Source organism: Acanthopleuribacter pedis, from assembly GCF_017377855.1.
GTDB lineage: Bacteria > Acidobacteriota > Holophagae > Acanthopleuribacterales > Acanthopleuribacteraceae > Acanthopleuribacter > Acanthopleuribacter pedis.
Window position 1 is genome coordinate 173,014 of the sequence record NZ_JAFREP010000019.1, and the last position, 57,671, is coordinate 230,684.

A 57,671-nucleotide genomic window follows, 5' to 3' on the forward strand; every position below is an offset into this window, starting at 1 on the left:
ATCCCCGCCGCGGCTTCCTCCGCATCCCCTCTCAGGTCAACCTGATCCATCATGATCCCTCTTTCACTTGTTTCAGTGCGCTTATTCTAGCCCAGCATCGGCCGACCACAAACGGGACCTTTGCCGATTATCACCAGGAAGGCTCGCCAAATGACGGGGCTCAGCCGACGACGGGCAAATCCACGCGAAAAGTGGCGCCTTTGCCTTCGCCTCGGCTCTGCACGGTGATGCGTCCTTTCATCTCCGAAATGACGTTGCCGCAATAATGCAGGCTAAAACCGTGGCCGTGGGGTTTGGTGGAGTATCCCTGGTGGAAAACGCGGGTAATGTCCTCGGGCGGGATACCGGTTCCGTTGTCGCTGATTTCCAAACGGACCCAGGCGGGATCGGTTTGGAAGGTGTGGATACGCACCTCTTTTTCAGCGGCATTGCGCATGATGGTCGACTCCCAGGCATTTTTGATCAAATTCCCCAAGGCGCGCAAAAACTTGGTTTTGTGGACCCGCACGGTGGAACGATCCTCGAAGTCGGTGACCAAATGAATGTGGTTCTCCCGCAGGGAATCTTCTTGGAGGATCAAGACCTGTTCCACCATTTCGTGGATACCCACATCCTCAAGCTGATCACGGTTTTCCGTGAGCGCCTGTTGGGCAAAAATGATTTTGTTCATGGCGCGGGTTTTGTCGACGAGGTCGTCCACCTCCCGTTCCAACTTATCGCGGCGGCAGATCAACACCGCCACGCTCTTTTTAAGGTAAGGAATCAGCTTGCGGCCTTGCGGATCTTCCTGGAGGAACACCGCCAATTGTTCCTGGTTGGCTTCAAACAAGGCCACCACGCGCTGCAATTTGGTGATCGGCAGTTTTTCGCAATGCTCCTTGATCAGCGCACCACCGACATTCACCCCGTTCAAGCCGTTCCCCAAATTGTGAATGACATCCGCCGAGATTTCGGCCATCCCCGCCAAGTGCGCGGCCTTCACCAAATGATCTTGGGTGGCCTTTAATTCGTGGTTGGCTTTTTCCAGCGCGGCGGTACGTGCCCGCACCAATGCCTGGAGTTCCCTGCCCTGTTGCTCCAGGCTGAACATGCGGTAGCGGTAGCCGGAAACCGCCAACAGACCCAAAAGCAAAAGGGTGCTCACCCAAAACCCGGTGCGTTCAAACCAAGCAGGGGTCACGGTAACGGCATAGGTCTCGGTACTTTCCCGCCAAAGCCCCTCTTCAACGGCGGCCTGAACGCGAAAGCGGTAGTCGCCGGGCGGTAAGTCGCGGTAAAGCTGAAAACGACGCCCGCCAACTTCTTCCCATTCCGCGTCATAACCCTGGAGCTTGACCCGGTAGCGCACGTTTTTGGGTTCACGGTAGGAGATGCCGGTGAAGTGAACCTCAAGCCGGAAGGGTTCGGACGGTTGTACCAGCGGCTGATCCACCGGCCGGCGAACCCCATCGACGCGAACCTCGGTAATGAAGGTGGGGGGGCGCCAGTTAAGGGTGCCTTTGTACGCGGGGTCAAGAATCAACAAACCACTCATGGACGGAAGGAGCAGCAAGCCGGTGCTGTCACGCCACCCGCTGGGATGGGAACCACCGTTGCACTCGATGATATCGCGGTCTCGGGCACTGGCGCCGATATGGCTCGTCAAACGCTCAATGGATCCGTCGGCAATGGCGTGCAGTTCGGACAAGGGCACCCGAAAAAAGCCGTCGTGGGACGTCATCCACAGGTTTTCATCGTTATCTTCCAACAGCTTAAAGATGATGTCTTGAAATAAGCCGTGATGATGGGTTACCGCATCAAAGCGGCCGTGGCGAAAGCGGCTCAAGCCGCCGTAGGTACCGACCCACAAGGAACCGCCGCGATCCTGGTGCAAGGCACGCACCGAATTGCTGATAAGACCCTGCTCGGTTGTGTAATTTTGCAAACGCCCGTTTTGGTAGCGACTCAGTCCGGCATCGGTACCGATCCACATGGCGCCGTCACGGTCCTCATAAAAAACGCGCACCGTGTTAAAAGCCAGGCCTTCTTTTTCGGTAAGGTCGGTAAAACCACCGTTTTGGAAGATGCTGACACCTGACTTGGTGCCGATCCAAATGCGCCCTTCGCGGTCTTCCTGTAAGGCGCGAATGTAATCACCGACCAGGCCGTCGCGACGCAGGAAGACGGTAATCTGTTCGTCCTGCAAGCGGGCCAACCCCTTGCGCGTCCCGGCCCACACGGTCCCGTCGCGGGCGGCCCACACGGACAACACCTCATTGGCGGGCATACCCTCAAGGCGGGTATAATGGCGCGCCACATGGTCCGACCAACGAATCAGCCCACCGCCTTCGGTTCCCAGCCACAGGGTGCCGTCCTCGGCTTGGCACACGCTCCAGATCAATTCTTCACGCAGACCTTGGGCTCTGCCGATGCTGAAATAGCGCCCGGCGTAATATTGAAAGAAGCCGTTGCGGGTGCCGACCCACAGGCTGCCCTCGTTGTCTTCCAAAATGGTGTGAATGCGGAGGTTGCGCAGCGCCTTTTCACCACGGTGGGCGGTTAAGCGGCCGTCTCGGTAACGCATGAGCCCAGACGTTGCCGTCCCCAGCCACAGATTCCCCTCGCGGTCCTCCTGCAGCGTCATCACCTCCAGGCCGTCCGGCGCGCCGGGAAGCGCTTCAAAAGCCAAACCCACGCGGCCGGCACCGCTCCCGGTTTCCTCACGCCCAACCCAAACACCGCCGGCAACGGTGGCAACCCACATGTCACCGCCGCGGGTTTGGTATACAGCATGCACGGCGGCATCTTGAAAGACACCACCCCCCACCTGTTCCACCACCCGTTGGTGATCGTAAAGCGCCAGCCCGTTTTGGCCTGCAATCCACATACGGTTTTGGGCGTCATAGAAAAGTTTGTACACGGGGCGCGATGCGAACGCACCGGGTCCGGGCGTTGGTTTGCCATTGCGCCACAGAACCAAACCACCGCTGGTCCCGACCCACAAGGTCCCCCGCGCATCCTCGGCCAAGCTGGTGACGAAGTTGGTCGGCAAGCCGTGGCGCTGGTCAAAACGTTGAAATCGGCCGTTCTGATAACGAACCAAACCACTGCTGCGCGTGCCGATCCAAATCACGCCTTCACGATCTTGGAACAGGCACACCATGTAGCCGTCGGTAAAGACATCGCGAACGATTCCGTCGCGCTGGTAGAAGTTCACAAACTCGTGGCCGTCAAATCGCGCCAAACCATTTTGGGTGGCGACCCAGAGAAAACCGTCTTGGTCCAACATGGCGTCGGTCACGGTACGCTGGGGTAAACCGGCGTTGCCGCCCCACTCGCGCATGCGGTACTGATCAAGGGACAAATCGGGATCAAGTGCCGCAAGGGGCGACACAACGATCAGCAAACAAAACAGATGGTGGAACCATGACAGAGCAATTTTCAACGGCAACGCTTCCAAATACCGGGATCAGCAGAAAACCGTCGGCGCCGCGGCGTTGCTTTAACGTCGGTTTGGTGATGCTCCAGGTTGTAACACTTTTTGGTTGCCGGTTATTTTAACCCAGTTTTCGCGAGGATCGCGGTTCTTTCCCTGGGTAGGACGAAATAAATTTCCGCCGAGGATGGATTGGGGATTTTCCCGTCCAACAACGGATCTTTTCGTAGCTGTTGAATGGGGCCAATTCATGGGTCTTTGGATCGGTTCGGCGAGGTTCTTGGTTCCTTTTTTTACAAGGATGGCAGGTGGTTTTGAGGATGCGGATGGTGCGAACGCCCCTTTTTAACCCCTACCCGACACGGATGGTGCCGTCACGCCGATGTTCCTTTTCGCTGGAACACGGCGCCGGTGCCGTTCCGAAGTGACGGCTTCATCCGCGTCGGGAAATGGAAACAGAGGGTTCCTGACAGAATCCGCCATCCACTAACTTATCCTTATATCCTGAGTAAAACACGAAAACCACGCCCAGCAGACAAGGGCACCAACCCCTTCCCCACATCCCCATCCCGATTTCCTGAAAAAAAATTTAGACTGGATCCAAAGACCATCCGTCGTATGTGCAGAAAGGGGAAACGAACCCATGGAACACCTTGTAGACGATATCGAACTTGTGCGACGCGCCCAAAAAGGCGAAGGGGCCGCCTTTGATGTCTTGGTCAAACGTTATGAGTCCAAGATTACCGGCCTCGTCTACCGCTATGTGCGCGACACCGATACCGCCTTGGACCTCGTTCAGGATATCTTCTTCAAAATTTTTCGGAACTTGGTGAATTTCAAAGGGGAATCGAAGTTTTCAAGCTGGATCTACCGCATCGCCATCAACGATTGCATCGACCATAAACGACGCCTCAAGGTCCGCAAGGAACAATCCCTCAACCAAATCCAAGAATACGGCTACGACGTCGCCGACGAGCGCGACGAGGCCAACATCGAAGACAGCCACCTTGCCCAACTGGAACAAGCGTGGGTCCGTCGCGCGGTGGCCGACCTACCACCGAATCAACAATCGATTGTGGTGATGAAGGTCTACCAAGACCTGACTTTTGATCAGATTTCCGAGATTCTCGACGAGCCGGTAAGCACGGTGAAAAGCAGATTGTACAAAGCATTAAGTAATTTAGGCAGCGTCATGCGCCGCAAACAAGTCATTGAAGGGGGACGAACATGAAACACCTTTCGGAAGAACAATTGATTGATATTTTGATGAATGAACCACGTGACGCGGCGCTGGACCAACACCTCGCCGAATGCCCGCCCTGCAATGAGCGCTACCGCTTAATTGCCGACGGCCTCAGCGTGGCCGAGGCGGCCGAACCCATCATCCCGGAAATGCCGCGCCCGATGATTTCCCACGCGGCTTTCCGCAGACGCACCTGGCTGAAACGCGCGGTGGTCCTACCCCTCGCCGCCATGTTGGTGCTCTCTTTACTCGGTTTTGGGTTCCAATCCGACCAAGACGGCTTTAGCGTTCAGTTCTCCTTGCTCGGCACCCAAACCACCGCCGCCAACCACGATGCACGCATCGCCGATCTGGAACAACGGCTCTTGGAAGCCATTGAACTCAACACCAAGCTCACTCAAAACCAAATGGATTCGCGTTTCGAAGCGGTTTTTCAAGAACGCGATCAAAACCTGCGCGAGTTTTCCACCGCCCTTAATGCCCAAATCAAAGGCATTGAACTGCAAAACTCCGAGAACATGGTCGACCTTCGCGAGGAAATGCTTCAAGAAGTTCGCACCGCCGCCAACCAAGGAAGATAATGATGTCGTTGCTTTTTTCATTGATTACCTTTTTCTGGATGCCACCGACCCACCAGGTACCCAGCCACCTGACGATTTGGGAACAAATCGCCGAGGTAGAAGGTTTTATCAAAGCCGAGGTCAACAAGCAGAACCGTGCTTTCGGCGTGTTTAGCAGCGATCCGGTGCGTGGTTACTACCTCGACGAACAAGGGGTGATGCTGTTTGTCCCAGTTCGCTATAAAAAGCGTTCCAAACCCACCACGGTCCGTGAACAAACGGTCCCGGTGGCGGCGCGAACCCAAAGCATCACCGCCAACCGCGAGGAACTCAACCGCCGCAAGCGTCAATGGCGCGAAACCTTACAGCAAGATGAGCTGGAAAAGGAAGCCGCCTTCGAAGAACTGGTCACCTTCATCCGCAACAACATCCCCAAAATCGGCCAACGCCTGCCCGCGCTAAAAGACAGCGAACAACTCACGGTGATCGTGGAAGAACGCGAGCCGGCCTGGTATTTCGCGGGATTGCACTACCGGCCGCAAGCCTCGCGCAAGTTGGTCACCCTGCGCGTCACCAAAAGTGATTTGGACAGCATCAAGGAACACGAAACCGATTTCCCCGGCGCCTGGATCCAAAAAATCAAACGCACCAACAACCACCGCGACATGCGGCGCATCCTCCCCTAACCCCTTTTACCTATCCTTCTTTTGTGACCGAGCCGCTCCCACGCGGTTCGGTCACTTTTTCCGTTCGGGGCAATCAGTCATGCTAGAAAACACCCGCTTGCTGTTACGACCGATCACCACGGCAGACGCGCCCGCCATGGCCGCATCATTGGCGGACCCGGAGGTGCGCCGCTTGACCGGCACCCATGCCCACTTTTCCCCGGAACAGATCGAAACCTATTGTGCAAACATCGGCGCCGACCCCAACCGGCTGGACCTCGCCATCGTAGACAAAAGGCAGCCAAACCGCGTCGTAGGTGAAATTTCGCTGTTGGACATTGATCGAACCAACCGCAACGCGCACTTACGCATCGCGCTTTACGGCAAAAGCCTTTTCGGGAAGGGCTACGGAACCGAGGCGTCCCGACTACTGATACAACACGCGTTCGATCACGAAGGCCTGCACCGCATTGATTTGGAGGTATTTTCGTTCAACACCCGCGCTGTTGCCCTCTACCGGAAACTGGGGTTTGTGCAGGAGGGCGTCAAACGCCAAGCGCTTTTTTGGGACGGTGCGTTCCACGATGTCCTGCTCATGGCGCGATTGGCCCACCCCGCCTCGCTTTAACGGAAAGCACGCGAAGGAAGCACCCACTGCATGATAAACTACGGGACTTGCCGGTCGAATAGCGACCACCTTTTTACATAAAATCGAATTGAATGGAATGCCGCCCGCACGTCCCACCAGGGTTGATGTGACGCGAAACGATGCAGGCGGAAAAGAGGAATGTTCATGAACACCAACCGTGAGGGCCGTCTTCAAGCAACGGCTTTGGTTACCGGCGCCGGAACCGGTATCGGCCGCGCCCTGAGTTTCGCCTTGGCCAATCTCGGCATCAATGTCCTCGGCGTGGGCCGCCGCGAGCATTTGCTCCAAGAGACCCGCGACGCTTTTCCCGACCTCATCCACATTTTGGTCGCCGATCTTGCCACGGAAGAAGGCCGACGCGCGGTCATCGCGGCGGAAGCGGCCAAAAACGGCTTTGGCTTGGTGGTCCACAACGCCGCCACCTTGCAACCGGTCGCCCCGCTTCTGGAAATCGACCACCAAGCTTGGATCGAGCACATGGCGATTAACGTCCACGCCCCCCTGTTTTTGACCCAGTTGGTAGTGCCCCACATGGTACGCGGCGGCCGAATATTAAACATTTCGTCGGGCGCGGCCCACAACGCCTATCGCGGCTGGGGCGCCTACTGCACGAGCAAAGCCGCCCTCCACATGATTTACCAGGTCCTCAAGGAAGAGTTGGCGGATCGCGAATTGATGATCGGCAGCGCGCGGCCCGGGGTTGTCGACACCCCGATGCAGGCGGAAGTGCGCACGGCCTCCCCGGAAATCTTTCCAGACCTCCAGCGTTTTCTCGATCTAAAAGACGACGGCAACCTCCAAACCCCGGCCCACGTTGCCAAGTTCCTCACCTGGCTGTTGCTCGACGTCGACGACGAAAAGTTCACCCACAAAGAATGGGACGTGCGTGACGCGGCCCACCACGAATACTGGGACCGCCATTAATCAATACCTCAATGAAGCCACACCAAAACGGAAGCGGGGCCAAACGCCCCGCCTTCCTTTATGTTTCTTCTCGGGCGGGCCACTGATTGGCACCCGCCGGAAAGGTTTTGGTGTGCTTGGGCACAATGCAGAAGCGATGACCGCCGGGTGCCTCCATCACCTGCCAATCTTTGACGCCACGTACCTTGACAGCGCCGATTTGTTGGACACGTTCGACTTCCGCTTCGACGTTGTCGGTTTCCACATCGAGGTGAACACCCGGCGCGTCGTCCGTCCGTTGCAGCAGGAGTTCGACATGGTCGACGGGGATTTTTAACGAAACATACCGATGCTCGGTGTCGGCGTCGTCGGCAATTACATTGCCGAACAAAGCCTGCCAAAAAGCCAAGGCCGCGTCCCATTGTTCGGGCGGGCAGTCAATCACAATGGTGGATAGTTTGCTTTGATGCATGTTCCCTCCTTTGGGGGTTGCGTGGGTTGTCCCAGGCACATGGCAACGCGAACAACATGCCACGCCGGCGGTGGCGCCTGTTCATCCCCCGAGACCATGATCTTAACCCGCATTTCTCACAAGGACTTCTGCTACGCGGCAACCCATGCGATTACGAGGGGGCGGCCTTCCGCGGGGCGGCCTTCCGCGGGGCGGCCTTCCGCGGGGCGGCCTTCCGCGGGGCGGCCTCCCGCTTTACTCAGTCGAGCAATACGCGACGTAGCGCTGCTACGCCGAAGGGTCGGCCCCGCGATAGGTCGGCCCCGCGATAGGTCGGCCTCGCGATAGGTCGGCCCCGCTCCGTTTGCGCTTGGTCCTAATCTTCGCACTCACCAGGCTTTCAGCTTCTCGCGACGAATCCTTGTGAGAAATGCAGGCTATCAACGAAAGACCCGGGGAATTTCGACGATGTGCAGATTGTTCGGAAAAAGAGTGAACTTATCTCCTTCTCTCTGATATATTAATCACACTTTACATATCTATTACTTAAATAACACATAGGTTTGACATCCATTAAGGAGAGAACATGCGTTTCCCCGTTTTCTGTTTCCATCTCTTATTGCTGGCTTTACCGCTTGCAGCACAACACCAACCCGGTCCCTGTCGGGTTGGCCCCGATTTAGGCAAACACCTCCAACTTCGCTACCAACAGCAACCGGCACTCGAAAAAATAGCCCGCGACGCCGAGGCCCGACAAAACCAAAAACTGGCGGAATTCAACACCCTGCCCCCACCTTCCAAACGCGGCCCCATCTACACGATTCCGGTGGTTTTCCACGTGATGACCTGGCAAAGCGACAGCGGTAACGACGGTTTCGTGGACGACGCCAAGATCCACGAGGCGATGGACATCGTTAACCGCGAGTTCAACGCCCTCAACGGCGCCTTCGACGACATCGAACCGGCCTTCGCGGGCCTGGTTGCCGATCCTCAAATCGAATTTGTGTTGGCGCAACGGGACCCCGACGGCAACCCCACCAGCGGGATCACCCGCGACGTCACCATCCATACCTACAACGGCCTGTGGGACTTTCCCGAATTGAAGCGGGTCCACGTTTGGCCCCGTGATAAGTACCTCAACATTTGGGTGGTGCAGAGTTCGGACGGCGGCAACGGCTCGGCCTGGGCGTACCTGCCCGCGCAAGTGGCCGAGGGCAGCGGCATTGAGGATTTGGACGGCATTGTGATTTCTACCTGGGCATTGGGCGCGACCACGCCGGGTTACCATTCGATCCTCACTCACGAAATCGGGCACTCCTTGAACCTGCGCCACACCTGGGGACCGGGCGCCCACGGATCAGCCGAGGCCTGTGATGAGGACGACGACGTTGCCGACACACCCAATTGCAGCGGCGCCTCAGGGTGCAACACCAACCGCCGCACCTGCGGCAGCCAGGACATGATTCAGAACTTTATGGATTACGCCACCTGCCCGATTGCCTTCACGCAAGGCCAGGTGACCCGCATGCATGCCGCGCTGAACAGCGATGTGGCCTTGCGGAACCATTTGTGGTCGCAGGACAACTTAATCGATACCGGGCTGGCGAACGGTCCCGCGCGCGCTTCTTTCGCGACCTCGGCCAAACGCATCACACCCGGCGAAGCGGTTCAATTTTACGATACCTCGGCGGCGGATCACCAGGCGATTACGAACTGGAGCTGGTCGTTTCCGGGCGGATCACCGTCGTCCTACCAGGGACAAAACCCACCCGCGGTTGTTTATGACCAAGCGGGCCGCTTTGATGTGATTTTGTCGGTAACCACCGCCGCGGGCTCGCACCAAACCCATCGCCGCCGGTACATTGAGGTCGCCCATGATTTGGTCATGCACCCCGGCACGGCCGTGGTGGGTCCGGGCACCTTTACCGATTCGCAGCCGACCCGCTATTACGATCAGAATGTGGACCAGACGTTAACCGCCCTGCCCGCCGAGGCGGGACGGATGTTGCGCGTTTCCTTCGCCGAATTCCGCCTGGGCGCGGGTGATTCCCTGCGCATTTACGACGGCACCTCCAGCGCGGCACCTTTGTTGGGCAACTACACCGGCACCCAATCGCCCGGCGTGGTCACGGCAAGCAACGCCCAAGGCGCGCTCACCTTCCGCTTTGTCGCGGACGGCGACGACAACAACTACGGCTGGAGCGCGGGTCTGGATTACGCCGATGCGGCGACCACGATCATGCAAAACGGCAGCTTCCAAGTGGCGGGCGGTGATTTCGTCGATCCCGGCCTGAACGGCAACTACGGGGTTGAATACGATCAAACCATGACCCTAACCCCGGCACAGCCGGACAGCAAGCTGCGCGTGACTTTTACCAGCTTTAAGATGGAAGATGTCGACGAGAACTGCGAATTCGATTACCTGCAAATCTACGACGGAACCAACACGGGCGCGCCGCTGATCGGTTCGTTCTGCAGCACGGGTTCACCGGGCATTATCACCGCGACCAACCCACAAGGTGCGCTCACCTTCCGCTTCGTCTCGGACGATAACCGCACCGGTCCCGGTTGGCGCGCGTACCTGAGCCAAATCACCGAGGCCGATGACGAGATTTTGATGCGCCAAGGTACGCAAACGACTTCCGGCGCGGTCTTTATGGACGGCGGCAAGTTCGCGAACTACAGTGACAACACCGATCAAACGCTGACCCTGCGCCCCCAAGACTCGGATCGCAAACTCCGGGTTACCTTTGCCGCCTTCCTGATGGAACACGACGATGCCGACTGCGCTTACGATGTGGTGACGGTGTTTGACGGGGAAACCACCGCGGCGCCCCAAGTTGGGACCTTCTGCAACACCAACTCGCCCGGCGTGGTGGCGGCGACCAACCCAACCGGCGCCTTGACCTTCCGCTTCGTCACGGACGACAACACCACCGCGCCCGGTTGGAGTTCCTTGGTGGCGCAGGTCGACGCGGCCGACACGACGCTGTACCCGATGCAAAGCGGCACGGTCCAAGCCGAATCGGGCATCTTCACGGACGCGGGTCGCTACGGCGCCTACAGCAACGACGCCGACACGGTGATGACTTTTGTCCCGCCCAGCGGGAATCCGCTCACCTTCACCTTCGGCGCCTTCAGCATGGAACCAACGGATCGCACCTGCCTGTACGACATGTTGGAAATCTACGACGGCACCGACACCAATGCCCCGTCCTTGGGTGTCTTCTGCAACACGACCTCGCCCGGCAAGGTCACGGCCGGCAACCCGAGCGGCGCGCTCACCTTCCGTTTCATTTCTGACGACAACACGACCGGCCATGGTTGGGCGGCGCATTTTGGAACGGAAGCCACCCCCAACCAGGAACCCGAGGTGGCGGTGACGGCACCGGGCGACGGGGCGGTTTTCACCGCGGGTACAACCATCACCTTCAGCGGAACCGCGACGGATGCAGAGGACGGCGATCTTGCCGCCAACCTGAGCTGGACTTCTTCACTGGACGGGGCACTGGGTAACGGCGCCGCCTTCAGCATCAGCACGCTTTCGGTCGGTACCCACACCGTAACGGCCTCGGTGAACGACAGCGCGGGCGCGTCAGGCTCGGCCGCGATCTCGGTTACGGTTGAAGCGGGTAACGAGGTGCCCACCATTGGCGACGGGGAAACGGTTTCGGGGCTGCAAGCCCAACAGGGTCAATGGATTTACTACCGCATCGCGGTTCCCGACAATGCGGCCAACCTGACCCTGGCGATCAGCGGCGGCAGCGGCGACGCGGACCTTTACATTCGCCACGCCCAACAACCCACCCAAGACGATTGGGACTGCCGCCCCTACCGCTCCGGCAACAACGAAAGCTGTACGGTCGCTTCCCCGGCGGCGGGCGACACCTACATTGGCATTCGCGCCTACAACAGCTTCAGTAACCTGCAACTCACGGCAAGCTACCAAAGCGATGACCGCGTCGGGTTTACCGAGACGGACCTGGCGGCGGACCAAGGCGCGTGGCGGCATTTCCAAATCCAAGTGCCGGCCGGCGCAAGTCGCCTGGACATCAGCATCGAAGGCGGCAGCGGTGACGCGGACCTGTACGTCAAACGCGGTGCCCAACCCAGCGAAAACGATTGGGATTACCGTCCCTGGGTCAGCGGCAACCAGGAATCGGTGGCGGTACCCAACCCGCAAACCGATACCTGGTTCATCAGCCTGCGCGGTTACCGAGCATTCAGCGGCGTAACCCTAAACGTCCACTACCAAAACTAACCCGATCCAAAGGCGTCATTCCCAAGGGCATCTATCGGAGGGCGGTGTTTCGTGCACCGCCCTTCTTTTTGCATGGTTACTGGGTTTGCGCGGGCAGGCCGGCGAATTGCTCGCCCAAACCGTTGGCACCCAGTGTGCCGAACAACTGAAACCCGTTAATGGTTTTTCGGTCGGCCTGCACTTCCAGGTAGGCGGCGTTGGCGGGTAAGCCGCCGGTGAACAAGGTTTCGGGCAAAGCCACCAACTTCGAAAGCGGCGCCAATTCACGCGTGGTTTCGGCGAGTTTGGTGCCGCCGCCGGAATAGGCGGTTAAGGTCACGTTGGTCACCTGCTCGCCCACGTTCAACAAGGAAATCCCGGTCCAGCGCTTGCCGGCCACAATGTCGAGATGCGGGAAACACAGGTGGTCGGTCAGGTTTTCCACGGCGGGAAAACCTGCCAATCGTTTGCCGCCGGGATCGCCAAACAATTCAAACCCGGAGATCGAGCTGTCGGCCTCCACCTTGATCCAGGCAATCCCGTGGTCGGCCCCAAACAAACCCTCCACGGTATTGAGCAACTTGCCGTTGGGCGCCAATTGTTGCCCCAGCAGCGATGCCACGACCTGACCGTTTTGGTTGTAGCCAAACAGGTTGTAGCCGGCGGTCACCGGCTCGGCGTTGATCAGCGCGATCCCGGTCCAGAAGTTCACGGTATCGGCGGCCACGTGGGTGAAATAAATGGTGTTGGCGTTGCTGAGGAAATTGGGGTTGGCGGCACGGGGCAGCACCATCTCCAAACCGGCCATCTGTTTGGCGCCGTCCACGCGACCAAAGACCTCGATCCCGCTGATACTGGGACGCCCGTCGCGGTCCTTGAAACGGCCCCACTCCGGCAGGGTCGCGAACTTTTCGCGGAAACGGAAATCGGTCTGCGCCGAAACCGCGTTGGTGCCGATTTCGGTGTTTTGGTCGGCCACGCTGAAATCGAGGGATTGGTTTTGCTCGCCGCCGTTAATCACAATCGCCCGGGTGTACCATTGCTCGGTACGGGCCGCGATGTGGGGCACGATTACCTCGGATTGAAGCGATTTGGAGGCGCCCACGCTCATCAACTGGCTGCGATCACGGGTTTCGGCGTTCACAAAACCCACCAAGCGCCGCGTCGACAGCACCTTGACCCATTTGATGCGAACGGCTTTTTTCACATTGTTCTCGGAACCAAAAAAGGTGAGCGCCGGTTGGTAAAGACGTTGTTTCGGCTGCAACCCCAAGGTACGCTGCTCGATGGTTTTGCCCTGGGCGTCCAAACCAACGATGGTCACCTCAACCGCTTGGTTATGCACATTCACCAAACCGATGTTGCTGGACAGGCTGCCGTCCTCAACCATAAACGGCAGAAACAGTTGCGGCTGCAGCGTGGTCACGGCGAACCCGTAACTGAGGTTGCGTTTTTTGCCGTTTTTGGCGGGCAGCAAGGAAAACACCAGCAGGTAATCGCCTTGGGCGACATCCTCGATGAGGATGGTATCGTTTTGCACGGTGAAGGCGTCAATGGGTTCGGCGCCGGGTTGACCGTTTACCACGCTGTAAACGGCCACCAAAAAGGCCTCGGGACTGTCAAGCTCGAGACGTATGTCGCGGCCGTCGCGGTCGACGTTAAACAAGAAATAATCGAGCGGGTCTTCGTCGCTGATGATCAACTGATCGTAAACCCCGCGCGTCAGCGGTTTGGCCTCGGTAAAAGAGTTGTTGGGTTCGAAATCGCTGTCACCCAAATCCGCGATCCGCAGCGCGCGCACCGCCGGGGTTTCCCCTTCGTTAACCTGGGTTTTTACCGAGACCTGCACCGACACGTCTAAGCTGCTTTGACCGCCGCTGTCAAAAATGATCGGCCCGGCCTCACGACCTTCCCAGGTTCTCGGCGACGCATGGGGTCCGAAATCCCAGATGAAGGTCATCTCCAAATCGTTGGGATCATAACCAACAGCCTCGAAATAAACGGGATCGCCGGGCGCCACGGTGTAGGTACCGTCGGGTTCGACGATTTCAACCTCGGGTTTCAAACGCGCATCGTAGACCTGAATAATGCGGAAATCATCGATCCCCTCGCAGGCCTGACGACTGTCGCACGCCTCCAATTCCAACTGGTACAAACCCACACCGGGAAAGGTAAAGGGTTCCGGCTTGAGCGCGGTACTAAACGGCGCCTCATCTTCGTCGTCGCCGTAGTCTTCCAGTTCCAAGAACCAGCCAACCTGGAGCGGTAGGTCACCGTCCAGATCACTCGCGGTCCCTTCAAGAACCAGCGGTTGCGCGACGTCATGCAGCAGCGTGCGCGCGGAGAAGAAGTCGGTAAAATTGCCGGCGCGCAACGGGGGTTGGGTAATCTCGGTGATGGGTGGAATATTGGACTGGTCAAACACCACCACCCGCCATTCCTGTGGGTAAAGCGTCCAAACACCGTTGGCACCGCGCGCGAACACGCGCGGGAAATACTCGCCGGAGCGGTCGTAGGCCACGTTGCCGGGGGTTTGTTTTTCGGAGGTGGTCCCGTTGTCAAAGTCCCACAGATAGGCGGTTGCCGGGGCGCCGCTCGCGTCGACGGCGGTGGCGGAGAAAAAGAAGTTAAATCGTTCCGGCCCCAACATTTGCAACTCATCGGGGCTGTACGTGGTGAACCGGGGCGCCTGACTTTCCTCAAAGTTTTCGGGGAACACATTGATGTAAATGCGGGTGGCGCGCCCTACAGCACCGCTGCTGTCGGTAGCAACCGCATCGACCCAAAACAAACCGGTTTCCGGGAAGGGAATCTCGTCCAGGCGTTCGCCGTTGAATTGGCGGCCGTCGGAGAACACCCAGGAAACGGTGGCCGCCTCACCTTCAAATTCTTCAATCTCGGCGGCGAAGGGCACCGCGTCACCCACCTCGATTTGCACATCAAAACCCGGCTCGAGGATGTCCACATCCGGCGGAACATTGGTAATCACCAGCAGGTTACGGTAATCGGGAATGGGATCGGATCGGTCTTCGTCGTCGGGATCAATCAGGTAAAAAAGGGCGGTCAGTTCTTCTTCCTGGGTAAAGGTCGCTTCAACTTCTAAACCGTCCAAAACCAGCACCTGACTGCTATCCTCACGCTCAAACACCCAGCGCCCGGTGTAATTGCCGGCCGGCGCGCCTTCGACCGGGCCGCCGCGGAACAGCATCGGTTGGCCGGGTCGAATAATCACCCCACCCAACTCTGCTTGCTCTTCATCCGGGACCGCCGGCTCAATGATCACCCCGTCAACGGGCGGCGTTTCTTCATAGATATAAATCGCTGTTTCTTCTGCAACGGGATTGGTAAAACCTTTGCTGTCCCGCACGAATAAACGCACCAGGTAGGTGCCGGGATAGGAAAAACATTTGGTGCCTTCTTCACCCTCGGCCACGGTGCCGTCGTCAAAATCCCAGTAGACGGAGACCGCGTCCTCGTCGTCGTAATCAAACCCATAACCGGCGTAGGCGACCGGCTCATTGACGGCAAAAACCATCCCCATTTGGGGGTCCTCGAGATTCGGCAAGGGTTCGCCGTTGGGGGTGTCGTCACCCTCGTTGACCAACACCAAATGGGTGTAGGGATCGGGGGCGGTGTCGCCGTCCGCGTCAACCGTAACCAAACTGATTTGGTACACACCGGCGGCGGTGAAGGTAATTTCCTGTTCCGCGCCGGCCAGTTCACGGCCGTCACTAATCACCCAGCGGTAATCGTTGGCTTCTTGATCAGGATCTTGTTCGGCTTGCAAACGAATGGTTTCACCAACGTTGAAAACCTGTTGCTCCAGGGCGAAATAGCCATCGCCTTGTTCCGGGCCTTGCTCCGCAAACACCGACGCGCCAAACCCGATCAGCAACAACACCGTCAAAACACCTTGGACCCTATCCTTAAAACGCATGAACCGCACCCCTCTTAAAAGGTTCTTTTTCCAGCCGACGCGACAAAAAAGTCGACACCAAGATATGTGATTGCAAGCAGTTCATTATGACAGAGATTGATCGACTGCACGTGATGAATGCCCGCGCCCGTTCCTTACAGAAAAAACAACCGCTTCAAAAACCAGCCACGCCTCGCAAAAGCGCCGCGCAGGCCACAAGCAAGCACATAGCAGCAAAATCACTTCTAACCCACATTTTTCACAAGGCTTGCAACTTCTTTCGAGCAATCCTCGTGAAAAAATGCGGGCGGAGGGTGAATTTTCACAACAAGAATGTTAGGATCGTTTTATCCAATACCATCTCACCAAGAGGTCTCTTGATGACACTAAGCCGCGAAACCCCAAAGGGTTCGGATTCGGTCGCCGCCATCCAACAATTGCTGGTGGAACTCGGTTTTCATCCCGGTAAATGTGACCACGAATTTGGCGAAATGACCGAACGCGCCGTCATTCGTTTTCAGGAATTTGCCGGCATCTACGCCGACGGCACCGTCGGTCCGATTACCATGACCGCCCTAGAAAACGCCTACCAACACCACGTCATTGAACTGAATTCGCCGGGTACCGCCGCCGCCGGCAACGGGCTGCTCCCCTTTACCAAAGTACCCGCCGACAGCTATCCCGGCGGCAACCCCCAGTTGTTCCTGCGCGCCGACGCCGCCGCCGACTTTCGCCTGCTCAAACAAAAGGTCAACGACCTCGGCGGTTTGCTTACCTCCTCAGCCGGACGCCGCGCCTTGAGCGCCCACGTCTCTTACAACCGCGCCTCAGCCTCGTTCCACTACCTCGGCCTTGCCTTCGACCTCTTCTTCTGGAGCGGCCTCCACCATTTGGATAAGGACCCCTACTTGGTCCAATTGGCGGATCAGGCGAAACGCCGCTTGCGCGTTTGGGTCCGCTGCGATCCGGCGCGGGTCGAACCGGTCACGCTTGAGCATGTCTTGGTGGCGGGCGATCCCGGCTTTTCCCAAAGAAAAACCATCACCGGGCCTTTTGCCGACCTGACCGCACTGGCTGAAAAACACCACTTCTTCCCCATCCCCTACCGCCGACGCTTTGAACAAAACGGCGATACACTCGCCTCGGAATGGTGGCACTTTCAGTACCACAAAGGCCTGATTCCCGGTTCAAGCACCTTCGGCGGCGAACTGCGCAAAGTCTATCCGCTCGACCAACTCGAGGGGACGCCGCCCTGGCGTTACCGCGACCGAATTTTCCACCAGCACCGTTTTTAACCCGGTTTCCGCCAAGACCGCGACACCGGTCATTAAAGGAGCACGACCATGAGCAGCACCATTCCGTCCGGCCCGCTTTCCAAATTCTGGGACAACCTCGAAGCCATGATTTCCGACATCACTACCCTGGACGTGGTCACCCTGACGGGCGATATCGACGTCACCCTCAATCAGCAGGCCGATGCGGGCGGCGCGGCGGACCCGGCCGAAACCATCACCTTCCAAGACATCCTCAAAAACATCCAAGCGGTTAAAAGCCAAGGTTTAAACGCGGTTGCGGTGACCCATATCGAGGTCGACATGGACACGGCCCTGTTCGTCAAGGACAACCTCACCCCGCAGCAGCAGAATCTGCTTACCCTTCACAATCAAAGCGTCGAGCAGGCCCGCAACGCCCGCCACGCCTTTATTCAAGCCACACTTGAAGCCTTTAAAATCAGTTAATGACCACGTGGATTGGCTTTGACACGGTTGCCGAAGGTGCCAACCCGTTACTGACCCTGGCGAGCTTGGATCAACATCTCGATCTTGGCGGGATCGCGGCTTGGTCCGAGGCCGCGGGCGTGCCGGATCCCACTTTGGTCTACCACCTCCGCCAACTGGGTTATCTGGCGGGGGGCGACACACCACCGACACCCAGCCAACTGCAGCACGCTTGCGCGACGGTCGCCGCGGAATGGCCGGACCTGCCTGGCCATGATCCCGCCGATCCCGACTTTCGCGAGGCCGTGGCCGCCTTAACCACTTTTGAACCGTTGGTTTTACCCACCATCGCTTATCCCATTCGCCAGGGTGCCCGTCACCTCCGCGTGCGGGTGGCCGCACTGCAACTCACCCGGCTAGGGCTGTACCACGGACCCATCGGCAACGAACTGGACGCGGCCCTGCTCCACGCCTTTAACCAATTCCGCGCGGTACTTGGGCTCAACCAAGCTACCCCGCAACCCGACCCGGCAACGGTTGACCGGGCGACCATGACCCTCCTCGGCGATCCTTACCAAATGGGCGCGCGATTTTTTGCCAACTGCAAACCGAACGAAAACCAACCGGGCGGCTTTTGCCTGACCACGCCCTGCCTGCTCAGGCCCGAATCCGTCGCCCAAGGCCTAACCGGCTTATCTTTTGGCATACTCCAACAGCGAGGCGATTTCGACGCCGACCAGAGCACCCTGCCCAGCACGGATCCCCACGGCCTCACCAACCGCTTTGGCTTGGCCTTGCTGCAAACCCAACTTTGGATGAGCGGCTGTTACCACCACCTTCAGGACGGCATGGCGGGCGCGGCCACGGTTGAGGCACTGACGACCTGGCTGCAAGAGCAATTGCTCGACCCGGCCAAAACCATGCGCCATATTCCGGGACAGCTTGTCATCGCGCCCCATTGTTTTGTGGTTTTCGGTTTTAGCCGACCCACCGATGCCGAGGTCACGGCCCACGAGACCCAACTGTTGGCACTAAACCCGGTAGCACTACCGCCACCGCCGGAAACAGCCGCGGCAACACCCAAAAAATCCTGGCTGGGGAGAACCTGGAACAACCTTAAAAAATGGGGCAACCGCGCCTATGCCTCGGTCCGCAACAGTCTGGTTCACGCGGGGCGCGCGGTCGCCAAGGGCGCTTTGTCGGCTTGGCAAAGTATCACGGGTCTGTGGCAAACCGCCTTGCGCTGCTTCACCGCGGTGCGAGACCGACTAACCCAACATCTCAGCCTTTTCTGGCGCCATTGTCGAACCTTGGGCCGCCTGATTCGCGGTCGTCCCATCGTCAGCGGCACGCCCGAGGCCTTTATCGCCACCCGGTGGCTGGGCACCGGGGACATCATCAACTTCGCAAGCGGCAAGACCGATCCCTTGGTTGCGTCCCAACAGCAACGCGTCGACGGCACTTTTTCAGACGCGATCCTGGCGCTGAACCTGTTGGGCGCCCTGCTGCGCACCCTGGTGCAAGCGGTAACGGGAAACTGGCTCGCCCTGGCCCTATCCCTGTTCCGCGCTTGGCGTCCTTACTTGGGTCTAAACACCATCACCCCGGTCTGGGTGCGGTGACCCGCCAAGTAGGCTGACAGCGGTTCCTTGGTAATTTCGACCTTCTTGTTTTTGGAACTGGCGTGCAGCATGTGCAGCCGGCCCTCGACAAAGACCGCCAACCCCACGTGAACCACGTCCAAACCCGCGATGGAGGTGGTAATGGCCAAAATATCGCCTTCCACAATCCCCGAGGCGGCGGCATCAAGCCGAGCTTTGGGCAGGTAAGTGCGTTTGTGGCGATTGAGTTCGGTTTCGACAGCCTCAATTTGGGACAAGGCCTGGTCATCGGTTTTTAGCGCTTGGTAACTCTTGCGATGCTTGGACATAAAGTCGATGGTTTTGTCATAAGGCTCGCCGCCGAGCGCCGCGGTCACGTCTTCCACCATGCCCTGTTCCGCATTTTCGCGAGCCCAATCGGTGGTGTAGTGCAGCCGCGAGGCATAACCTTCAATGCGGCCGTCACGGTAGCGCAACCGCTGCAGCAGCGCACGATAGTTTTCATAGGATTCAGGCGCATGAGCCAACGCCAACACGGACTCCGCGAAGGTGAAACAATCAAACCCGTCAAAACGGACGACCAACTGTTCCTCATCATTGACTTCAAGGGTATTGGGTTCGTAAGGAACACCCAAAAACATGCGGCCGACCGCGGCCATCCGCGCACCGGTCGCTTCACTGTTAACCGCCTTGATCCGGTGGGTGAGTTCCTCAAAGCGCGCGGCCTGCGGGTCCCGACCGAAACAAGCGACTACGAAAACCCAGCACAAGGCAATCACAAGTTTTCTGTTCACAACGCCTCCCTAAACCAACCTCACTAAGGTTGGATCCTAAGGTGAAATCCGGCTTCATTATTAAAACGGCGCTCATTATACCGCGAAGGCGGCATCGGGCACCGAGGAAGCATCATTTCGAACTAACAATTTAAAGAAAACCTATGTTAGAAACGATGAGGAAACCAATGCACAGCTCATGGAGATCGTCATGACCCAAGAACCCAAACAAGGTTCAAAGCAGGTAAATGAAGGTGACCCCGCCCAAGCGAGCGGGCCGGACCAGTTCGAGGACACCGTCTTTCACAACCGCATCCTGATTTGTGACGACAACCGCGATATCCATAAGGACATCCAGAAGATTTTATCCCCGGTCCAGCCCACGGAGCTCGACCAAGAGTTGCGCAGCTTCGAGGACGCGCTATTTTCAGACGATCCCGCTTTCACAGAAAAAGCAAAAAAAACACCGGATATCCGTTACCGTATTGACTCGGCCTTTCAGGGGAAGCAGGCTTTGGAAATGGTAGAAAAAGCTGCCGATGATAACGATCCGTACACGCTTGTTTTTATGGACGTACGCATGCCGCCGGGCTGGGATGGTATCCGCACAGTCGACCAAATATGGCGCCGCTTCCCTTTTACGGAAGTAGTAATTGTTACGGCATACTCTGACTATACCTGGGACGAAATGGTGCAGAAATTGGGTGTCAACGACAAGCTTCTGTTTATCAAAAAACCGTTTGACTCACTGGAAGTGAAGCAGTTAGCGCTTAACCTAACCACCAAATGGAACACGGCGTATCGCGCTCAGCGCCACGTCGAACAACTCCAAAACGATGTTCATCGCCGCGTTGAGGCCTTAACCAAAACCCTGCATGGGATGTAGCGGTTTTTCCAAGATGTTAACAAACCTGTAAAACCCACATAACGCCATTGATTACCTGTATCAGGGTTTGCTAAAACTAGGTTTGCGCGCCTGGAAGCATGGATACGATCTTGGATTCAAACAGCCGGCAACCGGATCGACGCGTTTCACACGAGCAAGTAGGTTTATGGTGGTTGACGACAAAATTCCCCCCGCACCCGATACAGACCAAACGCTGAGCCCCACGGCCGGCGAAAAGGGATCACCCAAGGACCACCAACATCTGGAGGAGTCCGACCGTCTGTACCAACTCTCCTTGACACCCATCAATGTATTGGAACGCATTCACGCCGATATTGTTGCTTTCCTCGGCATCAGCAAAGGGATCAACGGCGAATACACCACCCTGGAAAAGAAATTGGTGTCTGGGTTTGAAAAAATCGTCCGCAAAGGCGAATGCCCCAGCTTGCTCGTTGAGGACAAAGCCACCTTCCGCGCCTTACTTTGCTTGCAATCCTATTACGATGACGAGAAGGTTACGGTGCTTCAGGAAGAATCCGGCGGCAATTTTAAGAACATCACCTACAACGTCTTCCCTACCCTCTACAAAACCGCCACCGAGGCGACCAAACTCGCCGACCAGATCAAGGAACTGCGCACCAAGCTGGGCGCAACCGTCGAGCAGAACAAACGCAACGCGATCCGCAAAAAAATCGACAAAAAGCGGGAACAAAAAGAGCAATGCTCGTTGCTCTACCAAAAAATCGTTTTTACCCACGCGGCCAACATTCAGAAGGCCCAGGGAAAAACCCGCAAAATTATGCTCCACGGTCAAGAATCCAGCTTGAACGAGCTGCTGGAATTTTTCCAGCAAAGCGGCCCCGCGGTACTCAGCAAAATGAAAGCCGCCCTCAACCGCAACCTGAACTAGCCCGCATTTCTCATAAGGCTTCGCAGCAAGAAGCTGAAGGCCTTGTGAGTAAGAAGCCTTCGGGACCCACGCGGGACCATCAACCATGCCTCGGTCGCAAGAAGCCCAGTGAACTGGTATATCCGTGCACAAAGGTGCGTCCTTGTACCGGTCCGATCTCCCCATTGCAGAAAAAACCACCCATGGGCAGGCCGTCAAAAACCGAATGCACCAGGCCGCTGTCCACATTGGGCTCGTCGTAGAAACGAATACCGCGACCCAAACAACTGAACATCAGCGCGCCGACGGGACGCCGCTCGGCAAGGGTTTCTTGGTAGCGGTCGAGTTGAAGACGCAGGTCGTCGCGCGAGGTTTGCGTGTCACGGACGTGGAACTGGGCAACCTTGATGTGGGTTAGGTCGGCACCGACCTGGAGAAAACCATGGTTGGGGTCAATACCCATTAAGTTGCGTATCAGGAAATCGCCGCGGTTGTAAATGCGGTCTTCCGGTTGCATTTCGATGCCGACAAACAAGGCGTGTCGAAACAACTGACGATCCGGCTCCGACAAGCCGGCATAGATGCTCTCGAGTACGGCGCGCGGTACTTCGCCGTTAATTTCGCGAATGACCGAACCGGCAACCGAGGTCAAAAACAGCGGACTGCCGATGGGGCGACAGCCTTGCGCCACCATGGTATCCATGGCCAGGTTTCCGTCGAATACGAGGCCGACCATGCCGCGATCCGTGCAGTGTCCGCCGTGGAACAAGGCGTGCTGTCCAGGACCCTGGCCACCGCTGACCAATCCTCCGATTTTCTGACTGAAGGGAAAGGTTTGATCCATCAGATGGAGGAAGGGATCCAGCGGACAAGAGAACGGGTCAAACAACAACACGAAGGACGGGCTATTCTCCGCGGGGACGCCAATTTTGTCGATGAGTTTGGCTGAATCCAGATCCCCGAACTCTTCGGGCGTAATTGAAAAGCTGTGACAGAACACATCCGGTAACAACCCGGCCATCACGGCCAGACCCGGTTCCATCTCGACCTCGTCACCGTCGGCGAGGATCCCGCCGCCACAGGCCCCAAAAATTTGGGCCGGCTGACACACGTCAACCAGCAAGCGCGGGATTTGATCAAACGCCCCGCGAAATTGGGCCGAGACAAACACAAAAACCACATCGGGGCTCTGCCCCTCAAACTGTTCCAGGATATACAAGCCGGCATCTTGCACCTGGGACACCAAATCGGAACCACGCGACGTTCGCGAACACCATTTCATGAGCACCTGCCGAGGCCGATAAGGACCCGTTGATTTTCTAGACCGCATCCCTTTTGGCAAACACGCGTTAGCACGCCATGGACCGCGTTAACACGGGCATCCACCGGGCGGCGCTTGGGACGTTGACGGCGAAAGCCTATCTTCTCATAAGTCGCTGTAAATGCAAAAAGGCCGCCCTCCCGACGGAAAAGCGGCCTCGTTGATCTAAGCAGTTGATATTAGTCGATTTCGAGTTCGTAAGGCAAACGTGCGTAAACACCGCGTGGATCGTTGTAGGTCTTGAGCAGTGCTTCCGCCTCGGAAATCATGCGGCGTAAATCGGTTTCGGCACGGCTTTCGGTTTGAACCATGGTGTTCATGCCCATTTTCTCCATCAGGTTCTCCATGGGCGTCATTTCTTTTTGGAATTGCTCGATTTGATAGGCTTCCAATTCAGCACGTTTGGCGGCGGCGGCCAAGGCATCTTCCAAACCACCCAATTGGTCAACCAAGCCGAGTTCCTTGGCGCGAGCGCCGGACCAAACGCGGCCCTGGGCAATCTCTGCAACTTGCTCACGGGGCAGGTTGCGGCCCTCGGAAACACGGTCCAGAAAACCCTCGTAGATGAAGTCGATGATGTCCTGCATGAAATCCAGTTCTTCTTGGCTCATGGCGCGGTAGGCGGAACCGGTGGCGGCATAGTTGTGGGTTGCGGCCACGTCGGTGGTCACCCCGTGTTCGGTCATCAGTTCCCCGAAGTTGAAGAACAAACCAAAGACACCAATGGAACCGGTAATGGTATTGGGCTCGGCAATAATTTCATCGGCGTAGGCGCTGATCCAGTAACCGCCGGAGGCGGCCAAGGAACCCATGGATACCACGATGGGTTTCTCTGCTTTGGTCAAACGAACCTCACGCAAAATCAACTCGGACGCCTGAGCGCTGCCGCCGGGCGAGTTAACGCGCAACACAACCGCTTTTACATCTTTGTCCTCACGGGCCTTGCGCAACAGACGCGCCACGGTGCGGCCGCCGACATTCTTTTTACTCTCACCGTCGACAATAGTGCCCTCGGCGTAGACAACCGCGATTTTCTCTTTGCTGGACTTTTTGATTTTGTCGGCAATAGCGGCGTGGTACTTGCCAAAACCAAGCACGTTCTCAATTTTCTTGCCCGGCTCGGTCCCGGTCACCTCGCGAAGTTCATCCAATACTTCGTCGTAATCGCGGGCTGCATCGAACAATTTGGCCTCAACGGCGGCATCGCTCATCAGGACGCCTTTTTCTTGGGCGATTTGGTTGAGTTCCTCGGCGGTCAGGCCGCGGGATTCAACCACGCCGTCAATAAAGGCGGTCATCAAATCGTTGAGCAAGGTGGTGATTTGCTCGCGGTTGGCATCACTCATTTTATCGAGCAGGTAGGGTTCGACCGCGGACTTGTACTTACCGACGCGGGTTACCTGGGCGTTGACACCGTATTTTTCAAAAGCTTTTTTAAAGAACATCATGTCGGCGGCAAAGCCGTTAAGTTCCATAAAACCGAATTTGTTGAGGTAGAGGTTATCGGCAACAGATGCAAGGTAGTAATCCCGCTCGCCGTAGTTTTCGTTGTAAGCATAAATCTTTTTACCAGAGGCTTTAAATTCAATCAAAGCACGGCGAACTTCGGCAAAGTTGGCCCAACCGGTACGCATCCCACCGCCGGCGTTGCCGGTTAGGTAAATACCGGCGATGCGATCATCGGTCGCGGCGTATTCAATGGAATCCAGCACGGTACGCAGGGTGATCCCCTCGGGCGGCTCGTTGCCTTTGGCAATTTCCCGTACAGCTTCACCGACGTCATTGCTAATGGGTTTATCTACGATGGGTAAACTCATGTTCAGTTTGAGTAGTGATTTGTCTTTAATGCCGTCGGAACCGCCGCCCACGGCGACACCAATGGCGACGAACAAGCCGCCCACGGATCCGATAATGGTAAAAGCCACAAGAACGGCCAGCACTTGCCCTAAAAAATTCTTCATCCAAACCTCGATATGGTAAATCTTTGGCAAACCCAAATGAACCCTCGGAAATGGCCCCAGCCTCACAAACGGTTGGGACAAAAGAAGGTACGACAAGGGACCTTGCCGGCTAAACGTTGGGGAGCCCAATGGACCAGGTGAATATCACAAGAATGAAAGGCCAGGTTTTAGTTAAAACCTGAATGGAAACCGCTCACGGAAAAGCGCGCGCGGTTGAGACCTCTGATGATGGATGGATCAAATCCTCGATGGGGTTGATCCACTTTAACACCCTGAGACAGGAACGTAAGGGGTAATGGAACCACAAGGTTTGTGTTTCACACCGCGTTTAGTCAGAAACGCCCGCGGGATCTTACAGAAAAAAACCTTTTTGTTCGCAATGGAGCCCCATCGGTCGTGGCGACGGTTGTCCCACAAAAGGGCAATCTTCGTTGTAGCATTCCGTTAACCCTTCTTTAAGAACAAGAAAAAGGGTGGGGCAACCTCGCTAAGGCTACCGCCACCAAGCCCGCATTTCTCACAAGGAATTCTGCGACGAAGCCTTGTGAGAAATGCGGGCCAGTCCCGTTCGATGCGAATGTTTTATTGCCTAAACAAATTTGAGGGGAAGCGCATCACCGGCAGGCGCACCCGCCTCCTCCAAGGCCGAGGCCAAGGCGGGCGGCAGGGGTGGAACGCCCGGTTCACCAACACCCGTGGGCAAATGGTTGTTTTTAACCAAGTGAACCTGAATCTCCGGCGTTTCACTCATGCGTAACATGGGATAGTCGTGAAAGTTGGATTGAACCACACGACCCGCCTCGGCGGTGATTTCGTTTTTAATCGCCAGCGACAACCCGAAAATCACGGCCCCTTCCATTTGGGCGCGGACCGAATCGGTGTTCACCATTTGGCCGCAATCCAGGGCAACATCCACACGTTCCACCTTAAAGGAGCCGTCGTCCAACTTGCGCACCCGGACAGCCTGGGCCACGTAACTCATGAAGCTGTAGTGCGCGGCGATACCGAATCCCACCCCGGCAGGGCGTTTCTCCTTCCAGCCCGACTTCTCAGCAACCAGGTTGAGTACATGGGCGAGCCGGCCGGTATTGAGTTTGTAAGGACTTTTTTCGTCGGCCTCACTAAACACCAAATCGCGCGGTTCACCGAGCAGTTTCAAGCGATACGTCAAGGCGTCGATCCCCGCCTCCTTGGCACAGGCATCCAAGAAGCGGTTGACGGCAAAGGCGTGAAACAGGTTACACACGGCACGCAGCCAACCGATACGCACATGGGCCTCGGCCTCGCCGACTTCCAGTTTAATGTTCTCAATCGCATAGGGTTGGTTGGTGAAACCCAGCCCCAATTCATTGTCGGAACCGGAACGGGCGTTGGGATCAAAGGTTGAACCAATCGAGGGGAAAACGGTGTGATGGTGCCATGCCGTGGGATAACCGTCCTCGCCCAAGGCTGCTTGCATGGTTTGTAAGCTGACACTGTGGAAATAATCGTGGCGGATGTCGTCCTCACGCCGCCAGGTCAGGCATACCGGTTTCCCGACCTGCTTGGCAAGCAGCGCCGCCTCGGCCACGAAATCGGGCTTGGATTTACGGCCAAAACCGCCACCTAACAAGGTCACATTCACGGTGACTTTGCTTGGATCTAGATCCAAGGCGCCCGCGACAACCTGGCGGGTGCGCTGGGGGGCCTGTACCGGCGCCCAAACTTCGCAGCCGGCGTCGGTGACACGGGCCACCGCGGCGGGCGGTTCCATGGAGGCGTGGGCCAATAAAGGCATGTAATAGGTGCGTTTTACCTGTTTGCCGCCCTTGGCGAAGGCGGCGGCAACATCGCCCTTTTCCCGCACCACGCGGCCGGGTTTGGACGCGGTTTCACGCAATGACTTTTGGTAGGCATCGGATGAGAAGGTACCGTTCGGCCCCACATCCCACTTCAACTTGAGCACACCGCGCGCTTTAAAAGCGGCATGGGTATCCGCGGCAATCACCGCCACCCCGCCCAAGGGCTTGAAAAGCACCGGCGCCGTGGCGCTCGGCATTTTGATAATGTCAATCACACCGGGTACGGCCCGCGCGGCGCTGTCGTCCATCTCGGTCAAGGTTGCACCGACAACCGGAACATGCTCGATGGAGGCGTACACCATCCCCGGTAAACGCACATCGGCACCGTAAACCGCTTTGCCTTGGATGATATCGGGAACATCAATCCCGGACCGCCCCTTGCCGATGAGCTTAAAATCTTTGGGATCCTTGAGTTTGGGATTCTCCGGTAGCGGCAGCTTGGCGGCGTCCGCGGCAACGTCGCCGAAACGCAATTCGCGTTTGGAGGCTTTGTGGTGAATGACCCCGCCACGGGTGAAACAGGTTTGGGCCTGAACTTGCCAGCGGTTGGCGGCGGCCTGCACCAACATCTCGCGCGCGGCGGCGGCGGCCTGGCGCATGGGCACGAATAAGGTGCGCACACTGCGCGAACCGTCGGTATTTTGGTTGCCGTATTTGGCATCGCCGGTGGCTTGGAACACCTTGACCTGGTCCAGTTCCAGTTCCAATTCCTCGGCCAACAACATGGCAAAACTGGTGCGAATGCCCTGGCCCATCTCGGAGCGCTGCACGGTCAGAGAAACGCCGCCCTCACCGTCAATCGCGACAAAAACATTGGGCGCGAAAACGGGCTCTTTCGCCGGTGGTTGATGAACCCTGGTGGGATCGAAGCCGGCGACCACCGGGTTACCGCCGACCGCCACGGCCAAACAGGTCCCCGCGGCGAGACCGGCCTTGAGAAAGTCACGGCGATCCAGGCCGCGAAACGGGGCTTGCGTCATCATGGCGTGTCCCCCTGGGCGGCGGCGTCCTTAATCGCGGCGCGAATGCGTTGGTAGGTACCGCAACGACAAATATTGCCGTTCATGGCGGCATCAATGGCGGCATCGTCCGGCTTGTTGTTGCTCGCCAGTAACGCCGCGGCGCTCATGATTTGGCCGGCTTGGCAATAACCACATTGCGGTACATTGTGCTTTATCCAACTCTGTTGCAAACGCGTTGCGTTGTCGTCCTTTAGACCTTCAATGGTCACCACTTTGTTTTCGCCAACCCCGCTTACGGGGAGCACACAGGACCGCGTCGCCACACCATTTAGATGAACGGTACAGGCCCCGCACAAAGCTTTGCCGCAGCCGTATTTGGTTCCCGTTAAGTTCATTTTATCGCGCAAGACCCAGAGTAAAGGGGTATCGGGTTCGGCCTCAACCGTTTCCACTCTGCCATTGATATTCACTTTGTAAGCAGCCACTTCGAACTCCTTCAGGTTTACCCAGGACATCGCCCAACCATGGCCGATAGCGCCCTGTTCCGAAAATCATGAATGAATCATCCAACTCTTGCGAACAAGTATACGACGGTTAAACCTCGGGGCAACAGGAAGTCCATGGGTCACCCCTGGAACGGGACGCCCCCCCCGGGGCGGGACAAACCATCGCCTTCAACACGCCGTTCTATGGTTCCACCCGCTTTCGCCTGCGATTGCCGAATGGAACAACAACCAGCAATCAAATCCCCTGAGGCGGAAGGAATGTCCCCTATGTAATTATTTGTTTGACCATCACTTAAGGGCTTTGTAGGATGGTGAAGATATCCCCCAATATTCAAACCCTGGAACCAGCATGCAGGACGACTCACTGATCCACGATTTCCTCAGTGAGGCCGATGAGATCCTTGATCGGCTTGACCTCGTTTTAATTGAAATGGAAGATCTTTTTAATGAAAACGGTCACGAGGATGAAACCATGGAACGCATCCACGGTTTGTTCCGCGGCGTTCACACCATTAAAGGGGTTGCAGGCTCTTTGGGTTTTAATCAATTTGTCGTCGTCACCCATGAGGGCGAAGCCCTGCTCGACGCGCTGCGCAAAGACAAGATCGCCCTGTCCAGTTCACATATCGTTTTGTTTTTTGATTTGGCCAAACTGCTGCGAACCATGTTGACCACCTTAAAAGATACCGGCGAGGACGGAGGCCACGAGGAAGAAATCCAGGCGATGGCCCTCACGCTCCACAAGGCGCTCAGCGGGCCGCCGCAAGCACCGGCGAACCCAACCGAGGGCCCCCCTGCTGAAGCCTTCACCTTTGTGCCGACTGGAGAAGCCAAACTCTCGGAGATCCCAACCCACGCCGAGGCGCTGATCCAAATCTTGCAAAACACGCGGGAGGGTGTCGAAAACGAGAAGCAGTGGGAGAAGTTGCAACAGCTCGCCCTACAACTCGACCACCACGCGAGTAAATCGCCCTCACCCGAGATCCGTCTGTTGGTGCACCGCCTCGCCCAAGCAGCCAAAAAAGTGGGTCGGCTCAATCACGAGGCAAGTCAAAACATGGTGGGCATCATGTTTCGGGCGTTGCAATCGCTGTTGGAAACCGTGCGTTGTACCAAACCCACGGAATCTCACTATGAAATGCTCGCCCGCCAAGAATCACTGCTATCCCGGTTGATCAACCGCGGCGAAGCGGCCGGGGAAAACGTGTTCCTCGGCAAGATTCTGGTGGAGGACGGCTTCATTTCCCAAGCCACCCTGGATCAGGCTTTGAGCAAACAGGGCCAACCCTTGGGTCGCATTTTGATGGACATGAAGGCCCTGAGCGAAACAGACCTGCGCAAAGCACTGAAGGTACAGCGCAACCGCAAAAAACAGGGTGATGCAAGCACGGGCGACACCCGCCAAAATGAACGCCAGGTCCGGGTCCACGTGGAAAAGCTGGAGCGTTTGGGTAACTTGGTGGGTGAGTTGGTGATTTCGGAAAATGCGCTGATCCACCATCCCAGCCTAAAAAGCAGCGATGCCGAGGATTTACGCCGCGCCACCATTCAAATGTCTCAACTCATTCGCGAGTTACAAGAAATTTCGATGAGCCTGCGCATGGTTCCGGTGCTGGCAACCTTCCAAAAACTCAAGTTGGTGGCGCGGGAAACGTCACGCCAACTGAACAAAAAGGTCAATGTCGTCTTGGGCGGCACCGATGTGGAACTGGACCGCACCATTTTGGACCACCTCTACCAACCCTTGGTCCACATGGTGCGCAACGCGGTGGATCACGGCATTGAAACACCGGCCAAACGCACGGAAAACGGGAAACCAGAGGTCGGCACCTTTACCATTTCGGCCCATCAATCCGGCGGCGAAATCCACATTTTGCTGGAGGACGACGGCGGTGGCATCAACCCGGAAATCATCCTCAACAAAGCCAAGGAAACCGGGGTCCTACCGGAACCGGCGCCAACCCGTCCCGGCGATATATTTGCGCTCATCTTCCGGCCGGGTTTCTCGACCTCGGAAAAGGTCACCAATATTTCGGGGCGCGGGGTCGGCATGGATGTGGTGCACCGCGCCATCACGGGGCTCAACGGCAATGTCGACATCGAAAGCGAGTTAGGCCGCTTTTCGCGTTTCCGGATCCGCATCCCGCTGACCCTGTCCATTATTGAGGGGATGTTGGTCCGCGTGGGTGATTTGCACCTGACGATTCCCATCCCGGCGGTTCGCGAAACCATGGTGTGCAAAAAAGACCAGTTCGTTCCCGACATCGACCGCAACACCATGTTGCTCATTCGCGGTGAGTTGGTGCCCACCATCCCACTGGGCACCTTGTTTGGGGTTAAAGACGAAGCCGCCTGTTATGAATCGGGCCTGGTGATCGTGGTGTATTCCTCCCACGGCTGCCGTGGTTTGCTGGTTGATCGGGTCATCGGCCAACAACAAACCGTGATCAAAAGCGTGCCGACGTATCTTGGTAAACTGCCGTGGGTTTCCGGCTTTAGTGTATTGAGCACCGGCGCCATCTCGCAGGTACTCGACTCTGAACGTATCATTTCTGAATACTAAACAATTTGCACACCTTTTCAATCTGTCCGCTATATAATTGATTCATACATAAACAGGAAATTTTTTAATGACACTGCTTCATTTATTCGTTTCTATTTTGGTATGCTTTCAGCCCGGCGGCGATACCCTCCAAAACGAACCCCATTTTCGCCAAGAAATCACAGGTGACCTGGGTAACATCGAATCTTGGATCCTTCATCCCAATAGCGATTTCACCGAGGCCCAACGCCAAACGGCCCGTGACACCCTACCCCTGGCAAAAAACGCGGTGGCCCATAACCGCCTTTGTTTTGCCGCCGATCACATCACCACCTTACGCAAAGCACTGGCAGTGCCGAGAACGGAAGCACCAGCAGGTGACCTGACGGTCACGAGGACGATAACGCGGATCGACGCCGTTTTGAGCCAAAGCTGTTTGTTTAGCGAACTTGAGGCCTTGGACAAACGGCTCAAAAGAGTGGAGACGCTTATCAACGGCAAAGACCCAACCAGCGCTCGCCTGCTCATGAGTTCCATCTCATTGGAACGCATCCCCAAAGATCACCCGCTGCACCAACAACACCAGGCGTTTGATAAAGCCCTTGCCGATCAAGCAGCCGACAGCCAAACCAAGGCGTGGTTTTCAAAACTCGGAACCTGGCTGGAAGTGTTGCTCATCCTCGTGCTGTTACCCTTCGTTTTACAAGGCTTACCCTGGATTCCCCGCATCATTTCCTGGTTGTTGGGCAAATATTGGCGCAACCGACTGAACATTCGCATCGCCGACTTAACCGTGGACACCAAAAACGCCGCCGCGCGTTCCTCCGAATTAGCCCAAGTCTTCAACCACGAAATCGGAAAATTCAACAAACAGTTTTCCGGTCAAACCAATACCGAAATCGTGGACATTGACTTCTCCAGCAAGCTTAACTTTCGCATTCCCAAGAGTTCGCAGCCCATTCAGTTGCCCAACGAATTGGTGGCCTCGCCGATCACCATCGGATCGGTTACCCTTTCCAACAGTTTGATCAACTTTTTGATGCGAACCTTCGTGGTTCAACCCGCCGGCGATACTTTAGAAGGGGTGATTTTTAAAGTCGAAAACAACTATGTCTTTGACTTGTCGCTCCACCTCAACCCTTCCCTGCTCACCAAAAAGGACCCGCCGCGGCTTTCCGGTCGCGGCCCCGATCTCAACCGCGTGATTCAGGAAGTCGCCGCCAAGTACATCATTCATCAAAGCGCTCGCAAGCAAACGCTTTGGTTAACCGATAACTGGAAAAGCCTGCATGATTACCTGGAGGGCGAAACCCTGCTGTGGGCGCCCGCCGGCAACGACTTGGAAAAGGCGCGAAGATGCTTGGAGCGCGCCGTGGGTCACGATCCAGCCAACTGGATGGCACGCTACCGGCTGGCGTTGCAACTGGGCACCATGGGCAACCACGAGGGCGGCAACATTCAGTTTCGCTACTTGGAAATGTTTTTTTTCGAAGGTCGCAACACACCGATGCAATCCCGCTTGGAAGCCTTTATCAGCGCAGAACCTTTTTTCCCATTTCAGGTCCGCTACAACCGACTCATTCTCATGGCCCAAAGCCGATCACGGGCGGTCCGCAACCAATCACTGGTACTCGCGATTGGTATGTACCTGTATGTGCGGATGGCCAAATTATGGCTGGAAGGTACAACCGCCAAACCGGGCGACGGCGGCTGCCGTTGCCCGCTCACCACCAGCTGTGATGCTTCCTTGCAAAAAGCTTTGGTGGAAGATCTCGACCAAGTGGTGCCGGGCTTTAACAGTGAGGACCTGACCTTCACCTGCAAGAAACCCCTTGATGAGGTGATCAAACCTTGGCTAAGCGCGGTACGTATCCAAGCAGCAACGCTTTTTATTGACGAACGCCCCGACCAAACACAAACCTTGGTGCGCCACTCGGACAGTCCCGACCTCCAAATCGGCGGTCTCCATTACGCCAACCCGGAAGAGGTGGGGTTCAACATTGACGGTGCACTCGAGACACTTGAGTTATTCAAACAAACACAGAGCCATTTGCAAGCGGTAAAATCCGGCGACAGCAAAAACGCCCCAAAACAAGGTCGCGATCACGCGCGCGTCAATCTAGAAAAGGTCCTTTTGCTGAGCTTGAGTTTGGTCTGCCATGTCAAGCTCCATTTACTGGAAGCCTTTCGCGATGATGTTCAAAAAGCCACCGAACTCGATCCCGCGCAAGCCAAGGTCGCGCTCAAGTTGGCCAATTCCATCGCCGCCCACGAATGCCGCATCTTCACGCGGAAGGGCATCAACCTGGAAAGCAATTGCAGTTACGCACAAGCCCATTCGATTGCCCAATACAGCACCGCCCGCGCCTGTTACCTCATCCACGAAATACGTGATCAACTCAAAAAGGCGGCCGACGGTTACGATCTCCACGCCTACCAGTTTTTCAACTACGCGCTCTATACCCACCCGCCAGGCGACCGCGTCCATCTTTTCACCGATTTCGCCGGCCTGATCATGAAGGTGAAAACAAAACACGACCTCGACTGGACCCTGGAAGCCAAAAGGCTGCTAAACGAAGCCCTGAAGATCGATCAAAAAAATCAAAAAAGCCATTTCCTCATGGGCACGCTTTACCAGCAGCATCCGCGCGGTCACAACGACGACAAAGCCACCTACCATTTTGAAAAAAGCGGCAACGGGCCTTGGTCTCATTTTAATCTCGCCCGCATTCATTATCAGAACCAAGACTACGAGAAAGCGCTCGAGGAACTGGACCATTCTTTTTACCAACACGAACCCAAGGCAAATTGGTGGGATATGCGGCAAATGCTTTACGGCCAGACCGTGGTCAAGCTGATTGAACGCGGCACGGTTACGGACATGGCGGACCCACGCGTCCAACGCATGATCGCGTACCTGACCCAATTCACGGAAAACCATCCCGATCTGTTCGACCTTGTCAGCCGCGCCAAAACCTTAACCTACAAGCACGCCGCTCAACCCTTGGCCGTCCATCAACAAGCCGAGGCCTTATTCGACAGCTTGGAAGCCCTTGCACAAAAAACAACCGACAAGGCCGGCTAACCCGCGCTTATTTTGAAAACCTCGAGTGCCGGATCCCGCCTTTTTCAGAAAAGATGCCAACTGACTAAACAAAGCGAGCACCAGCGCCGTTGAAACGAGGCACAAGATCGTCCGTCTCGCCAAGCAAGCCCGCAACCGTCCCGGCATGGGCGCATATCGGCCGATTGATTCATCTTCCATCACTTTCCCCAACGAGGAGCAGTTCATGTCTCAGGATTCTTCCGCCCCACCCTTACGCCTTTGGCCGGGTCTGGTTATCATTGCCCTGCAATGGTTCATTCGTTACGGCATCGTTCACATCAACACTGAATGGACCCAATTTGCGGTTTTGGGCGGTCTGTTGGGCGGCGTCCTTTTGGCTGTTTGGTGGGTTTTCTTTAGCCGCGCGAGCAAACTCGAACGGTTCATCGCGGTGCCCCTGCTGATCCTGATGATGATCGCCACCCGTCCCGTCCTCGATCCCTCCGTCGCCACCGGCATGATGGGCCTGATGTTTTTTATTTTTTCCATCCCCTTAACCTGCCTTTTGTTTGTGCTTTATGTCAGCGTGGCACGCAACGCACCACCCAAAATGCGCCTGGCCGGCATGGTCGCGACCTTCCTCGTCTCATGTGGTGTTTGGACAATGGTGCGCACCGACGGAATCGACGGCAGCGCCCGCTCGGATTTTTCCTGGCGCTGGCAAGCCACGGCCGAACAACAAATGATGGCCGAAATGCAGAACGCCACCCAACAGACAGCCGACCTGACAACCGCCGAAGCAGCCGAATGGCCGGGTTTCCGCGGCCCCGAGGGCCGTTCCTCCGTGCCCGGTTCGAAGTTGGCAACCGATTGGACGGCGGCCCCGCCAAAACAACGGTGGCGACAACCCATCGGCCCCGGTTGGTCCTCCTTTGCCGTAAGCGGCGATTATTTTTTCACCCAGGAGCAACGCGAGGAGGAAGAAGTCGTCGCCTGTTACCGGCTTGCCGACGGCGAACAAGTCTGGCATCACGGCGACAAAACCCGCTTTTGGGAATCAAACGCGGGCGCCGGTCCCCGCTCCACCCCGACCCTCGCGGGTGAATTTGTCTACAGCCAAGGTGCCACCGGTCGCCTCAACAAACTGGCTGCCCGCGACGGCGCGCTCATTTGGTCGCGAGACATCGCGGTGGACAGTGGTGTGGAACCTCCCGGCTGGGGCTTTTCGGCCTCCCCCTTGGTTCGCGAAGACATGGTGATCACCGCCGCGGCCGGTACGGTCGTCGCCTACAACCCGGCGGACGGGTCTAAGCTGTGGCAAAGCGAAAAAGACGGCAACGGCTACCATTCGCCACAATGGGTTCATCTGGACGGGGTGCCGCAAATCCTAACCCTCAACGGGTACGGCGTGGTCGCCGTTTCGCCCTCCAACGGGGAAACGCTGTGGCGCTTTGAATTGCCGGGACTGGGCATCATTCAACCTATGGTCTTGAGCGAAAATGAATTGTTGGTTTCCGGCGGTTCCAGCCAACCCATGTTCCGCATCAAGGTAACGCGGGACAACAGCGGATGGCAGGTCACCACCGTTTGGGAATCACGCGGCCTGAAACCTTATTTCAACGACATCGTGCGTCACGGCGATCACGTCTACGGATTTGACGGGCACATCATGTCGGCCATCAACCTGAACGACGGCAAACGCGCCTGGAAAGGCGGCCGTTACGGCCACGGCCAATGTTTGTTGCTGCCGGACCAAGACCTGCTGCTGGTGCTCTCGGAAAAAGGCGAACTGGCCCTGGTTTCGGCAACACCGGCGCGTTTTCAGGAAGTCGCCCGCGTGCCCGCAATCACCGGCAAAACCTGGAACCATCCCGTCTTAATCGGCAACCTGGTCCTGGTCCGCAACGCCGAGGAAGCGGCGGTTTATGAACTGGCCCAAACCTCGGGCAAGGCGGCCGAGGCCGATCCTTTCTAGGGCGAAGCACAACGATTCCGCGGTCACGATGCCTCACCAAACCCAATGTGACCGCATTAAAAACCGGTGGCCTGTTTTCAAAACGGCCCACCGGTTTTTTTCTAGCCCGCATCACTCACCCGTGTTGGTCGCGAGCGTGTCAAAAGGTTTGGCAGCCCAAAGCTTGTGACCAAAACCAGGCATAGGGGGCCGACAGATCGGGGTCCGACCTTTCGGGGTCCGACCATTCGGGGTCCGACCTTTCGGGGTCCGACCATTCGGGGTCCGACCATTCGGGGTCCGACCATTCGGGGTCCGACCTTTCGGGGTCCGACCATTCGGGGTCCGACCATTCGGGGTCCGACCTTTCGGGGTCCGACCATTCGGGGTCCGACCATTCGGGGTCCGACCTTTCGGGGTCCGACCATTCGGCGAAGCAGCGCACCGTCTGTCACGCCGGTCGGTCGTAACCTTCGTACGCACAACGGTTACAACTTCACGCGACGGGCCCTTGTGAGCATGGCGCACTATTTATTTGAAGTCCAAGGTGGTTTCAAAGTCACGCAATTCGTGGCGGGCCATGGCCAGATTGGCTTTCTCGCGGTTAAGCGCCAAGTAGAGGAACATCGAGTCGTTGCGCTCCAAGGGACGAATCAAGTGGTATTGCTTCTTGAGCGTAATCAGCAAATCTTCGATGGCATCGTCCAAACGTAAGGAACGAATGGTTTTACGTTTCGATTGCACCACCTGCGTATTGCCCGCGGCCGCGATTTCCAAATTCAGGTTGCCCCCTCCGTGGGTGCCGAGCACCATACCGCTCGAACTATCCACCAGAGCGGCACCGACAAATCCATCGATCTCGTTGAGTTTCTCTAAACTAACTTTAGCCATAACGTATCTCCTAAAATGGGCCGCCTTCATCATGCGCCGTGCAGGCAGCGCACGAGGGTCCCTTCGGCGGTTAGCACCCAACGGCGGCGATATCATGACGCGTGCCTGTCTGCTGGGCAGGCGCCCGCCATTTTCATGCAAAAGCAGGTTGGCGTCGGACCACGGCACAAGGGCGCCAAGGTCAATCCAACGGTAAGGTTCCAAATCCGAACCCTAAAGATCGTTCGCTGATGGGAAAGAAGCAGCACAACACCAAGCGAACAGCTTCGTTTTTGAAAAAGAATACGCCCACGTTAGAACTTCCCAACTCACTCGTCAACTAATTTATTTCACTCTTACCTATTTTCTTATTTTTTCTTACTTCTTCTAATAACCGTCACGCTTGTTGCACCACACACCCTCGTCCTTTGTGAGCAGCGTCATCGCTTCTCACCAAAAGGCCACGCATGATCGAGTCCATCCCATCCCCATTTTCAAAAAACGCTCTGGAACGGAGGCCGGTTTGATCGATTTTTCCCAACAGCCCGAGCTACGCCTCGCGGCGTTACAGGCTTATCTTGGCTGGGCCCAAACGCCGGTGTTTTTGGCCACCAGGGGCACGGCCGGCTTCCACTGGCATTATTTCAACGCGACCTTTCGCGCCTTAATCGGACTGGACACCCTAGCCCTGCGCGAGCTGGAACCGGCTGATTTGCTCAAGCATTGCAACCCGGAGGAAAGGGTGCGTCGCATTGCCGCGGTGTTGGCCGAGGGCGGAACCTTCAGCGCGCCCTGCAGCCTAGCCGGCCCAGGAAAACCGGTGCGGCGGGGCACTTTGCTTCTGCAGGTGGACGCCCCCGACAACCTGGGCACCCGCGCCGTTTTGGGTTTCTTTCGCGAGGACGCGCCGGTCGGCGACGAAGCCACCGACAACCTGTCGGCTGAATACCAAGGCCGGCTTGAGGCATTGCGGACCCTGCTCGGAACCCTTGCCGATGAACCGCCCCACCCCGACGACCCGGCGGCCGTCGCCCCGACAAAAGATGATGCCTTGGAGCAATGGGTCGAAGCCTTTTCCAGCTACTTGGAGACCGCGGCGGTCGAAACCGACCAGCCGGCTATTTGATTGCGACCCCTTTCCGCATCGAATTCCGAGCTAAACCGCGCGTTTCTAATTGTTCCAATTCAGCAAAGGCCGCGCGCACCGCGGTTTGAATACCCTCGGTACCGCCCCGGCCCCGTGCGCGCTGCTGCACCGCGTATTGCACCGCGCACAGGCGGTTGAACAAATCCGCGTGACGCATGGCGGTTCGATGATCGGCCTGATCCAAAAGGGTTGACGGTACGGGACACCGCGACGGTTCGATCTCGAGGCTTTGGTGGGCCACCACGCAACAGGGTTTCCCGCTGAGATCCGCCAAGGGCGTCAGCCGCGACACAAGGCGCATGGCGGAGGCACCGTCCTGACCCTTTGGTCGCCAATCGGCGTGAACCACCTGCCCCGCCTGCAAAGCAAACAATTTGTCGCACCAAGCCTCGGTCGACCCCGGCCCCAACAGGTCAGGCCAAGCAGCGCCAACCAAATCGGTTACCTCGCGACCCGACCAAGTAACAACGGCTCGGTTGACGTAGCCGATCGCAAGACCAGACGAAAGGGTGAAAATACTCCAAAGATCGGGATGTTCCTCGATCAACCGCAGGTACCGGGGGCCCAACGCTTCATCGAGACTCACGTGACTCACAAATTCCATTCGCTCCGCCTTATGTCGTGTCGCGTGGTAAAAAATCGCGGGGGAAACACCCTCCACAACCCTTGCGCTTGCGACAACTTCCTTTTTAGTATTTTTCATGAAGCCTAAATTAACCCACCCTTCTTCGATAGATGATTTATATCACTTTTCGTTTTTATCAACTCATCGTAATTTTTCTTTCGTATAAGCTTAAACTTCCCTTCCTTTACAAACAAACTCCCAGCCTCCCTTCGGATCACCATCCAAGCGCCCGAGGCGCTTTGACACGGGACCGGGCCGCCAACGAGGTTCTTATGAAATCATGTGTCGCAATTGAGGCCGATGCGCAAATCCGCGCGATCCTGCAGGATCATCTCGAAACCGAAGGTTACCGAGTCCGTACCTTTGGTCATATAGAGGAATTTCTCCAAACAGCCGCGGTCCAACCCGTGGATATCATTTTGACCGGCCTGCTGTTCGACGACCAAGCCTGCTGGTCCCAATTAGAACGCCTGGTCAAGGAGCCGGTGTTGCAATGGGTGCCCGTGGTGGTGGTTTCAGCCTTGCGCGGCAGCCGCTTTCGCACCCGCGCCTATCGCCTCAATGTGCGCGACTACATCGAGAAACCGTTTGATTTCAGCGAATTGTCGGCCAGAATCGCGGCCATTCTCGATACCCCGCGCGCGGAACGGCGCGGTTTGAGCGGGAGCCTGCGCACCTGCCCCTTTACCGAAATCGCCCAAATTGTGCGCGAAAGCCGCAAGTCGGGGGTGCTCCAGGTCTGGCAAGGCGAACGGGGGGGAACGGTCACCTTCGAAGGTGGACAGCTTACCTCGGCGACCTTCGCGGGCAGCAGCGCGGAGACGGCGCTGGAACACATGATCGGTTTGGGTGATGGTGGTTTTGTTTTCGAGACGCGGGCCGAGAACCCGAATAAACCCGACCAGGGCCCGGGCTTGGACTTGCAACGGGTGGTGATGGAGACCGCTTGGCTCGAGGACGAGTGGAACATCCGCCGCCACCAACTGCCCCACCCCGATGCACGCTTACGTCCGCCGGCCGGGGCAACCGACCTACCCGAACCCTGCCAAAACCCAACGACGGAACAAATCCTGGCCTTACTCCGGCGCCGACCGGGCCTCACCTTGGCGGAGATCACCTCGCTCGGGGAAGAAACCCCGTTGCGCCGTCGTTGGGCGGTAACCTTGCTGCTGGAACACGAACTGATTAAGGTGGATCCGCCACCCGGGCGGCATGCGGTTGAGGCGCTGCCCATCACCCAATCGACCGGGGTTTAACCACGGCATACCCTGGGTTTTCGCGGGCTAGACACCCATCGCGGCCCCGATCAACCCGCTCAACACAACCACCAGCCAGGGGGGTGCTTTCCAAAAAGCCAGGGCGACCAGTGCCGCCAGACCTAGCGCGAAATCCTTGGGCTGGAAAATCGCCGCCGTCCAAACGGGATCGTACAAAGCGGCCAGCAGGATACCGACCACCGCGGCGTTAATCCCGGCCAAGGCGGCTTTGGTACTCGCCACCCGGCGCAGCCGTTCCCAAAAAGAAATGGTACCGATGACCAAAAACACCGAGGGTGTGTAGATACCGAAAAGGCACAAGAACCCAAACAGCCAGGGAGAAGCAGTGTCGTTCATGGCCGCACCCAAAAACGCGGAGAAAGAAAACAAGGGGCCGGGCACCGCTTGGGCCGCGCCGTAACCGGCCAAAAAAGCTTCTTTATCCAGCCAGCCGGGCCCCACCACCTCGCTCTGCAGAAGCGGCAAGACCACGTGGCCGCCGCCGAAAACCAGCGAGCCGGAGCGATAAAAGGCGTCAAAAACGGCAAGCGGATGATTGCCGGCGGCCATGCCGACGAGCACGGGGAGACCGAGCAAGCCGACAAAAAACAAAAGCAGCGCGACGGCCCCGGCGCGGTGACCGACAGAAAACGGGAGCGGTTCGTGTTTGCCGTCTTTGGGCGGTTTAATGAGCAGTAACCCGGCCAAACCCGCCACGGCGATCACCAAAATTTGTCCCCACGCGTAGGGGAAAAGCAACACAAAACAGGCGGCGATCATCATGAAGGTCACGCGCATGCGGTCGGTACACAACCGCGTCCCCATGCCCCAAACGGCATTGGCGACAACCGCCACGGCCACCACCTTTAAGCCGTGCAAGGCGCCGGGCGACAGCCAGGATTCGCCCTGGGTAATGCTGAGCGCGAACAGAATCAAACCGATGGCGGAGGGAATGGTAAAACCGATCCAAGCGAGGGCCATCCCCAGGTATCCCCCGCGCAATAAGCCGAGGCTCATGCAAACCTGGCTGCTGGCCGGTCCGGGCAAGAATTGGCAAAGCCCCACGAGATCGGCATAGGCTGATTCGGACAGCCACTTGCGGCGCACCACCAGTTCATCGCGAAAGTAACCGAGGTGGGCGACAGGTCCGCCAAAGGAAGTGAGACCCAGTCGCAGAAAAACAAGAAATTGAACCCAATGTGTTTCCCGAGGCGCGGATGATTGCGGCATGATCCGTCCCTTCTTTATGAATTTTGGCGTCATTCTAACCCAATTCGCGGTCGGCCGCGGGACGGTGCGAATTCCCACGTCGCCATGGGTTCCCTTAAGCGAGCGGCAGCGCAAGCGAGCTGGGTTGGCGTAGCACGGCAGGCGCCGGCCCAAACCCGCGCCGTGAACGCAAAAAAGCGGCCGTATAACCGGCCGCTTGGATAGAAGGATTAGGTATGGTGGGGATTATTTGTCTTGGGCAATCACATCGCCGTCGCCGAACACGAACATTTCTTGGTCGTGGACATCAAAGGCGTAGCTGTCGCCGGGGCCGAGGCTGATTTCGTTGGCGATCATTTCGCCTTCGCCCCATTTTTCAACCAAAACGTAGTTTTGAACTTGATCGGAATCGTTCACCAACAGTTTGGCACCTTGCTCGCCGGTCAGAAAGTGGGTTTTGCCTTGAGAAGCGTGGTTCAACTGGGTGAGGAAGTCTGCGGCGGCAATGTTTTGTGCGCCGGCCAGATCGGTGTCAACAGCGGCTTTGCGGAAGCAGTTGCCACCGAGGGTGCCGTACTTGGTGGTGCTACCGGAGGTGCCGTCGCCGCAGTAGGTGGTGATGGTCAATTTATAGCTGCCACCGCCAAAACCAAAGCTTTCGGCCGCGATATCGGCGCGGGTGGATTTCCCGGTGTAGGTAACGGTTTTGCCGTTCATGGTGAATTTCCAGTTGTAACGAATCGCACCGGAAACGGGCGAAGTATAGAAAACCGCGCTGCCGTCGGCGCACCAATTATCTTGAACCAAAACAAAGCTGGGTCGGCAAGCGGCAAACGCATAGGAACCCATCAACAGTGCAAAACCGGCGATCAACACTTTTTTAAGAACATTCTGAAACATAACCATACCTCGTGAATAAAGTAGCCGGTTCAACCGGCCGTCACCAAGGAAGTAGGTAGCCACACAAAAAAAGCGGCCGGCAAATTTCAAAAAAAATTCAGGCTCCCCCAACCTATCAATACATATAACGCACCACGAAACTACGGCATCATCCGCGTCGGGAATGCATCAAAAAGGGACGTCCCCACCATCCGCATCCTCAAATCATCCTGCCATCCTGAGAAATAACGAATTCCAAGCCAAGCAAAAACAGAACAAACCCACGATCAACACCATCCAACATACAAGAGTCGACCCAAACCGTTACATCTGTAACTGGCCGCCTGCGCGCCCCCCGCCTTACCATGAATCCATCAGCACAAAGGAGGCGGGCATGACAACCAACCCGGCCGTTAACGGCAACCACCAACCCGACATTACCCACCTGTTGCAGGCATGGCACCAGGGCGACAAAGATGCATTGGACGGGGTGTTCCCCTTGGTTTACGCCGATCTGCGCCGCATGGCGCGCCACTTCCTGCGCGACGGTGCACGGCAAACCCTGCAACCCACCGGGCTGGTTCACGAAATGTACGCCCGTCTGCTCGGCAGCCCCCCGTCCCAATTCGAAAACCGCGCCCACTTCTTCAATGCGGCCCGAATGATTATTCGCCAAATTCTCGTCCAGCAAAGCCGCATGCGCGATTCCATCAAACGGGGCAAAGGCATGCAGCGCCAACCCCTCGAGGACGAAGAAATCCAAGCCGGCGGCGACCTCAACCTCGACACCCTGGTCAGCATCCACCAATGCCTCGAATCCTTCCGCAAGCTGGACGAACGCAAGGCGCGCATCGTGGAACTGCGCTTTTTCCTAGGCCTCGACATTTCCGAAACGGCCGAGGTCCTCAACACCTCGGAGCGCACGGTTCGCCGGGACTGGCAAACAGCGAAAGTCTGGCTCAAACGCAATCTGAAGCAATCTGCATAAGGGATCGATCATGGACCGCACCCACTGGCAACGCCTGAATGAACACATCGCCCTCCTCGACGAAATGGACCCCAGCCGCGGCGACGCCTACCTCAAACGTCTCGCCGAGAACGACCCCACCATGGCGGACGAACTGCGGGCTTTTATCGAAACGGATACCGACGATGTCTCGCAACTCGCGGCAAGTGCCCGCTTCCACGACGATTTGAGCGGTCAAAACATCGCGGGGTATGCCATCGTTCGCCGCCTCGGCGCGGGCGGCATGGGCACGGTGTACCTGGCTGAGGCGGTAGACAACCCCAAACGGCAGGTGGCGGTGAAAGTGCTTTCACTGGCGGCGCCCTCGCCGGAAATTCGCGAACGCTTTGACATCGAACAACGCATCCTGGGCCGGCTGAACCACGACCACATCGCCCAACTCTACGAGGCGGGCCGCCTGATCAACGGCCGCCCTTATTTTGTGATGGAACTGGTGCGCGGCCTGCCGATCACGCAATACTGTGACCTCAACCAATGCAGCCCGGAGGAACGGTTCGACCTGTTCCGTCAAACCTGTGCGGCCGTGGCCCACGCCAACGACCAGGGCATTTTGCACCGCGACATCAAACCCAGCAATGTCTTGGTTTCCCGCCACAACGGGGTCGCCACCGTCAAGGTCATCGACTTCGGCATTGCCAAGGACCTCAACGCGGTGCAAGACTTGACCAGTCATCCTCATTCGCCCGGAACCCAACGCTACATGAGCCCCGAACAAGCGGGCGCGCTAGGTCGCGACGGCCGTCCCGCGCTCCAGGATCACCGCGTTGATGTGTATTCCCTCGGCGTCTTGCTTTATGAACTCTTGCTCGGCGAGCCGCCGCTAAGTTGGTCGCCCGGTACGGCCCCGCTGCAAATTTACAGCGACATTTGTTTTCGCCCCGCGCCCCTCCCCCGCTGGATATGGAAAGGTTTGGACGAGGAGACCCGCGAGCAGCGCGCCGCCGCGCGCGGCCTGACCCCGCGCCAATGGGCCGCCCATCTCGGTGAACCCATCACCTGGGTGGCGATGAAGGCCCTCGCCAAAAACCCGGCGACCCGCTACGCATCGGCTCGCGAGGCGGCCGCGGACGTGGCCCGTTATCAAAACAACCAACGCCTGAACGCCGCCGCGCCCAGCCTGCGCGAGGCCTGCGGCAACCTCATGCGCCGTCACGGTTTGGCCGCTACCTCCCTCTTTTTAGCACGCTCCTAAGCGCCGAAGCGGCAACCTCCCGCCCCACACCGACGGAAAAGCAAAAAAGGACGATCCTCGGCCCGCCACAAACGAACCAGGAAACGTAAGCATTTGTAAGCAATCTTGAGAAAAAGTTAGGGTGAACTTAGGTTTGGAACAAAAGCACGCGACCCTCGCGGCCCTTTCCCCAAACGGAGGTTACCCATGTCATCACGCACTTCTTTTTTTTGGCTCAGCCGACGCCTCAACCGTCTGGTCAGCTTACTCCTCACCCTCCCCCTGCTGACGGCCTGCGCCGCGCCCTTTTTCGCCAAAACACCCCAGGTCTACGACGGCCCCCGCAAAAGTGGGCGCGTGGTGGTCATTGGCGCGGGCATGGCGGGCCTTGCCGCGGCCGACAGCCTTGCCAAAGCCGGCATGCAGGTCACGGTGCTTGAGGCAAGCGACCGCATCGGCGGTCGAATTTATACCAACCGAAACCTGGGTGTGGCGGTCGACCTGGGCGCCTCTTGGATTCACGGTACCACCCGCAACCCGCTGACGGCGCTCGCCGATCAACATCAGGTCACCCGCGTGGCCACCAACGGCGACGACATGGTGCTGCACCATACCGACGGCAGCTTGGTCGCCGACACGGAACTGGTCCAGTCCGAGGCCTACCTGGAACGGGTGCTGGAACGTCTGTACCTGCTGAACCTGACCCAAAGCGAGGACCTCTCCCTGCGCGATGCGATCACGCGGGTCACGGCCGACGACGACCTGACCGCGCGCCAACGCGCCTTATTCGAATACAACCTCGCCGCCAATATCACCGGCTCCACGGCCGAAAATATCGAACGCTTGTCCCTCAAGGCCCTGTTCAATCTGGGCGCGTTTTCCGGGGATGAAGTGATCTTCCCCGACGGCTACCAGCAATTGATTGTACCGCTCGCCGAGGGTCGCGACATTCGCCTCAACCATCGCGTTCAAGAAGTCGCCTACGACGCAAACGGCGTCACGGTGCGCACCCAGCAGGGCGACTTTCAAGCGGACTATGTGCTGGTCACGGTTTCAGTCGGTGTGCTTAAAGCGGGCCACATCACCTTTAGTCCCGCCCTGCCCAGCGACAAGACGGCGGCACTCGAACGGCTGGGCATGGGCGTGCTCAACAAAATCGTCCTTCACTATGACGCCACGACGCCCTGGCCGTTCGAAACGGAAAACGTCTCGGTCATGAACAGCGAAATCTATGGGGAACTCGCCTTTATCAACATGGAAAAACTCACCGGCAGCAAAACCTTGTTGGGTTTCACCTACGGCGACGGCGCGCGTCGCTTGGAACATCGAACCGACAACGCGGTTGTCACCGATATGGTCGCGGCCTTGCGGCGCGGCTACGGTGACGCTTTCCCCATGCCGAAAAACGCTTTGATCACGCGCTGGAACGAAAACCCAAACACCTTGGGTTCCTATTCCTACGCGGCGGTCGGCGGTGGCCGACACGACCGCGAAACCCTGGCTGCTCCGATTGCCGGCCGCGTCTTTTTCGCGGGCGAAGCGACCCACGCGCAATACCCCTCTACCGTACACGGCGCCTACCTGTCCGGCCTGCGCGAGGCACAGCGCATTACCGCGTCGGCCCCCTTGGTGACGGCACGTTGGGTGGTGCCTTGGATCGTCAACAACGACCAGTGGAACAGCCGGGTCGCCCTCTACAATCACCATGACCACGCGGTGTCGGTCACCCTGACGGCGGTGCCCGGCAATAGCGACCTAAACCCGCGGGAACAAACCGTCCAGTTACCCGCGCGCGGTTTGTGGCGCGCCGAAAGCGGCGAACTTTTCGCGGACCTATCCGGTTACAGCCTGACGGTCACCAGTTCCGAACCCGACCTTTTCCCCTCGTTCCTGACCTTCAACCAATTCACGGCATCCGGCGCATCGCCGGCACAAACCATTGCCGCGGCGCAAGAGAACTGGTCTACCCATCTGTTGTTCGGTTACCTGCCGGGACGTGAAAACGCGGCCCTGGTGCTCAATGCACCCAACGCCTCCGGTCCCACCCGGGTGCAACTCACCCTACACGACGCCTCCGGTCCCGGTGAAACGGTGGAACTCACACTCGAGGACAACCGCCCGACGGCCCGTCTGATCCGCGACCTGTTCGCGGGTCCGGTGCCCGCGGATGCGGCGGTGACCGCGGTCGGTGAGGCCCCACTGGCGGGCGTGGGGTTCATCTTCAACAACGCCAACGAACCCTCGATGGTTTTGGCGCAACGCCTCGGCGACTCTTCCTTATAAATGAGCGGTGGGACGCCCACCCCGCGGGGTGGGCCGTTGTTTCACAAAAACCGGGAGCCGATCATGGTTACAATAGGGCAACGAACCGACACAAACCGGCAAAAGCCCAAGGAGCAACCCCATTTGGCTGAATTGGTATTGGTGGAAGACGACGAACGCATGGGCAAACTGCTTTGCTTTTTCCTAGAAGGCAAAGGTTTTAGGGTGCATTGGGAGAAAAACGGCCCGATGGGCGTCAGCGCCATTCAAACGCGCGAACCCGATCTTGTGATTCTCGATTTGATGCTGCCAGGTTTCGACGGCATGGAAGTATGTCGGCGGGTACGACCGGGCTACAGCGGGCCGATCCTGATGCTAACCGCCAGCCAGGCCGACGCCAACGAGGTGGGCGCGCTTAACCTCGGCATCGACGATTACCTAACCAAACCGTTTCGCAAACAAGTGCTTGAAGCACGGCTTCGCGCCCTCTTGCGCCGGGCCGCGGCCACCCCGAACAAAGAACCGGCACCCAGTGATATCGTGGTCGGCGACTTAACGATGGTGGTCGGGCGGCGCGAGGTGACCCTGGCGGGAACACGCCTGAACCTCACCAACGCGGAATACGAATTGCTGTGGTTCCTCGCGAGACGGCCGGGCCAACTGATCACCCGCGAGGAAATCTACGCGGCCCTGATCGGCGCGCAATACCAACATTTTGACCGCGCGGTAGACATGCGCATCTCGGCACTGCGCAAAAAGCTCGACGACACGCGCGCGCCCTACCGCTTTATTAAAACGGTTCGCGGCAAGGGCTATCTGTTCGGCAGCACACCATGATCAACCTGTTCCTGCGCGTGTACGTTGCGATTCTGCTCTCTTTTGTCGGCGCCTGGATCGCCACGGACTGGGCGCTTGAAGAATACTTTGCCGACTTCCTGGAATGGGAGAATCGCATTGTGGCGGGCACCAGCGCGGCGGCATTACATCGCGAAATGGCGATTGCTGATTTTGAACAACGCCGCAAAGCGCTGCAAGAAGCATCCAAAAACCATCTTTATCATGCCGATCTAGAACTGATTAGCGAGATTGAATTCACCCCGGAGGAACTGGCCGAATTGGCGGCCGGCAACCCGGTTTTCTACACGGAAATGGGTTATTTCCGCGACACCTTGGAAATGTTTGTGCCCGATCTGGACCCCGATCATGTGGTTTACCTACGCCTCGGCGATCACTATATGGAACCCTACGTGACCCACCAAGCAACCCTGTTCGGCGCAGTTTTTCTTATTTGCGCGGTGATGCTGTTGCTGATCATCGCCCCCATCGTGTGGCACTTGCGCGCGCTCACCCAAACGGTTCAATCCTTCGGCTTGGGTCAGTTGGGGGCACGTGCCACGGTCGGCGGCCCCAAGGCGGTTGCCGAGCTGGGCACGGCCTTTAACACCATGGCCAACCAACTCCAACAAGCCCGCCTCCACCAAGAGGTGATGACCCACGCGGTTTCCCATGAAGTACGCACCCCACTGGCTCGGCTGCGTTTAAGCCTCGACATGGTCGAGGATTGTCCGATGTCGGAAGAAGTCGCGGCCTTTGTGGCCAACATGCAGGCGGATGTAGACGATTTAGAACATCTCTCCGACGCCTTGCTTAGCTGGGCAAAAACGGCGGCGGCCCAACAGAACCTGGACACGGCGCCGCTCACCCTCCCCGAGGATTGCGCGGACACGATTAACAACCTGGCGATGCTCGAACCCCAGATTCCGATTCTGGTCAAAGCGGCGCCCTCCTTCCAGGCACGCGGCAACGCCACCCTGCTCAACCGAGCGCTCGATAACCTGATTCGCAACGCGCAAAAATACGGCGCACGCCGCATCCAGGTCACCTTCGACCAAAGCGACGGCCGCGTGTTCATGTTGGTGGACGATGACGGACCCGGCATCCCCGAGCCGGAACGAGAACGCCTATTCGCGCCTTTTGCTTGCCTTGACGAAAGCCGTTCCCGTTCGAGTGGCGGCTTCGGATTGGGCATGGCCATCGTCGAAAGGGTGTTTGCCGCCCATCAGGGGAAGGCCCGCATCGAAGACAGCCCTCTTGGCGGCACCCGCATCGCCTGCGACTGGCCAAAAGAGCTTAGCTAAATGAATACAGCCCTATATCACCAACTAGATCATCGCAACGGGTCGCAAATAAGCAAAAACCCAAAACAACATATAAGCACCATAACTCCAGATATATAGATACAAAACCAGTCTCGTCTCAAAAAGTTGGCACCGGCAATGCAAAAGCCTATCCCCGAGATCGAAGCGAGGCCCCCGGGCGGCGTCCTACCGAACCTGTCCGGTTTCCGGTTTGGCCGTCCCGCGGCGGGGTCGCCGACGACCTTCTGTTTCACCCATCTGGATAACTTCCCTTGAGGAAGCTCAGGCTCGTAACCTGATGTGTACCGTAAAAGGGGCTTCATCCGCCCATACAATTAGCTCATTGGTAGAGCAATAGGTTGTTAACCTATGTGAAGAAGGTTCGATTCCTTCATTGTAGACCAACCCGACCTGTCACGTCGATGTTTGGCCGTTCACACCTGCTACCAAGCAATGTGAAACTAAACCTCGGGTGATGGATCGAAACACGGCACGTCGTTTTCGGCGTGCGGCCGAAGCGCGCTCGTTAACCCTGCAAAGCCGTTCCCTGACGGCCCATCGGGGTTAAACCGGCGGGAAGACGCCGCCCTCCGACAACGTCGGGTCCCCTGTGATCCAAGGTGAAACCGCGCCCCGGCGCGGCGACACCGGGAACCGTTTCAGATGCCTTGTGGGTCGAGGCGTAACCGCGCTCCTCCGGCGAACCCACCCTACCCGTCTCCAGCGTCCTAGGTATGGTTGTGACGCGGCGGATAGTCGCCCGGAATTCTCTCAAGGCTTCGGCTTCGTAGCAGAATTTCTTGTGAGAATTACGGGCAATAGTGCATTCGCCGCATGTCGCGGATGAACCTCGCCCCCCGCATCGGCCTCGCGCCGCGAAACCGATCAACGATCCATCGCCCACCCTACTCTATTTATGTAACCCACGATTCCATGCAGTATCCCCCGCGAGCGTTCATCCCGGCATGGGCGAACCCTCGCCGGACCAGGAGGTCCCCATGATTCGAAAAATCACCGTTCACCAAAATCAACTGGTGCTGGTTTTTCGCAACGGCGTATTCAACCGTGTTTTGCAACCAGGCACCCACTTTCTCAATGCTTTGTTCGGCAAGGAAACCTACCGCCTGGTCAATACGGATGAACCCCAGGCAGATTTCAGCGACATGAAATTCCTGTTCCATTCGCCGCTCCTGGAAGATTACCTTGAGGTCGTCAACCTCAAATCCGGGGAACACGCCCTGGTTTGGATCGACGACCGCCTGCACGGCATGTTGAAAGCCGGTCGCTACGGCTTTTGGAAAGCGGCGGGCGAACTGCGCGTCGAACGCTTCACCCCCAACCTGGAACCCTTCACCCACGCGGAACTGGAAACCCTGTTGGCGATGCCGTCGGTGGCGAGTAACTTCGCCGTTTTTGAATTCCCCCTCGAGACCCAAACCATTCTGTACCACAACCGTTTGGTTCGGGATGTGCTGGGTCCCAGCCGTCACGTTTACTGGAGAAACGTGGGGCAATGGGAAATTAAAACCCGAAAAGAAGCGACACCGCTGTCCCAGACCAAGCTGATTGGTGAACCGGCATTGGCCGAGCACCTGGAAAGCATCGACTTGCAGGACAACGAGGCCGCCTTGGTTTGGTTGGACAACCGCTTGCACGACCTGCTCGGCGCGGGCAACCACGCGATGTGGCGCAGCGCGGGCGCGATCCGCTTTGAACGCCTCACGGTTAACCGCGAACCGTTTCGACACAAAGCCTTGGCAACCGTACTGGGTTTACCCAACCACGACGCCTACCTGGAAGTGTTTGAACTCGGCGACGGCGAAAAAGGTCTGCTGACCCGCGACGGTGAAATCGAGGCGGTTTTGGAACCGGGCACCCACATCTACTGGCGTGGCCTGGGCAAACTCGCCATCCAGAACGTGTCGGTTCAAGAACAGGTGCTCGACCTCGTCGGCCAGGAAATGATGACCATCGACAAAGTTAGCTTGCGCATGAACATCATCGTCAGCTACCGAATCGCCGATGTGCTTCAAGCACTGAGCGGCGTCCAGGACATCGCGGGCGCTTTGTACCGCCAAACCCAGCTCATCCTGCGTACGGTTGTCGGCTCGCGAACCTTGGACGAATTGCTCACCGACAAAACCTTGTTCGTCAACGAGTTGGAAGCGGTTCTCAAAACCTGGGCGGCGGAACGCGGCCTGGTGTTGGTTACCGCGGGCATCCGCGACATCATCTTGCCGGGCGAGATGAAAAGTTTGCTGAACCAGGTTACCGAGGCCAAAAAACGCGCCGAGGCGGAATTGATCCGTCGACGCGAGGAAACCGCCTCGGCGCGTAGCCAAGCCAACACCGCGCGCCTGTTCGCCCAGAACCCGACCCTGATGCGCTTGCGCGAACTGGAAGCCGTCGAAACCATCATGGAAGGGAGCGAAAACACCTTCCTGTTCGGCAACGGCGCGGTGCTGGACCAAATCCAAAGTAAATTTTTAATCCCCAACGAATAGCGGGGATTAACCTGCCCCAAAACCGAAGGTGCTAATCCGTCGGTTCGCCTGTTTCACCATTCAGGCGGACCGGCCGGGTTGGCACCTTTTTTTGTTGGTTGCCGCCTTTTTAGGCGCTTTGGAGAAACCAAGCGGTGGACCTAAAAAAACCGTCCGGGCAGGCCAAATAATCGTGCGCGGGTCGTCCGTTTATTCACAGAACAGGGACAAGCCGCAAGGATTATTGAGAATTTGGTGACAAAAACTCACGACCCGACGGCTTTTAATTATTTTTCGCAGGTTAATAGAAAAACTTCGAGACATAACTGGTACACTAGATATTGCTATCCCGTACTTTCAGCCTGGACAAAAATCGAAATATTTCGATTATTTCACTCAATCGATAATTTTTATTTCATATGATCAATTAACTTCTTGGCTCCCCTTTTCGTACCAATTGACGCCTAGGGGCCTCATGCCGTGCTTTTTCTTCGCGACGGGTCGCAGAAAGTGCACGGACCGCCTCCCCTCTTCATTTCAATACATCGCTCAGGAGAAGTTCATGGTCGACATAATGCTCGAAAACTCCGAACCACCCGTGTTCGAGATCAGCATGTTCGAAGACGAACCTTCGCACACCCAAACGATTCGCAACGTCTGCCACTACATCCACAACCATCTGGACCAAGATCTCAACCTGGAGGAATTGGCGAAATTCGCCGGTATTTCTCCATTTCACTTTCACCGTATCTTCAACCGCCTGGTTGGCGAAACGGTAAAAGCCCACATCCGCCGGCTCCGATTGGAAAAAGCGGCCTACAAGCTCAAAACCCGCGAGGCGTCGATATTGGATATCGCGCTGGAAGCGGGTTACGAAACCCACGAAACCTTCACCCGCGCCTTTCGCAAATCTTTTAAACTCAACCCTTCGGCCTATCGCAAGCGCTACCAACTGCGCGATACACCCGAAGATTTCCCCGAACACCTCAAACGATTGATGGACCCCAACCAAATACGGGTGGAACGGGTGCCGGACCTCACCATGGCCTTCATGCGCATGTCGGGCCCTTACACTTTATGTCCCGAGCCGCTACAGCCCAACTCTCCTTGGCGCGTCTTGCAAAAGGCGCTGCATTTAAGGGGTTTGTACCAACCGTCGCCGACCTTCTTAGGCATTTGTTTGGACGATCCCGAAATCACCGAGGCCCATAAAATCCGCTTCGACGCCTGCATCACGGTTCCCCGCGATTGCAGCCTCAAAGAAGACAGTTTCCTACGACTGGGAACCTATGAAGGCGGTTGGTTTGTGGTCGTCCCCCATACCGGTCCCTTCCTGGAGCTCACCCCAACCTATGAGTACATGCTTTACCACTGGTTACCCAGTTCGGACTACAGCATGATCAACCGACCACCGATGGAAATCTACCTCGATCCCTTCGCGGACACGGACGAAAGTCCGATAATCGAGCTCTATTTCCCCATTGATAAGCCGTCCTAGGCATCACGATTTGCGAGGATGGGCGATGATGGTCGCCCGCCTCGCTTTTTACCTGGTTGGGGCCGCTGATTCGGCCGAGGTCTCATTTGCATGGCTTGGTATTCGATATTTCTATTGGCATGGCTTGGTATTCGGTATTTCTATTGGCATGGCTTGGTATTCGGTATTTCTTAGGATGAGAGGATAAGTTTGTGGATGGCGGATTCTATCTCCATCTCTCTTTCACCACTTCCCGACACGGATGGACCCGTCACTTCGAAAAGGCACGGCCGCGGCTGCCCCGCCCAACGGGCATTCAGCGCGACGCCCCCATCCGCGTCGGGTAGCGGTCAAAAAGGGTCGCACCCCCCATCCGCATCCTCACTTCATCCTGCCATCCTTAGAAATACCGAATACCAAGCCATGCCCAAGGAATTAGCCACCTCAAATCATCAAACCAAGTGATGTGCGCGGGCTCACCAAATCAACCGATCCACTATGAAAAATAAGCGAGTCGCGTTAAATTAACCTAAACCATCACTGTCAATAGCGAGCGTATTTAATCCATCAAACGATAACCGACTCGCACAAGATTCTGAGCAATCCGCACGGCAACTTCCGGCTCCCCTACCGTAACCCGCGCTACCGAACCGCGCCTTAGGGTCCCGCGTCGGCGCTTTTTGTCCCGAACGCGGAACACCTGGGCGTGTATCGTCACATGGAGATCGTGATGGCTCAAAAACACAAAATTCCCCTTACCCTGAATTGCCCTACGTGTCACACCAACTACGACATCGAAATGGCGGTGATTCCCCAGGGCGCCAACACGGTGTTGTGCCACGAATGCCACCAATCGTTTGAAGTCAACGTGTTGGAGGGTGTCAACGCCACCATCAACGTCGATCAGGACCACGCGTTTCAGATCAACAAACCCTGCTGTGAAGGGTTTGTGTATGACGCGGAAGGCGTGGATCGCTTGATGCGCGACGGCGTTGTCGACGCCTTTACCGAGGTGCGGCCGCTACGCAGCAAAAACTACGTGCCGGCCAGGCAGCTACAGGAGTTGTGGTGATTGGCTCGCGTTTAACCTAAGAAGCGCTTAAACTCGCGGTGATTTTCGCTAAACCTATGGACTGCAAGGGCCTGTAAAATTGCGCTCCGCACCCCCGGCCCGCTTCTTTCAAGCCATTTTGCGCCACATCTTTAGCGAAAACCCCACGCTTCAGCGCTGCTTGGGTTTAATGGTCGCCGGTTAAGGGGACAAACCGTACCGCCATCATGTTGTGCCGCTGAATTTCGCCATCCCTGGTTTTTTCGACCAGGTGCAGGTATTGCATGCCGCCCTCGGGACCAACCGGAATCACCATGCGACCGCCTGGCTTGAGCTGCGCCAGCAGCGGGCTCGGGATCTCATCGGGGGCGGCGGTAACCATGATCGCGTCGAAGGGGCCGTGTTCGGCCCAACCGAACCAACCGTCGCCGATTTTGAAATGGATATTGGCATAACCCAAATCGTCAAGGGTTTGGCGCGCGCCGCGCGCGAGCGATTCGAGAATTTCTACCGTGTAAACGGTCCCCGCCAGTTTGGCCAGAACAGCGGTTTGGTAGCCGCACCCGGTCCCGACCTCGAGCACCTTGGCGTCGGCACTGATTTTAAGCAATTCGGACATGGCCGCGACCATGTAGGGCTGTGAAATGGTTTGCCCGGAAGGAATCGGCAGCGGGCAGTCGGCATAAGCGAACTGCCGGTACTCGGGGGGAACAAAGGCAACACGCGGCACCGCTAACATGGCCGCCAGGACGCGCTCATCACTGACACCACGACTCTTAATTTGGGATTCCACCATGATTTTATTGGAACGTGTCAAGCAAACCCTTCCCAACGTCGCCTGAAGCAACAGCCCCGCTGCACGCACCCTTCGCGTCTAACAAGGGCCAACCCCCCCGGGGCCTCATCATTCTAACAAAATCCGAACATGACGAAACGGTGTAATTCTCGGAAACAGTCGCCGGACAGGGACGAGACACACCATTGGCGCGGCGGTGACCTTGATCGAAACCCCGGGACAAACGGCCCTTTTCAAACGGTTTCCGCGCCAAAAGCAACGTTCCCCTAGCAGCAGGCGGAATATGCTATCGTGTGAGGTGTTCCGCGTTTTCCAACCTCACCTAGACCCCGAGACCGACCAGCCCGATTTGGGTCCGGCCGCCATGCAGCCCAATGCGTCCGTCCGGGGGCTGATTCCAGAAGCAAAGGTGGTTTGTACATGTCTTTTTTTAAAAAAGTTTTTTCCAAAGTCGGCATTGGTGCTGCCAAGGTCGATACCATCCTGGACCGTGATCTTTATCGAGTAGGCGAACCCATCGACGCCATTGTCAAAATTAAAGGCGGCAGCGTTGAACAACAAATCGACGCGCTCTACTTTTCGATGCACTGCAACTACATCGGAGAGCGCGAGAATTCCGAGGGCGAAGAAGTGGACGTGACCCGAACGGCCACCATCGATCAATTCAAACTGGGCGAATCCATGCTCATCCAGCCGGGCGAAGAAATCGAGCTGGCCGTGGACATGGAAGTTCCGCTGGACGCGCCTTTAACCTTCGGCCGCACCAAGGTATGGCTCAAAACAGGACTCGACATTAAAGCCGCCGTTGATCCCGGTGATCGCGATTACTTCCAAATTCAGCCCGATCACATGCAGGCCAACGTGTTCCAGGCCTTGGAGGATCTTGGTTTCCAAATGCACGAGGCCGAGTGTGAGGAAGCAAGTCGCTGGAACTCGCGCCTGCCCTTCCTGCAGGAGTTCGAGTTTAAGCCAATTTCCGGGCCCTACTACCGTCGCCTCGATGAAATCGAAATCGTGTTTAACCACGGCGGTGATCATCTCGAGGTACTGATGGAAATCGACCGCCGCGCGCGTGGCTTCTCCGGTTTCCTTGCCGAGGCCATGAACCGTGACGAAACCAAAACCCGCTTTACGATCAGCGACGAACATCCCGGCGAAGTACTGGAAATTATCCAACACATTATTGACGACAACATCTAACGAGGATGGTTTGGGGATTCCCTGGCGGGCCTCTGCTTTTGGCGGGGCCCGTATGGGGCATTTCTTTGGCCGGGGATTTGGCTTTGGTTGGTATAGCTTATCTCTCAGGATCGAATGATAGTTAGAAGATGCGGCCCGGCGGAGCAACCCTCTTGAAGCACTTCCCGGAATGGATAAAGCCGTTACTTCGAAATGAGACGGAAAGCCGATGTCGTGATGTTTTCCAGTGCGGTGAGCCCTCAAAAAAACGCTCGTGAATCGAAGCCGGCCGCGGTCAAACCCACCAAAACACAGCCTGCCTGGCAACTTCAGGCATCGGTCCAACGCCGCCGAAGGGTAACCCGCCGATCAACCACCATTTTCCTGAAAACGAAGCGACGGCTTCATCCAATCACGGGGTTCGGCAACAGAGAGCAACCCTGCCCATCCGCCTCCTCTTAATCCTAAAATCCTGCTAAAAAACGAATACCAAGCCAAGCCCAATGCCGGAACCACCCTCCCTACATCCATGTGCTAGGATGAGCGCATCCCCGTTGAGAATACAGAGGTTCCGCTTGAATACCAACGTGCCCGTCCTCACCGCCGAACTCCACGAACGCCGCGAACGCGTGTTTTTGATGTTGGCCGGGATTTTTCTCGGCTCCATGGCCATGCTGAACATTATCGGCATCACCCACTTTATCCATCTCGGCCCACTGGCGCTTGCCGTCGGGGTCCTGCCCTACCCGCTCACCTTCCTGTGCACCGATCTGATCAGTGAACTTTATGGGAAACGCCGCGCCAACTGGTTGGTTTTTGTCGGCTTGGTGGTGAACCTTTTGGTCATCGGCACCCTCTGGCTGGGCCAAGCCATGCCGGAAATCAATGAGGAAGCGCGGCAGCAATGGCTGTCCTGGGCACCGGCGGGAAGTTGGAACCCGCCCCCGTGGCAAACACTGGCTCTGGAGAAACCGGTCCCCCTCCCCAACGGCGCCATGCTCGAAGGCGAAGCCACCTTCTTCTACATGATCTATGCCTGCACGGCCGGCTCCGTGGTCGCCTCCATGTGCGCCTACATGGCCGCCCAATTCTGCGACGTCAGCCTGTTCCACTTTTGGAAAAAACTGACCAAAGGCAAACACCTCTGGCTGCGCAACAACGCCAGCACCCTGGTCAGTCAATTGGTCGACAGCACCATGGTTATCACCATCACCTTTGGTGCCGCCGTTTACCGAGGCGAAAAAGCCTTTGCCGAACTCCTCGTCCTGATCGGCTCCGGTTACCTATTTAAAATGTGCGTCGCCCTGCTGGACACCGGCCCGCTCTACCTCGCCGTGCATTATCTCGGTCGCTACCTGCACATCGATCCCGCCGCCGAGCACAACATTGATCAGGAAGAAACCACCGGGATCACCTGAAGGTCAGCCAAAAACCGAATGCCGACTTTTAGCCATCGGCACCCGATTCGGCGCTCCTGTCGCCGACAAGGTTTCGCGTCATGCTTCGTTTCTTCCTAAACCCATGTTATAAAAACAGCACTCATTGTGTAATCGATAACCTCTAGCTTTTCGAGGAGCGGCCCTTGGCTCGTTTTCTTCAGATGGAACCGACACATCGGTACCGTTCGCACGTCAGGCGCGGCGGCGCGTCGTCCAGGCGTCGTACCCTGATGTGGCTGTCGGTACTGCTGCTACCGCACCTCGTGATCGGCACCCTAAACGCCGCCGAACCCCATGCCCGCGATGCCCGCATTTTGTTGCGCACCCTGCAATACGTCCGCAACCTGCAACCCATGGACGCCGTGCCCATCGCCATCCTCTACGACCCCAATCAGCCCGCATCCCAACAAGAAGCAGTCGCCCTTGAGGCACTCCTCCAACGCGAGGATACCCGTCAAGCCATCCAAGCCCGCCTCGTCCCTATCAGCGCCTTGGAAACACAGGAAAACATCAGCGTGTTGTTTCTCACGCGCCGACTCGGCGCTCATTTCGAACGCATCGCTCGTTTTGCCGGCGAACGCGGTCTGTTGACCGTGAGCATGGACCGCGAGTGTGCCGGT

41 protein-coding genes and 1 tRNA gene (2 of these 42 only partly in view) are annotated in these 57,671 nt (G+C 57.2%); 28 read left to right on the plus strand and 14 right to left on the minus strand.

Features of this window, described 5'->3' with window-relative positions; translation table 11 throughout:
• Together J3U88_RS20115 and J3U88_RS20120 are read right to left on the minus strand one after the other, a co-directional pair.
• Positions 1–53, minus strand: partial view of a hypothetical protein gene (locus tag J3U88_RS20115; RefSeq protein WP_207860744.1) — the 5' end (the start) only. 805 nt of this gene lie to the left of the window's left edge; the window shows 53 of its 858 coding nt (coding positions 1–53); it begins with the start codon at positions 51–53; its stop codon lies beyond the left edge, outside the window.
• Positions 54–160: 107 nt separating this feature from the next.
• Entirely contained in the window at positions 161–3,424 is a 3,264-nt protein-coding gene (locus J3U88_RS20120; RefSeq protein WP_207860745.1) for a sensor histidine kinase, read from the minus strand.
• Between the two features lie 634 nt (positions 3,425–4,058).
• Between J3U88_RS20120 and J3U88_RS20125 the strand changes: the two genes are divergently transcribed.
• The 5 genes from J3U88_RS20125 (at position 4,059) to J3U88_RS20145 (ending at position 7,456) form a co-directional block, all read left to right on the plus strand.
• On the plus strand, positions 4,059–4,646 hold the full coding sequence (locus J3U88_RS20125) for an RNA polymerase sigma factor (RefSeq protein ID WP_207860746.1): 588 nt from the start codon (positions 4,059–4,061) through the stop codon (positions 4,644–4,646).
• Complete coding sequence (locus tag J3U88_RS20130; protein ID WP_207860747.1) at positions 4,643–5,239, plus strand: hypothetical protein; 597 nt, start codon at positions 4,643–4,645, stop codon at positions 5,237–5,239. The genes J3U88_RS20125 and J3U88_RS20130 overlap by 4 nt, the downstream gene beginning before the upstream one ends.
• Before the next feature lie 2 nt (positions 5,240–5,241).
• Positions 5,242–5,904, plus strand: a complete 663-nt coding sequence (locus J3U88_RS20135; RefSeq protein WP_207860748.1) for a hypothetical protein — start codon at positions 5,242–5,244, stop codon at positions 5,902–5,904.
• 79 nt (positions 5,905–5,983) lie between these two features.
• Positions 5,984–6,511 (plus strand): GNAT family N-acetyltransferase, encoded by a 528-nt coding sequence (locus tag J3U88_RS20140; RefSeq protein WP_207860749.1) that lies wholly within the window; start codon positions 5,984–5,986, stop codon positions 6,509–6,511.
• A 165-nt stretch (positions 6,512–6,676) separates the two neighbouring features.
• The gene (locus tag J3U88_RS20145; RefSeq protein ID WP_207860750.1) at positions 6,677–7,456 is read left to right on the plus strand and encodes an SDR family NAD(P)-dependent oxidoreductase; all 780 of its coding nucleotides are present in this window, start codon (positions 6,677–6,679) and stop codon (positions 7,454–7,456) included.
• 58 nt (positions 7,457–7,514) lie between these two features.
• On the opposite strand, the gene J3U88_RS20150 is transcribed toward J3U88_RS20145, so the two are convergent.
• Positions 7,515–7,907: a VOC family protein gene (locus J3U88_RS20150; RefSeq protein ID WP_207860751.1), complete on the minus strand. Its 393-nt coding sequence runs from the start codon at positions 7,905–7,907 to the stop codon at positions 7,515–7,517.
• A gap of 565 nt (positions 7,908–8,472) precedes the next feature.
• On the opposite strand from J3U88_RS20150, the gene J3U88_RS20155 reads away from it, so the two are divergent.
• Positions 8,473–12,147, plus strand: a complete 3,675-nt coding sequence (locus J3U88_RS20155) for a CUB domain-containing protein (RefSeq protein WP_207860752.1) — start codon at positions 8,473–8,475, stop codon at positions 12,145–12,147.
• Between the two features lie 76 nt (positions 12,148–12,223).
• Here J3U88_RS20155 and J3U88_RS20160 read toward each other — a convergent pair whose 3' ends face one another.
• Entirely contained in the window at positions 12,224–16,063 is a 3,840-nt protein-coding gene (locus J3U88_RS20160; RefSeq protein WP_207860753.1) for a PKD domain-containing protein, read from the minus strand.
• Between the two features lie 359 nt (positions 16,064–16,422).
• Between J3U88_RS20160 and J3U88_RS20165 the strand changes: the two genes are divergently transcribed.
• The 3 genes from J3U88_RS20165 to J3U88_RS20175 are packed head-to-tail and all read left to right on the plus strand — an operon-like array spanning position 16,423 to position 19,382.
• A complete protein-coding gene (locus J3U88_RS20165; protein ID WP_207860754.1) occupies positions 16,423–17,337 on the plus strand; it encodes a peptidoglycan-binding domain-containing protein in 915 nt (304 codons plus the stop codon).
• A gap of 48 nt (positions 17,338–17,385) precedes the next feature.
• Positions 17,386–17,781, plus strand: coding sequence for a hypothetical protein (locus J3U88_RS20170; RefSeq protein WP_207860755.1), 396 nt, complete (start codon positions 17,386–17,388; stop codon positions 17,779–17,781).
• Positions 17,781–19,382: a hypothetical protein gene (locus tag J3U88_RS20175; RefSeq protein WP_207860756.1), complete on the plus strand. Its 1,602-nt coding sequence runs from the start codon at positions 17,781–17,783 to the stop codon at positions 19,380–19,382. The genes J3U88_RS20170 and J3U88_RS20175 overlap by 1 nt, the downstream gene beginning before the upstream one ends.
• On the opposite strand, the gene J3U88_RS20180 is transcribed toward J3U88_RS20175, so the two are convergent.
• The gene (locus J3U88_RS20180) at positions 19,340–20,155 is read right to left on the minus strand and encodes an N-acetylmuramoyl-L-alanine amidase-like domain-containing protein (protein WP_207860757.1); all 816 of its coding nucleotides are present in this window, start codon (positions 20,153–20,155) and stop codon (positions 19,340–19,342) included. The two genes, J3U88_RS20175 and J3U88_RS20180, sit on opposite strands and share 43 nt — an antisense overlap.
• A 190-nt stretch (positions 20,156–20,345) precedes the next feature.
• Here J3U88_RS20180 and J3U88_RS20185 point away from each other — a divergent pair, with 190 nt between their 5' ends.
• Together J3U88_RS20185 and J3U88_RS20190 are read left to right on the plus strand one after the other, a co-directional pair.
• Positions 20,346–21,020 carry a response regulator transcription factor gene (locus J3U88_RS20185; RefSeq protein ID WP_207860758.1) on the plus strand — a complete coding sequence of 225 codons (675 nt, stop codon included), beginning with the start codon at positions 20,346–20,348 and terminating at the stop codon, positions 21,018–21,020.
• Positions 21,021–21,186: 166 nt separating this feature from the next.
• On the plus strand, positions 21,187–21,930 hold the full coding sequence (locus J3U88_RS20190) for a hypothetical protein (protein WP_207860759.1): 744 nt from the start codon (positions 21,187–21,189) through the stop codon (positions 21,928–21,930).
• Positions 21,931–22,009: 79 nt separating this feature from the next.
• Here the strand turns inward: J3U88_RS20190 and J3U88_RS20195 are convergent, their stop codons facing one another.
• The 4 genes from J3U88_RS20195 to J3U88_RS20210 form a co-directional block, all read right to left on the minus strand.
• On the minus strand, positions 22,010–23,191 hold the full coding sequence (locus tag J3U88_RS20195) for an FIST signal transduction protein (RefSeq protein WP_207860760.1): 1,182 nt from the start codon (positions 23,189–23,191) through the stop codon (positions 22,010–22,012).
• Positions 23,192–23,409: 218 nt separating this feature from the next.
• Entirely contained in the window at positions 23,410–25,191 is a 1,782-nt protein-coding gene (gene sppA / locus J3U88_RS20200; protein ID WP_207860761.1) for a signal peptide peptidase SppA, read from the minus strand.
• A gap of 589 nt (positions 25,192–25,780) precedes the next feature.
• Entirely contained in the window at positions 25,781–28,015 is a 2,235-nt protein-coding gene (locus J3U88_RS20205) for a xanthine dehydrogenase family protein molybdopterin-binding subunit (RefSeq protein WP_207860762.1), read from the minus strand.
• The gene (locus J3U88_RS20210; RefSeq protein WP_341535190.1) at positions 28,012–28,479 is read right to left on the minus strand and encodes a (2Fe-2S)-binding protein; all 468 of its coding nucleotides are present in this window, start codon (positions 28,477–28,479) and stop codon (positions 28,012–28,014) included. The genes J3U88_RS20205 and J3U88_RS20210 overlap by 4 nt, the downstream gene beginning before the upstream one ends.
• Positions 28,480–28,849: 370 nt before the next feature.
• Between J3U88_RS20210 and J3U88_RS20215 the strand changes: the two genes are divergently transcribed.
• The 3 genes from J3U88_RS20215 to J3U88_RS20225 all read left to right on the plus strand — a co-directional run bounded on the left by J3U88_RS20215 (position 28,850) and on the right by J3U88_RS20225 (position 36,063).
• Positions 28,850–31,063, plus strand: coding sequence for a chemotaxis protein CheA (locus J3U88_RS20215; RefSeq protein ID WP_207860764.1), 2,214 nt, complete (start codon positions 28,850–28,852; stop codon positions 31,061–31,063).
• A gap of 67 nt (positions 31,064–31,130) precedes the next feature.
• Complete coding sequence (locus J3U88_RS20220; RefSeq protein WP_207860765.1) at positions 31,131–34,127, plus strand: tetratricopeptide repeat protein; 2,997 nt, start codon at positions 31,131–31,133, stop codon at positions 34,125–34,127.
• A 205-nt stretch (positions 34,128–34,332) separates the two neighbouring features.
• Positions 34,333–36,063, plus strand: coding sequence for an outer membrane protein assembly factor BamB family protein (locus tag J3U88_RS20225; protein WP_207860766.1), 1,731 nt, complete (start codon positions 34,333–34,335; stop codon positions 36,061–36,063).
• Positions 36,064–36,573: 510 nt separating this feature from the next.
• Here the strand turns inward: J3U88_RS20225 and J3U88_RS20230 are convergent.
• Positions 36,574–36,933: a hypothetical protein gene (locus J3U88_RS20230; RefSeq protein ID WP_207860767.1), complete on the minus strand. Its 360-nt coding sequence runs from the start codon at positions 36,931–36,933 to the stop codon at positions 36,574–36,576.
• 502 nt (positions 36,934–37,435) lie between these two features.
• Between J3U88_RS20230 and J3U88_RS20235 the strand changes: the two genes are divergently transcribed.
• Complete coding sequence (locus tag J3U88_RS20235) at positions 37,436–38,038, plus strand: hypothetical protein (protein WP_207860768.1); 603 nt, start codon at positions 37,436–37,438, stop codon at positions 38,036–38,038.
• On the opposite strand, the gene J3U88_RS20240 is transcribed toward J3U88_RS20235, so the two are convergent.
• Entirely contained in the window at positions 38,031–38,663 is a 633-nt protein-coding gene (locus J3U88_RS20240) for a hypothetical protein (RefSeq protein WP_207860769.1), read from the minus strand. The genes J3U88_RS20235 and J3U88_RS20240 overlap by 8 nt on opposite strands.
• Positions 38,664–38,956: 293 nt before the next feature.
• On the opposite strand from J3U88_RS20240, the gene J3U88_RS20245 reads away from it, so the two are divergent.
• Complete coding sequence (locus tag J3U88_RS20245; RefSeq protein WP_207860771.1) at positions 38,957–39,940, plus strand: DUF4388 domain-containing protein; 984 nt, start codon at positions 38,957–38,959, stop codon at positions 39,938–39,940.
• A 27-nt stretch (positions 39,941–39,967) separates the two neighbouring features.
• Here J3U88_RS20245 and chrA read toward each other — a convergent pair whose 3' ends face one another.
• Both chrA and J3U88_RS20255 read right to left on the minus strand, forming a co-directional pair.
• Positions 39,968–41,170 carry a chromate efflux transporter gene (chrA, locus tag J3U88_RS20250; RefSeq protein ID WP_207860773.1) on the minus strand — a complete coding sequence of 401 codons (1,203 nt, stop codon included), beginning with the start codon at positions 41,168–41,170 and terminating at the stop codon, positions 39,968–39,970.
• A 225-nt stretch (positions 41,171–41,395) separates the two neighbouring features.
• Complete coding sequence (locus J3U88_RS20255; protein WP_207860775.1) at positions 41,396–42,049, minus strand: hypothetical protein; 654 nt, start codon at positions 42,047–42,049, stop codon at positions 41,396–41,398.
• A gap of 373 nt (positions 42,050–42,422) precedes the next feature.
• Between J3U88_RS20255 and J3U88_RS20260 the strand changes: the two genes are divergently transcribed.
• The 9 genes from J3U88_RS20260 (at position 42,423) to J3U88_RS20300 (ending at position 53,658) form a co-directional block, all read left to right on the plus strand.
• On the plus strand, positions 42,423–43,016 hold the full coding sequence (locus tag J3U88_RS20260; RefSeq protein WP_207860778.1) for an ECF-type sigma factor: 594 nt from the start codon (positions 42,423–42,425) through the stop codon (positions 43,014–43,016).
• 10 nt (positions 43,017–43,026) lie between these two features.
• Positions 43,027–44,247, plus strand: a complete 1,221-nt coding sequence (locus J3U88_RS20265; RefSeq protein ID WP_207860779.1) for a serine/threonine-protein kinase — start codon at positions 43,027–43,029, stop codon at positions 44,245–44,247.
• Between the two features lie 186 nt (positions 44,248–44,433).
• Entirely contained in the window at positions 44,434–46,509 is a 2,076-nt protein-coding gene (locus tag J3U88_RS20270; RefSeq protein ID WP_207860781.1) for a flavin monoamine oxidase family protein, read from the plus strand.
• A 123-nt stretch (positions 46,510–46,632) separates the two neighbouring features.
• Positions 46,633–47,325, plus strand: coding sequence for a response regulator transcription factor (locus J3U88_RS20275; RefSeq protein ID WP_207860783.1), 693 nt, complete (start codon positions 46,633–46,635; stop codon positions 47,323–47,325).
• The gene (locus J3U88_RS20280) at positions 47,322–48,626 is read left to right on the plus strand and encodes an ATP-binding protein (protein ID WP_207860785.1); all 1,305 of its coding nucleotides are present in this window, start codon (positions 47,322–47,324) and stop codon (positions 48,624–48,626) included. The genes J3U88_RS20275 and J3U88_RS20280 overlap by 4 nt, the downstream gene beginning before the upstream one ends.
• A 329-nt stretch (positions 48,627–48,955) precedes the next feature.
• Positions 48,956–49,030 (plus strand) — tRNA-Asn (locus J3U88_RS20285).
• Positions 49,031–49,624: 594 nt separating this feature from the next.
• Positions 49,625–51,130: an SPFH domain-containing protein gene (locus tag J3U88_RS20290; RefSeq protein ID WP_207860787.1), complete on the plus strand. Its 1,506-nt coding sequence runs from the start codon at positions 49,625–49,627 to the stop codon at positions 51,128–51,130.
• A gap of 541 nt (positions 51,131–51,671) precedes the next feature.
• The gene (locus J3U88_RS20295) at positions 51,672–52,607 is read left to right on the plus strand and encodes an AraC family transcriptional regulator (protein ID WP_207860788.1); all 936 of its coding nucleotides are present in this window, start codon (positions 51,672–51,674) and stop codon (positions 52,605–52,607) included.
• Between the two features lie 709 nt (positions 52,608–53,316).
• Entirely contained in the window at positions 53,317–53,658 is a 342-nt protein-coding gene (locus J3U88_RS20300) for an MJ0042-type zinc finger domain-containing protein (protein WP_207860789.1), read from the plus strand.
• Positions 53,659–53,824: 166 nt separating this feature from the next.
• On the opposite strand, the gene J3U88_RS20305 is transcribed toward J3U88_RS20300, so the two are convergent.
• Entirely contained in the window at positions 53,825–54,454 is a 630-nt protein-coding gene (locus tag J3U88_RS20305; protein ID WP_243436054.1) for a protein-L-isoaspartate(D-aspartate) O-methyltransferase, read from the minus strand.
• Between the two features lie 399 nt (positions 54,455–54,853).
• Between J3U88_RS20305 and J3U88_RS20310 the strand changes: the two genes are divergently transcribed.
• From J3U88_RS20310 to J3U88_RS20320, 3 genes are all read left to right on the plus strand, one after another.
• Positions 54,854–55,633: a sporulation protein gene (locus tag J3U88_RS20310; RefSeq protein WP_207860790.1), complete on the plus strand. Its 780-nt coding sequence runs from the start codon at positions 54,854–54,856 to the stop codon at positions 55,631–55,633.
• A 617-nt stretch (positions 55,634–56,250) separates the two neighbouring features.
• A complete protein-coding gene (locus J3U88_RS20315; protein WP_423842070.1) occupies positions 56,251–57,030 on the plus strand; it encodes a queuosine precursor transporter in 780 nt (259 codons plus the stop codon).
• A gap of 164 nt (positions 57,031–57,194) precedes the next feature.
• Positions 57,195–57,671, plus strand: the 5' portion of a protein-coding gene (locus J3U88_RS20320; RefSeq protein ID WP_207860797.1) for a YfiR/HmsC family protein. It continues 126 nt past the right edge of the window; only the first 477 of its 603 coding nucleotides appear in the window; the start codon lies at positions 57,195–57,197; the stop codon falls past the right edge of the window.

Bases quoted from the DNA above. Each gene is read 5' to 3' on its own strand.
- J3U88_RS20260 (WP_207860778.1), top strand. From the start codon at position 42,423: ATGACAACCAACCCGGCCGTTAACGGCAACCACCAACCCGACATTACC.
- J3U88_RS20155 (WP_207860752.1), top strand. From the start codon at position 8,473: ATGCGTTTCCCCGTTTTCTGTTTCCATCTCTTATTGCTGGCTTTACCG.
- J3U88_RS20205 (WP_207860762.1), bottom strand. From the start codon at position 28,015: ATGATGACGCAAGCCCCGTTTCGCGGCCTGGATCGCCGTGACTTTCTC.
- J3U88_RS20295 (WP_207860788.1), top strand. From the start codon at position 51,672: ATGGTCGACATAATGCTCGAAAACTCCGAACCACCCGTGTTCGAGATC.
- J3U88_RS20165 (WP_207860754.1), top strand. From the start codon at position 16,423: ATGACACTAAGCCGCGAAACCCCAAAGGGTTCGGATTCGGTCGCCGCC.
- J3U88_RS20310 (WP_207860790.1), top strand. From the start codon at position 54,854: ATGTCTTTTTTTAAAAAAGTTTTTTCCAAAGTCGGCATTGGTGCTGCC.
- J3U88_RS20255 (WP_207860775.1), bottom strand. From the start codon at position 42,049: ATGTTTCAGAATGTTCTTAAAAAAGTGTTGATCGCCGGTTTTGCACTG.
- chrA (WP_207860773.1), bottom strand. From the start codon at position 41,170: ATGCCGCAATCATCCGCGCCTCGGGAAACACATTGGGTTCAATTTCTT.
- J3U88_RS20150 (WP_207860751.1), bottom strand. From the start codon at position 7,907: ATGCATCAAAGCAAACTATCCACCATTGTGATTGACTGCCCGCCCGAA.
- J3U88_RS20265 (WP_207860779.1), top strand. From the start codon at position 43,027: ATGGACCGCACCCACTGGCAACGCCTGAATGAACACATCGCCCTCCTC.
- sppA (WP_207860761.1), bottom strand. From the start codon at position 25,191: ATGAAGAATTTTTTAGGGCAAGTGCTGGCCGTTCTTGTGGCTTTTACC.
- J3U88_RS20290 (WP_207860787.1), top strand. From the start codon at position 49,625: ATGATTCGAAAAATCACCGTTCACCAAAATCAACTGGTGCTGGTTTTT.
- J3U88_RS20125 (WP_207860746.1), top strand. From the start codon at position 4,059: ATGGAACACCTTGTAGACGATATCGAACTTGTGCGACGCGCCCAAAAA.
- J3U88_RS20190 (WP_207860759.1), top strand. From the start codon at position 21,187: ATGGTGGTTGACGACAAAATTCCCCCCGCACCCGATACAGACCAAACG.
- J3U88_RS20245 (WP_207860771.1), top strand. From the start codon at position 38,957: ATGAAATCATGTGTCGCAATTGAGGCCGATGCGCAAATCCGCGCGATC.
- J3U88_RS20160 (WP_207860753.1), bottom strand. From the start codon at position 16,063: ATGCGTTTTAAGGATAGGGTCCAAGGTGTTTTGACGGTGTTGTTGCTG.
- J3U88_RS20280 (WP_207860785.1), top strand. From the start codon at position 47,322: ATGATCAACCTGTTCCTGCGCGTGTACGTTGCGATTCTGCTCTCTTTT.
- J3U88_RS20130 (WP_207860747.1), top strand. From the start codon at position 4,643: ATGAAACACCTTTCGGAAGAACAATTGATTGATATTTTGATGAATGAA.
- J3U88_RS20175 (WP_207860756.1), top strand. From the start codon at position 17,781: ATGACCACGTGGATTGGCTTTGACACGGTTGCCGAAGGTGCCAACCCG.
- J3U88_RS20135 (WP_207860748.1), top strand. From the start codon at position 5,242: ATGTCGTTGCTTTTTTCATTGATTACCTTTTTCTGGATGCCACCGACC.
- J3U88_RS20315 (WP_423842070.1), top strand. From the start codon at position 56,251: ATGTTGGCCGGGATTTTTCTCGGCTCCATGGCCATGCTGAACATTATC.
- J3U88_RS20170 (WP_207860755.1), top strand. From the start codon at position 17,386: ATGAGCAGCACCATTCCGTCCGGCCCGCTTTCCAAATTCTGGGACAAC.
- J3U88_RS20145 (WP_207860750.1), top strand. From the start codon at position 6,677: ATGAACACCAACCGTGAGGGCCGTCTTCAAGCAACGGCTTTGGTTACC.
- J3U88_RS20300 (WP_207860789.1), top strand. From the start codon at position 53,317: ATGGCTCAAAAACACAAAATTCCCCTTACCCTGAATTGCCCTACGTGT.
- J3U88_RS20185 (WP_207860758.1), top strand. From the start codon at position 20,346: ATGACCCAAGAACCCAAACAAGGTTCAAAGCAGGTAAATGAAGGTGAC.
- J3U88_RS20215 (WP_207860764.1), top strand. From the start codon at position 28,850: ATGCAGGACGACTCACTGATCCACGATTTCCTCAGTGAGGCCGATGAG.
- J3U88_RS20220 (WP_207860765.1), top strand. From the start codon at position 31,131: ATGACACTGCTTCATTTATTCGTTTCTATTTTGGTATGCTTTCAGCCC.
- J3U88_RS20240 (WP_207860769.1), bottom strand. From the start codon at position 38,663: ATGGAATTTGTGAGTCACGTGAGTCTCGATGAAGCGTTGGGCCCCCGG.
- J3U88_RS20225 (WP_207860766.1), top strand. From the start codon at position 34,333: ATGTCTCAGGATTCTTCCGCCCCACCCTTACGCCTTTGGCCGGGTCTG.
- J3U88_RS20140 (WP_207860749.1), top strand. From the start codon at position 5,984: ATGCTAGAAAACACCCGCTTGCTGTTACGACCGATCACCACGGCAGAC.
- J3U88_RS20270 (WP_207860781.1), top strand. From the start codon at position 44,434: ATGTCATCACGCACTTCTTTTTTTTGGCTCAGCCGACGCCTCAACCGT.
- J3U88_RS20230 (WP_207860767.1), bottom strand. From the start codon at position 36,933: ATGGCTAAAGTTAGTTTAGAGAAACTCAACGAGATCGATGGATTTGTC.
- J3U88_RS20195 (WP_207860760.1), bottom strand. From the start codon at position 23,191: ATGAAATGGTGTTCGCGAACGTCGCGTGGTTCCGATTTGGTGTCCCAG.